Origin of the sequence: Streptomyces sp. NPDC096105 (assembly GCF_044763335.1) — a bacterium.
Lineage (GTDB): Bacteria > Actinomycetota > Actinomycetes > Streptomycetales > Streptomycetaceae > Streptomyces.
Genome location: NZ_JBIWGC010000010.1, coordinates 1 through 54,480, shown reverse-complemented (window position 1 = coordinate 54,480; position 54,480 = coordinate 1). Strand labels below are relative to the sequence as shown.

The window sequence follows — 54,480 nt, the reverse complement described above, 5'->3', positions numbered from 1 at the left end:
CGCCCTCGCGGGCGGACAGCACGTACAGCCGCGCCGTGAACCGCCGGCTGGGCGTCACACTGCCCGGCGCGGCCACCACGTGCCCGCGCCGCACCGCGTCGCGCGGCACCCCGCGCAGCAGCAGCGCCACGTTGTCCCCGGCCTGCGCCTCCTCCATCGGCTTGCCGAAGGTCTCCAGGCCGGTCACCACGGTCTCGGTGTCCGCCCCGAGCACCTGCACCCGGTCGCCGACGCGGACGGTGCCGCGCTCCACCGCGCCGGTGACGACGGTGCCCCGGCCGGTGATGGTGAGCACGTTCTCCACCGGCATGAGGAACGGCGCGTCCAGATAGCGCTCGGGCACGGGCACATAGGTGTCGACCGCGTCCAGCAGCGCCTCGACGGACGCCGTCCAGCGCGGGTCGCCCTCCAGCGCCTTGAGCCCGGAGACCCGGACGACGGGCGCCGCGTCGCCGCCGTAGCCGTGCGCGGAGAGCAGCTCGCGGACCTCCAGCTCCACCAGGTCGGTCAGCTCCTCGTCGCCCGCGTCGGCCTTGTTGAGCGCGACGACGATGTGGTCGACGCCCACCTGCCGCGCGAGCAGGACGTGTTCGGCGGTCTGCGGCATGATCCCGTCCAGCGCGGAGACGACGAGGATCGCCCCGTCGAGCTGGGCGGCGCCGGTGACCATGTTCTTCACGTAGTCGGCGTGGCCGGGCATGTCGACGTGCGCGTAGTGGCGGGTGTCGGTCTCGTACTCGACGTGCGCGATGTTGATGGTGATGCCGCGGGCGGCCTCCTCCGGGGCCCGGTCGATGCGGTCGAACGGCACGAAGCCGGCGGAGCCGCGCTCGGCGAGGACCTTGGTGATGGCGGCGGTCAGGGTGGTCTTGCCGTGGTCGACATGGCCCATCGTGCCGATGTTGAGGTGCGGTTTGGTGCGGACGTACGCCGTCTTGGACATGGCGGTACCGGAAAGCCTCTCGGTGATGACGCGTCGGGCCCCGGGCGCGGCGGATCGGCGCGCGGCCGGGACGGGGACCCCAGGAACCAGGCCGACCCTCCCCCTGCGGGGTCCGCCGGACGATCCGGGGAGGGTCAGCTTCGGGCGCCGTCGACTGCGGCGAGGAGAGCGGGGACGGCAGCCTTCGGGGCATCCGCGACGGCGGATGCTGCGAGGAGGAAGGCGTACCGGAACATGACGTCGATCCTTGCCGACGCGGCCCTCCGCGTCGAACGATTTTCCGCGAAGCGGAAGTCCGCCCTGCGGATCAGGGGTTCCCGGTGAGGGGCCGTCACGGGTCCCCGGTCACGCGCCGATGTTCCTCAGGGCCTCCCTCACCGACAGCGGCGCGAACCGGTCGCCCTCGCGGGCCAGGAAGCCGCGCACCGCGCCCGGGTCGGTCCTGGCGTACTCGCGCAGGGCCCAGCCGATGGCCTTGCGGACGAAGAAGCCGGGGTGGCCGGACTGGCGCAGGCAGTAGCCGAAGAGCCGCTCGGTGTCGGTGCGTTCCTTGTGGCGGAGCTGGTGGAGCAGCGCGGTGCGCACCAGCCACGGGTCGTCGTCGGCGCTCCACCGGTCCATGACGGCGGTGAGCGCCGGGTCGGCGGCGACCAGCGGCCCGACGACGTGCGCGGCGAGCAGGTCGACGGTGTCCCACCAGGGCACGGTGGTGACGAGGTGCCGGGTCACGGGCAGGAAGTCCGAGGAGCACCGCCGTACGTGCCGGCGCAGGTAGTCCACGGCGAAGTAGTGGTACTCCCGCTCGGGCAGCGCCCAGCAGCGCAGGGCGACGGCCGTGCAGTCGGCCTCGGCCGGGCGGGGCGGTCCCGCCTCGACGGTGCGGGACAGGGCGCGGCGCACCGGGGTCTTCAGGCCCAGGAAGGGCGCGACGTCCTTCATGTACGCCCGCATGGCGTCCGCCTGCCCGGGGTCGGCGGCGGACGGGTAGGCGGCGGTGAGCCGCTCCAGCACCGTGTCGGCGAGCGTGCTGTCCGGCACCCGCGGCGGCGGACCGTCTTCTGTGACGCCCATGAGACGAACACTACGGCGATCTCGCACAAATGTCGGTTAGTGTCACCGAATGCTCGATGCCACCAACCGCTCTGGGGGCACGGCCACGGCCCGCCCCCGGGCCGGCTCGTCCGACCTCGCGGTCGCCGTCCCCACGGCCGCCCCCGTTCTCGCGCCCTCGCCGGGTCTCGCCGGCCGCTGCGCGAGAGTTCTGCTGTCGCCGTGGTCACGGCTCTCCCTGCTGGTCGTCCTGCTCGCCTCGGCGGCGGCGGTCATGGTGGTGCTGGAGCCGCAGCAGCTGCTGGCCGACGGCCTGCCGGTCCGGCTCGGCGGTGCCGCCGCCGTCGTCGCCTACGCGGTGGCGTACGGGGCGTGCACGGTGGCGTTCGTGCCGCGCCCGTTGCTGAACCTCGCCTCGGGGGCGCTCTTCGGCTCCCAGTTCGGGCTGGTCGCGGCGCTGGGCGGCACGGTGCTGGGCGCCGGGCTGGCGTTCTGTCTGGGGCGGGTGCTCGGCCAGAAGGCGCTGCGTCCGCTGTTGCGCGGGCGCTGGCTGAAGGCCGCGGACAACCAGCTCAGCCGGCACGGTTTCCGGTCGATGCTGGCGGCGCGGCTGTTCCCCGGCATCCCGTTCGCCGCCGCCAACTACTGCGCCTCGGTCTCCCGGATGGGCCTGCTGCCGTTCCTGCTGGCGACGGCGCTCGGCTCGGTCCCGAACACCGCCGCCTACGTCGTGGCGGGCGCCCGCGCCTCCACCCCGACGTCCCCGGCCTTCCTGATCGCGCTGGCCTGCATCGCCGTGCCGGGCCTCGCGGGCGCGGCCGTGGCATGGCGCAAGCGGCACCGGCTGCGCGCCCGGTAGGCCACACCGGGCCGCCGCCGGCCCGGCGGTGCGCCGGACCCGCTCGAGGATCATCGCGTCGGCGGGAGCGCCGGCCCCGCACCTGGCCGCAGGGCGTACCGCGCGCCGCGCTCCCGCAGGGCGCGGACCGGGTGGCCGTCAGGCGGGGACCGCCCGCGCCGAGCGGGTGGCCGGGGGTGAGGGCGCCGCCGCACGCCCCTGTGCGAGGTGTGTCTCGGCAACGGCCGCTCCGGCCGGCTCGTGCGCGCCGTCGGCGCCGCGCGACATCCTCGCCACGCGTCTGCGTCGGCTGGCCGGCGCCGGGAGCCGCACCGCGCGCCTCCGGGCCCCGGCCGGGCGGTGCGCGGCACGGCGGCCGCCCCGGCGTCACCCGTACGGACGCGGGCTGCCATCGGACCTTCGCCGGGGCTTCATCTCCGAGCGCTACAGTTCGCCGTCGGCGCGCCCGATGATCGACAGCACCGCACCCGGCGGTGGGGGTGTGCCCTTCGACCTTTCCGCGATCGGCACTTGGACTCCGCTGCCCCATGTCTTGGTTTGAATCCCTGATCCTCGGACTCGTCCAGGGTCTGACCGAGTTCCTGCCCGTCTCCTCCAGCGCGCACCTGCGGCTGACCGCGGCCTTCTCCGGCTGGGAGGACCCCGGCGCGGCCTTCACCGCGATCACCCAGATCGGCACGGAGACCGCGGTGCTGATCTACTTCCGCGAGGACATCGGACGCATCCTGTCCGCGTGGACGCGCTCGCTGACCGACAAGGAGATGCGCCGGGACCAGGACGCCCGCATGGGCTGGCTGGTCATCGTCGGCTCCCTCCCGATCGGTGTGCTCGGGGTGACGCTCAAGGACCAGATCGAGGGGCCGTTCCGCGACCTGCGGCTGACGGCGGCGATGCTGATCGGCATGGGCATCGTGCTCGGCGTCGCCGACCGGCTGGCGGCACGCTCGGAGAGCGGCGGCAGGCACCGGGTGGCCGCGCCCCGCAAGGAGCTGGGCGACCTGACCGTCAGGGACGGCCTGATCTACGGCGTGTGCCAGGCGATGGCCCTGATCCCGGGCGTCTCCCGCTCCGGGGCCACCATCAGCGGCGGCCTGTTCATGGGCTACCGGCGGGAGGCCGCGGCCCGCTACTCGTTCCTGCTCGCCATCCCGGCGGTGCTGGCGTCCGGCCTGTTCGAGCTGAAGGACGCGGCGGACGGCGGTCACGTCTCGTGGGGGCCGACGCTCTTCGCCACGGTGATCGCGTTCGTCACCGGGTACGCCGTGATCGCCTGGTTCATGAAGTTCATCTCGACCAAGAGCTTCATGCCGTTCGTCTGGTACCGGATCGCGCTCGGCGTGGTGATCATCGTCCTGGTCGCCGTCGGCGCGCTCAGTCCGCACGCGGCGGAGTCGGCGGGCTGAGCGCCCCCGGGGGCGCGGCACGGACGAGGCGTGCGGGAGCGGCCCGGCCGCGGCCCATCCGCCCGGGAGGTGTCCGCGGCACGTGACCGAACCCATACGGGTCCGGTAGCCGTCCGGTAGCGCACCGTCAGTCCATGGCCCTAGGCTGGTCCGCATGTCCCCCGACTTAACGCCCCCTGGTTCCGTGCGGTCCGCCGCCGAGGTGAACGAGCAGATCCGCGCCCTGTGGCTGCGGGCGGGCGGCTCCCTGTCCGCCCAGGAGCGCGAGGAGTACGAGATGCTGGTCGTCGAGTGGGCGGCCGCGATCCGCGGCCGGGTCGTCGAAGCGGCCTGACCTCCCGCCCTCTCCGCGTCCCCGGTCAGCGTCCGCCCGCGACCCGCAGCACCGTCCCCGTGGTGTACGAGGCGTCCGGCGACATCAGCCAGGCGACCGCCGCCGCGATCTCCTCCGCCTGTCCCGCCCGCCGGAGCGGAATGCTCCCGGCCATCTCCCGGACGCGGTCCGGCGCCCCCATCGCCGCGTGCATCTCCGTGTCGATCAGGCCCGGAGCCACCGCGTTGACCCGCACACCGGCCGGACCGAGCTCCTTCGACAGCCCCACGGTCAGGGCGTCGACGGCGGCCTTGGTCGCCGCGTAGTGCACGTACTCGCCGGGGCTGCCCAGGGTGGCGGCGCCCGACGAGATGTTCACGATCACGCCCTCGCCGCGGGGCGTCATCAGCTGGGCGGCCCGCCGCGCGCACAGCAGCGTGCCGATGACGTTGACGTCGACGACCCGCCGCAGGGTGTCCGTGCCGACCTCGGTGAAGGGGCCGAGCGGCCCGGTCACCGCCGCGTTGTTCACCAGCCCCGTCAGCGGCCCGAGTTCGCGCTCCGCCACCTCGAACAGCCGCTCCACGTCGGCCTCGACGGCGGTGTCCGCCCGCACGGTCACCGCCCGCGCCCCGGCGGCCCGTACGTCCTCGGCCACTTTCTCGGCGGCGTCGGCGTCCCGGACGTAGTTCACCGCCACGTCGTGCCCCTCCGCCGCCAGCCGCCGGCAGGTCGCGGCGCCGATGCCCCGGCTCCCGCCGGTGACCACCGTGACCAGACGCTTCATGAGTACCTCCAGGCGTGGGACGCGGGACGAAGATCCCCAGACTCGCATGACGCGCGCCCCGGTGTCGCCCGGGCGGGCGGCGTGATCGACTGAAACCGTCGTGCGGCGCGTCCGGCCGGGTCCGGGACGCACACTGGAGGCACTACGGGGTAGGGAGGCGCCCATGAACACCGTCGGCCACCACCTCGCCTCCCCGTGGCGCCGCTCGACCGCCGCCGCGGTCGCGGGCACCCTGCCCGCCCTGGCCTTCCCCGCCGCGAACCTGTGGTGGACCGCCTATGTCGCCCTGGTCCCCTGGCTGCTGCTGATCCGCACCGCGCCGACCGGGCGGCGGGCCGCCTTCGACGGCTGGTGGGGCGGGTTCGGGTTCATGCTGGCCATGCACCACTGGCTGCTGCCCAGCCTGCACGTGTTCACGTTCGTCCTCGCCGCGCTGCTGGGCGCGCTGTGGGCGCCGTGGGGGTGGCTGGCGCGCCGGACGCTGGGCGGGACCCCGTCCGGGGGCCGGGTCGCGGCCGCGCTGCTGGTGGTGCCGTCGGGCTGGCTGACGATCGAGCTGATCCGCTCCTGGCAGGGGCTCGGCGGGCCGTGGGGCGTGCTGGGCGCGAGCCAGTGGCGGGTGGAGGCCGCGCTGCGGCTGGCGTCGGTGGGCGGGGTGTGGCTGCCGAGCTTCCTGGTGGTGGCGCTGAACGTCGCCGTGGCCGTGCTGGTCGCGGTGCGCCGGGCCCGGGTGCCGGCCGTGGCGGGACTGGTCGCCGTGGCCGCCGCCGGGTCCGCCGCGTGGGTGGGATCGCCGCGCCCCGACCCCACCGGGGAGCGGGCGCGGATCGCGGTCGTCCAGCCGGGGGTGGTCTCCGGACGGGACAGCGCCGACCGCCGCTTCGACCGCGAGGAGCAACTCACCCGTCAGCTCGCCGGTCAGGGCGTCGACCTGGTCGTCTGGGGGGAGAGCAGCGTCGGCTTCGACCTGGGCGACCGCCCCGACCTCGCCCGGCGGCTGGCCGCGCTGTCCCGCGGGACGGACGCGGAGATCCTGGTCAACGTGGACGCCCGGCGCTCGGACAGGCCCGGCATCTACAAGAGCTCGGTGCTGATCGGCCCGGACGGCCCGACCGGCGACCGGTACGACAAGATGCGGCTGGTGCCGTTCGGGGAGTACATCCCGGCCCGCTCGCTGCTGGGCTGGGCGACCTCCGTCGGGAAGGCGGCCGGCGAGGACCGGCGGCGGGGCTCCGAGCAGGTCGTCATGGATGTAGGGGACGGCCTGCGGATCGGCCCGATGGTGTGCTTCGAGTCGGCCTTCCCCGACATGAGCCGCCATCTCGCGCAGGACGGCGCCGGCGTCCTGCTCGCACAGTCCTCCACGTCGACGTTCCAGCAGAGCTGGGCGCCCGCGCAGCACGCCTCGCTGGCCGCGCTGCGCGCCGCCGAGACCGGCCGCCCGATGGTGCACGCCACCCTGACCGGGGTGTCCGCCGTGTACGGCGCGGACGGCGGGCGCATCGGCCCGCGGCTCGGCACGGACGCCTCCGCCGCGCAGGTGTACGACGTGCCGCCGGCGCGGGGCACCACGCCGTACGTCCGCTTCGGCGACTGGCCCCCGCAGGCGGCCCTGCTCGTCCTCGCGGTCTACGGCGTGGTGGAGGCGGCGCGGTCTAGGCGAGGCGCTCGTCGACCGCTCGTACCACCCGTTCGCACAGCTCATGGGTCGCCAGTGCGTCACGGGCGCTGAGCACCTCGCCGGCGCGCACCGCGTCCAGGAAGGCGAGCGCCGCCTGCTCGATGCCGCGCTGCCGGGACACCGGCACCCAGTCGCCGCGCCGCCGCACGGTCGGTTGCCCCTTGTGGTCGATCACCTCGGCGAGGTTGACCACCTGGCGCTTGGAGTCCTGGCCGGACACCTCGAGGATCTCCTCGGAGGAGCCGCTGAGCCGGTTCATCACGCCGAGGGCGGTGAAGCCGTCGCCGGCGAGCTGGAGCACCACGTGGTGCAGCAGCCCGTCCTCGGCGCGGGCGCGGGCCGTCACGTCGTCGATCTGCCCGGGCACCAGGAAGCGCAGGGTGTCCACGACGTGGATGAAGTCGTCGAGGATCGTCCGGCGGGGCTCCTCCGGCAGCCCGGCCCGGTTCTTCTGCATGAGGATCAGCTCGCGCGGGTGGTCCGCGCACTGCGCGTAGCCGGGGGCGTGGCGGCGGTTGAAGCCGACCGCGAGGCTGGTGCCGCGCTCCTCGGCGAGCGCCACCAGCCGCTCGGAGTCGGCGAGTTCGTAGGCGAGCGGTTTGTCGACGTACGTCGGCACACCCGCTTCGAGCAGCCGGGTCACGATCCGCGGGTGGACGTCGGTCGGGGCGTGCACGAAGGCCGCGTCGAGGCCCGCGCCGATCAGCGCGTCGAGGTCGGCGTGGCGGTGCCCGGCCGGCAGGTGGAGGGCGTCGCCGACCCGCTCCAGCGTGGCCGGGGTGCGGGTCTGCAGGTGCAGTTCCACCCCGGGCTGGACGGCGAGCACCGGGAGGTACGCCTTCTGCGCGATGTCGCCGAGCCCGATGCAGCCGACCTTCACGGTGTGTTCTCCTCTGGTCCTTGCCCGGCCTGGTCCGCTGCGAGCATACGGGGTGCCCCAGGGCCGTCCCCGTCCGCGCCGGACGGTCCTCCCGGCGGCCGCCAGTCGGCGACGCCGTCGAACCCGCGCAGGAAGAGCGACGGCGCCGCCTTGGACAGCGCGGCCAGCGCGGTGTCCCGTACGGCCGTGCCGATGCGGCCGGTCGTCATCACGTTGAGCCGGGCCACCCGCACCGCCCGGCGTGAGACGGCCGTGGTGCGCGGGAGGCGGGCGGCGGTGTAACCGGGGAGGCCGTCGGCGACGGGGGCGTGGGCGGACCCGGGCATGCCCGGGCGGGGGAAGGCGAGGGTGATCGCGTCCTCGATTGCCTGGTTGCCGCCCTGGCCGAGGGTGGGCGGCATGGCGTGCGCGGCGTCGCCGACGAGCGCCACGCGGCCCCGGTGGAAGGCGGGCAGCGGCTCGGCGATGTGGTGGACGTCGTGCCGCAGGACGTCCTCGGGCCGGACGGCGGCCAGCACCTCGGGGACCGGGCTGTGCCAGTCGCCGTAGCGGCGCAGCAGTTCGGCCCGTTCGTCGTCCGGGGCCCGCTCCCCCGCGGGCGCGACGGCGGCGGCGTAGGCGTACACCCGGCCGTCCTTGAGGGGGTGGGTGCCCCAGATGCGGCCGCGGCCCCAGGTCTCGTGCGAGGGGAACGCGACGCCGGGCAGCGGGATCACGACCCGCCAGGTGGTGAAGCCGCTGTACACGGGGCCGGGGTGGCCGGGGAAGAGGGCGCCGCGCACGGCGGAGCGGATGCCGTCGGCGGCCACCACCAGGTCGGCCTCCCGTTCGCCTTCGGGTGTCTCCACGCGGGCCGGCCTGCGGGGGTCGCCCGGGACGCCGGGGTCGGTCAGCCGGGCGGGGGCGCCGGTACGGACCGCGCCGGACGGGAGCCGTCCGGCGAGGTGGTCGATGAGGGTGGCGCGGTGCAGCAGGACGAGCGGGCCGCCGAAGCGTTCGGCCGCCGCGGCGGCGTCGGTGCGGGCCAGCCACCGGCCGCTCGGGGCGCGCAGCCCGCCGTCGCCCTGCCAGGCGGAGAGGGCGCGGATGTCGTCGCCCAGGCCGATGACGTCCAGCGCACGGAGTGCGTTGGGGGACAGGGAGATCGCCGCGCCCACCGGCTCGAGGGAGGGGGCGCGCTCCAGGACGGTCACCTGCGCCCCGCGCAGGTGCAGGGCTGCGGCCGCCGTCAGTCCGCCGATCCCCCCGCCGATCACGATCACCCGTTCGACCGCTGCCATGGCTCCTCCTCGTGGCCGCTGACTACATCTGTAGTGGACCCTCGGCTCCAATGTACTACATCCGTAGTGAGGCGGGTAGGTTGACCTCCATGTCCGAACGCACCACCGCCGGCGCCCGCGCCGGCCTCGTCGCCGACACCGCCCTCGCCCTGCTCGCCGAGCGGGGCATGCGGGGCCTGACCCATCGGGCGGTGGACGAGACGGCCGGACTCCCCCAGGGCTCCACGTCCAACGTGGCGCGCACCCGGCAGGCGCTGCTGGAACTGGCGGTACGCCGCCTCGCCGACCGGGAGGAGCGGGTGCTGGCCCTCCACGAGCTGCCCGGCCCCCGCGGCGGCGCCGACGCCCTGCTGGACGCTCTGGCCCTGACCGTCCACCGCGCGCTGACCCACCACCACGAGCTGACCCTCGCCCGCTACGAACTCGCCCTGGAGGCCACCCGCCGCCCCGAACTCCGCGCCCACTTCGACGCGGCCGGCGCCCGCTTCCGCGACCGCCTCACCGCCCTCGTCACGGCGATGGGCTCCACGTCCCCGGCCCGCCACGCCCTGTCCCTGGCCTCCTGGGCCGACGGCCTCCTCTTCTCCTGCGTGGCGGGCTCCTACCACGCCCAGGTGCCGTCGGTGACGGACATCCGCACCGACCTGCGGGAACTCCTCGACGGGATGCTGGGGACCGCGGGGCTCCGGCGGCAGTCGGAGGAGTGACACCCGGCCTCACCGCGACGGAACCGGGCAGCAGCACCGTATGAAGCCCTCACCGCGTTTCACGTTGGCCGCGACCACGCTCGACGCACCGGACGCCCAGGAGCTGGCGGGGTTCTACCAGGCCCTGCTCGGGTGGCCGGTGCGGACATCCGGACCGGACTGGGTCGAGATCGGCCCCTCCGACGGCGGTACCGGGCTGTCGTTCCAGACGGAGCCGCTCTTCACTCCTCCGCGGTGGCCGTCCGCACGGTCCGGGCAGCAGATGATGATGCACCTGGACATCGAGGTGGACGATCTGTCGTCGGCGGCCGAGCGTGCCGTCGCCCTGGGGGCGACCGTGGCGGATTTCCAGCCGCAGGACGACGTGCGGGTCCTGTACGACCCGGTGGGCCACCCGTTCTGCCTCTTCGTGCGCACCGGCGCGAGCACCTGACCGTGACACCGGTGCCGCGCCGTCCCGTGACCCACCGCCGCAAAACCCTTGGTGTGAGGCCGCGTCGGCGGGAAAGGATGCGGGCATGACGCCCCAGCACACGACTTCCCAGCGCACCGAACCCGCACCGAACGCCGATGAACGGACCATGCTCGAGGGGTGGCTCGACTACCACCGCGCGACGCTCGCCCGCAAGTGCGAGGGGCTGACGGACGAACAGGTGCGGACCGCCTCGGTGCCGCCGTCGGACCTGTCGCTGATGGGGCTGGTGCGGCACATGGCGGAGGTGGAGCGCTCGTGGTTCCGCCGGGTGTTCGCCGGTGAGGACGCGGGGCCGATCTACTACGGCGAGGCCGACCCGGACGGCGAGTTCCACCCCGGCGAGGCGGACACCTGGAAGGACGCCTACGAGACCTGGCAGGCGGAGATCGAGGCCGCCCGCCGCACCGCGTCCGGTCACCCCCTGGACGACCTCTCCCGCGGGCGGCACCGTTCCAGCCCCGAGCCGTACTCCCTGCGCTGGATCTACACGCACATGATCGAGGAGTACGCCCGGCACAACGGCCACGCGGACCTGATCCGCCAGCGGATCGACGGCGCCACCGGCGAGTGACGTCACCCGGCGCACCGGCGGGGCCCCCGAAGGTGGGCGGACATCACCCGTGCGGGGTAGGACCGCGCCTGTCCGTCCACCGTCCGGCGGGCGGAACCAGCAAAGTGGCGGGGGTGCAGCGAACGACGACCACAGCAACGCTTCTGGTGACCGTGGCGGTCGCCGCCCTCTCGGGCTGCGTGACGGTCCAGCGTCCCCTCGCACCGGGCCCGGCGACCGCGCCGCCGCACGGTGCCGGGCACGACGCGGCGGGACGCGGCGCCTCCCCTGCCGAGCAGGCGCCGGCGCGTGAGGCCCTGCGGAGGGTCCCGGCCGACGAGCCCGAGGCGTCGCCGTCGGACCGGACCACCCCGAAGGCGAAGCCCTCGGAACCGGACGCGCCGTCCGACGCGCGCAACGGGCAGGCGCGCACGGACCGGCCCCGGAGTCCCGAGCAGCCGCAGCCGCCCCGGCGCACCCCCGCGCCACGCCCGTCGGCCAAGCTCCCGGGCGGCGGGTCGCCGGACGGCGGCACGCCCGGCGGCGGCTCGGACATCTGCGCGCTGGGCCGGGAGTACGGCGGCTGGCCGGCGGACAGCCCGCAGGCGCGGATCTGCCAGGACACCTACGGACGCTGAGCCGCACCGCGCCTCAAGGTCGCCGCGGCGGGCCCGGTCCCCCGGGCGGTGTCCCGTCCTCGCCCAGCCGTGCCTCCAGCCGCCGAACGGCGTCCTGCACGTCCTGGCCGTAACGGTCGTCGGCGAGGGTGCGGGCAGCGCCCCGGGCCCGCTCCAGATGGACACGGGCCGCGTCGCGACGGCCGAGGCGGGCGTAGTCGGCGGCCAGGTCGAGGTGCAGCGACGGGTACAGCGCGCGCACCGCCGGAGCGTTGTCGCGGGCCGGGTTCCCGTCGGCCTCCTCGGCCGCCGTCAGCGCCCGCAGGTCCCAGGCCAGTTCGTCCTCGGGGTCGTCCTGGGTGTCGGCGAGGCAGCGGGCGAGCGTGCAGCGGTGCAGCGGGTCGCCCTGCTCGCCGATCTCGGTCCACAGGCCGAGGAAGCGGTGCCGCGCCTCCTCACGGTCCCCCGCGTAGTGCAGCATCACCGCCTGGCCGATCCGGGTGAGCAGGGCGTCCGGCGCCGCCTGCTCCTGTCGCTCCGCCACCGCGCCCTCCGCACCGTCGCCCGCTGTCGCCCGCTGTCGCCCCCGACGCTAACCGCAGGAGCGGACGATTCCGGACAGGCCGCCCCGCGACGTGCCGGGTGCGGAGGGGCGCCGCGCCCCTCCGCACCCGGCCGGCCGGACCGGCCGGCGGGTCAGCCCAGGTTCGGGAGGGTCCAGTCGATCGGCTGGTGCCCCTGCGCGGCCACCGCCTCGTTGATCCGGGAGAACGGCCGGGAGCCGAAGAACTTCTTCGCGGACAGCGGCGAGGGGTGCGCCCCCTTCACCACCACGTGCCGGCTCTCGTCGATCAGCGGCAGCTTCTTCTGCGCGTAGTTGCCCCACAGCACGAAGACCGCGGGGTCGGGGCGGTCGGCCACCGCGCGGATCACCGCGTCGGTGAACCGCTCCCAGCCCTTCCCCTTGTGCGAGTTGGCCTCCCCCGCGCGGACCGTGAGCACCGCGTTGAGCAGCAGCACGCCCTGCCGGGCCCACGGCATCAGATAGCCGTTGTCCGGGACGGGCGTGCCCAGGTCGGCGTGCAGCTCCTTGTAGATGTTCCGCAGGGACGGCGGGATCTTCACCCCGGGCCGGACCGAGAAGCACAGCCCGTGCCCCTGGCCCTCGCCGTGGTACGGGTCCTGGCCGAGCACCAGCACCTTCACCTCGTCGTACGGCGTGGCCTCCAGCGCCGCGAAGACCTCCTCGCGGGGCGGGTAGACGGGACCGCGCGCCCGCTCCTCCTCGACGAACTCGGTCAGCTCCTCGAAGTAGGGCTGCTTCAGCTCGTCACCCAGAACCCCGCGCCAGGACTCGGGCAGCATGGCGATGTCGGTCACGTCGATTCCCTTGCTCACGTGGTCGTTTCCCGGTCTCAGAACCTACCGGCGCCCACTGACAGCCGGCCCCGCGGCCGGCCGTGCCGGGTGCTCTACCAGCTGGTCTTCCGGGAGAGCTGCCACAGCATCATGATGGTGGACGGGTCCAGGGCGCGCTCGGCGCCCGAGATGTCCCGGCTCGCCGCCACGTGCTGCCGGCCCTGCCACAGCGGGAGCAGCCGCACGTCGTCCACGAGGATCTCCTGGGCCTCCTCGAACTGCTTCACCACGTTGCCCCGGTCACTCTCCCGGCGTGAGCTGGGCAGCAGGTCGTTGACGATCTTCTCGGCCTCGTACGGCGTGCCGAGCGCGTTCTGCCTGCCGACGAACGGGGCGATGAAGTTGTCCGCGTCCGGGAAGTCGGGGAACCAGCCACGGCCGAACACCGGGTACTCGCCCTTCTGGTAGCCCTCGACGTAGGTCTTCCAGGGGCGGCTCCTCAGCGTGACGTCGAACAGCTCCGACGCCTCCAGCTGCCGCTCCAGCTCCTTGAACTCCAGGGCGGTCTCGGAGCCGTAGCGGTCCGAGGTGTACCAGAGGGTGAGCGGCACCCGCTCGGTGATGCCGGCGTCCCGGAGGATCTCGCGGGCCTTGCCGGCGTCGGGCTCGCCGAAGTCGTCGAAGAAGCCGGTGGTGTGTCCGGTCAGGCCCTTGGGGACCATCGAGTACAGCGGGTCGACGGTGTCCTTGTAGACCTTGTGCGCGATCGCGGCGCGGTCGACGAGCTGCGCGATCGCGTGGCGCACCGCCTTCTTCCCGGCCCACGGGTCCTTCGGGTTGAACACCAGGTAGTTGATGTCGGTCCCGGTGCCGTCGATGAGCTGGATCTCCTCCTCCTTGGAGGTCCTGCCCTGCAGCTCGACGATGTCGCCCGCGGCCAGCCCGCGGTAGGTGAGGTCGATCCGCTTGTCGCGCAGCGCCTCGACCATCTCGCCCGAGTCGTGGTAGTAGCGGATGGTGACGGCGTTGTTCTTCCGCTCGGCGTACCCCTTGTAGTGGTCGTTGCGGACCAGCCGGGCCTCCTTGCCCTCCTCGTACGACTGGAGGGTGTACGGGCCGGATCCGACGACGCTCTTGTCCTTGCGGAGCGATCCCGCCGGGTAGGAATCGGGGTCGACGATCGACATCGCGGGGGTGGCGAGCACGAACGGGAAGGTGGCGTCGGGCTTGTTGAGGTAGAAGACCACCTCGCGCTCGCTCGGCGCCTGGACCCTCTCGAGGCTGCCCAGCAGACCGGCCGGACCGCCGTTGACGTTGATCTGGCGGATGCGGTCGATCGAGTGCTTGACCGCCTTGGCGTCCAGCTTGCCCCCGTCGGAGAACGTCAGGCCCTCGCGCAGCTCGCAGCGGAACACCTGGTTGGAGGTGTCGGAGAACTCGCACTTCTCCGCCGCGTCCGGCTGCGGGGTCGTCGCGCCGACCGGGTAACTCAGCAGCGTCTGGTAGATGTTGCGGAACAGCTCCCAGGAGCTGTCCCAGGACGCGGCAGGATCCAGCGTGCTCGGCGAGCTGGTGGTTCCCACGACGATGGGGTCCTCGTCCTCCGGGCTGCCGGACGACAGGACGCCGCATCCGGTCACCAGGGACGATAGGGACGCGATGGCCGCCACCCGCCGCAGGCATCGGTTCCGGTTGAACACGCGCACGCTCCTCGATCTGCCGTACCAAGGGTCGGCGAACGATACCGCAGTGACACGCCCACCGACCCTGCCCTGGAAGGGGGTTGAGATCAACTGGCGGATGACTACGTTGTCACGCGCGTTCCGGCCCTGAAACGCCGACACGGGCGCCGTTTTCGTCAACGGCGCCCGTGTCGGACGGGGCGTTCGTGACCCGTGTGCACGCGTGGTGCGCACAGCGGATCGGCGCGTACGGGTCAGCCGACGCCGGCGTTGAGGAAGATGCCGCCGTCGACGACCAGGGTCTGGCCGGTGACCCAGGCGGACTGGTCCGAGGTGAGGAACGCGGCCGCGTCGCCGATGTCGGACGGCACGCCGAGCCGGCCGAGCGGGTAGGACGCGGCGGCCTCCTCCTCCCGGCCCTCGTACAGCGCCTGGGCGAACTTGGTCTTCACCACCGCCGGGGCGATGGCGTTGACCCGCACCCGGGGCGCGAACTCGTGCGCCAGCTGCTGGGTGAGGTTGATCAGCGCGGCCTTGCTGACGCCGTACGCGGCGATGAAGGGCGAGGGCGCGATGCCCGCGACGGAGGCGATGTTGACGATCGCCCCGCCGTTGTCCTTCTGCCAGGCGTGCCAGGTCTTCTGCGCGAAACCGAGCGCGGAGATCACATTGGTCTCGAAGACCTTGCGCGCCACGTTCAGGTCGAGGTCGGCGATCGGCCCGAACACCGGGTTGGTGCCCGCGTTGTTGACCAGGTAGTCGACCCGGCCGAAGGCCTCCATCACGCGCTCGACGGCGAGTGCCTGGTGGGCCTCGTCGTGCGCCTTGCCGGCCACGTGGACGGCCCGGTCGGCGCCGAGCTTCTCGACGGCCTCCTTGAGGGCGTCCTCGTTGCGTCCGGTGATGCAGACCCGGTCGCCGCGCGCGACCAGGGCCTCGGCGACGCCGTAGCCGATGCCGCGGCTGGCGCCCGTGATCAGGGCGACCTTGCCGGTGGGTTCCACTGTCGTCATGTCCGGTTCCCCTAGTCGAGCGGTCCGCCGGCCACGTACAGCACCTGGCCGGAGACGAAGCCGGCCGCGTCCGCGGTGAAGAAGGCGATGGCGTTGGCGACGTCCTCGGGCTCGCCGACACGGGCGACGGGGATCTGGGTGGCGGCGGCGGCCTTGAAGTCCTCGAAGCCCATGCCGACGCGGTCGGCGGTGGCCTTGGTCATCTCGGTGGCGATGAAGCCGGGGGCGACGGCGTTGGCGGTGACGCCGAACTTGCCGAGCTCCTTGGCGAGGGTCTTGGTGAAGCCCTGCAGACCGGCCTTGGCGGCGGAGTAGTTGACCTGGCCGCGGTTGCCGAGCGCGGAGGAGGACGACAGGTTGACGATGCGGCCGAAGCCGGCGTCCACCATGTGCTTCTGGCAGGCCTTCGACATCAGGAAGGCACCGCGCAGGTGCACGTTCATGACGGTGTCCCAGTCGGAGGCGCTCATCTTGAACAGCAGGTTGTCGCGCAGCACGCCCGCGTTGTTGACCAGGACGGTCGGCGCGCCGAGCTCCTCGGCGACGCGCGCGACGGCCGCCTCGACCTGCGCCTCGTCGGAGACGTCGCAGCCGACGGCGATCGCCTTGCCGCCGGCGGCGGTGATCTTCTCGACGGTGTCCTTGCAGGCGGCCTCGTCGAGGTCCAGCACGGCGACCGCGCGGCCCTCGGCGGCCAGTCGTACGGCGGTGGCGGCGCCGATGCCGCGCGCGGCGCCGGTGACGACCGCGACCCGCGCTTCAGTGGTGGACATACCTGCTTCTCCTCGCCCTTGGGATGCGGCTCCTGCGGCCGGCTCGAATCGGTGAGCGACCGCTTAGTACCTTCAGCAGACGTGACGCTAGAAGCCCTGGCACCCGGTGTCAACGGCGCACCGCGCGTGTGTGATCCATTCCCCGCGCCCGGCCGGACCCGTCCGGCACCCGATCGGCCCAGCGCTGCGCGCCGCCGCGGCGGGCGGGACCTAGCGTCGAAGCGCGAGCCCCCGCGGCCGGAAAGGAGGCGTTCGATGCGCCGTCGCACCGGTGCCATAGGCGCGCTGATCGCGCTCGCCGCGATCGTGCCGATGGCCGATCTCGCCCACGCCCAGGACCTGGACTGCGGCGACTTCACCTACCAGGAGGACGCGCAGGCCTTCTTCGAGACGGACCGCAGCGACCCGCACCGGCTCGACGAGGACCCCGGCCCGGACGACGGCATCGCCTGCGAGGCCCTGCCGCGCCGCGGCCTCACCTCCTCCACCTTCCGCCCGGTCCCGTCACCGCCCCCGTCCTCGCGCCCGGCGACCCCGACGTCCGCGGTCCCGACCCGGACGCCGACGCGGACGCCGACCGTGACCGCCACGGCGTCACCGACCCGCTCCCCGAGCCCGACGGCGACGCCCACGCGAACCTCCGCCGCCCCCACGCCGACCCGCGGCGTCCAGGGCGGTCTGGGCGGCTCCTCGGGCAACGGCCCGACCACCTGGGACGTGGGCATCGGCGCCACGTTCGTGACAAGCGCCCTGCTCGCCACCGGCCACGTCATCCGGCGCCGCCGCGCCTGACGGCGGCCCGCGGCGCGGCCGGCGCCTCCCCGGCCCGCGTCCGGCGCGGCGACCGCCCACCCGGCACCGCGTGCCCTAGCGGACCAGCAGGTCCAGCAGCCGCTCCGTCTCCGCCTCCGGGTCGGCCGTGAGGCCGGTGTGGACCGGGCCCGGCTGGACGATCGTCGAACGGGGGGCGACCAGCCAGCGGAAGCGGCGGCCCGCGTCGTCGTGGGCCGCCTGGCCCGCCGCGTCGCCGCCGGCGCAGACGTCCTCGACGGCGCGCAGCGCGGCCCGGACGCCGGGCACGTCGGCGGCGGGGTCGAGGGCCAGCAGCCGCGCCTCGTCGAGGTGGGTGCGGGCCCCGGCGTAGGACAGGGGCCGGCAGTACACCAGCACCCCCGCGTTGATGCGCTCGCCGCGCTCGATCCGCGGCACGACGTGCAGCAGGGCGTACTCGTAGACGTGCAGGTCGCTCACCGGTCCCCCTCGAGGCCCTCGATGCGGTGGTGGATCCCGTCGGCGCGGGCGAGCAGCGGGCGGGCGTAGGCGCGCCGGAGGTCGTCGGGACTGTCGAAGCCGGGTTCTCCGGCCAGCCAGACGTCGGGGACCTGGGCGGTGACCTCGGCCAGCAGGTCCTCGGTGATGCGCGGGGCGAGGTCCGCGGCCGCCGCGGCGACGTCCGGCGCGGCGCCGCGCAGGGCGTGGTCGGAGGCGTCGTAGGGGCGGGCGGCGGAGGTCTCGGCACCGGGCCAGTTGTGGTGCCAGATCATGGTCGCGCCGTGGTCGATGAGCCACAGCTCCCCGCGCAGGTGCAGCATGTTGGGGTTGCGCCAGGAGCGGTCGACGTTGTTGACCAGCGCGTCGAACCACACGATCCGGCCGGCCTCCTCGGGGCTCACCTCGAAGGCGAGCGGGTCGAAGCCGAGGGCGCCGGAGAGGAAGCGCGTCCCGAGGTTGGTGCCGCCGCTGGACTTCAGCAACTGCTGCACCTCGGGGTCGGGTTCGCCGAGCCCGAGCACCGGGTCGAGTTCCACGGTGACCAGGCGCGGCACCCGCAGCCCCAGCCGGCGGGCCAGTTCCCCGCAGACGACCTCGGCGACGAGCGTCTTGCGGCCCTGTCCGGCGCCGGTGAACTTCAGCGCGTAGGTGCCGAGGTCGTCCGCCTCGATCAGTCCCGGGAGCGAGCCGCCCTCGCGCAGCGGCGCGATGAATCGGGTCGCGATGACTTCCTTGAGCATCGCCCCAGGCTACTGGCGTGTCGCCGCACGTCGGAGGCGGCCCGGTGACGCGCCGCAGGTGACCGACAGGCGAACGACAGCGCCGCCTTACGCCCCTCCGACCGCGCGTGGGCGAAGCTGTCGGCGCTGCTTGAACGGCGTGGGCCCGCTGACCGTACCTGTTTCCAGATCACGCTCCATCCCCGGAAGGGACACACCGGCATGACCGTATCGTTCCAGTCCGCATCGGGACCCGCCCGCCGTACCGTGGTGGCGGCCGCGGGGGCCGCCGGCCTCGCCGTGGCGCTGACCGCCTGCGGGGGTTCCGACGACGACGCGCCCGCCTCGGCGGAGTCCGGCGGCACGGCGGACGACGCCGCGAACGGCGGCGGCGCCGCCGAGGGTTCCGGCGGCGGGGACGCCGCCGGCGGCACGCCGCTCGCGTCGACCGCCGACATCCCCGAGGGCGGCGGCACGGTGTTCGCCGACCAGCAGGTGGTGGTCGTCCAGCCGTCGGCGGGCGAGTTCAAGGCGTTCTCCGCGACCTGCACCCACCAGGGCTGCGCGGTGAAGAGCGTCTCCGACGGGCTCATCAACTGCCCCTGCCACAACAGCAACTTCTCCATCGCGGACGGCAGTGTGAGCAGCGGTCCGGCGACCGAGCCGCTGCCCGCGGTGCGGATCACCGTCGACGGCGACTCCATCACCCTCGCCTGAACCACCGCCGCCCGTGCACGATGGGGAAATTCCGTGCACGGCACAAGCACAGCAGGACCGCAGGAGGGGCCGTATGACCGCCACGCAGCGCCGGGGCCGCAAGATCATGATGACGCCCGGGGAGCTGGACGGCTTCCTCACCGAACAGCGCACCTGCCGGATCGCCACGGTGTCCGCCGACGGCATGCCGCACGTGAGCACCCTGTGGTTCGTGTGGGACGGCGGCTCGATGTGGCTGTACTCCGTGGTGCGCAGCAGGCGGTTCGCGGATCTGCGGCGTGACCCGCGGGTGGCGGTCGTGGTCGACACGGGCGAGGAGTACGGCGAGCTGCGCGGCGCGGAGCTGTCCGGGCGGGTGGAGTTCGTGGGCGAGATCCCGCGCACCGGCGAGCTGCGGGCGGAACTGGACGTGCCGGAGACGCTGTTCGCCCGGAAGAACTTCGGCCTGGACGAGATGCCGCACGACGGCCGGCACGCGTGGCTGCGGCTGACCCCGGAGAAGGTCGTGTCCTGGGACTTCAGGAAGCTGTCGCACCTGTCCTGACCGGAGCGGCGTCCTCCGGGACGGTGTCCCGGAGGACGCCGTCCCCGGGGGCGCCCCCGAAGCGCTCCCCCGCCGTCCGCAGCGCCCGTACCGCCGCGCGGATCGACGGGCGGCGGTCGGCGTCGGCGCGCCAGACGACGAACACGTGCCGCCGGACGCGCTGCCGCAGCGGCACGGTCACCACCCCGCCGGGCAGCGGGTCGCGGCCCAGCAGCGGCGCGACGCACACCCCGAGCCCCGCCGCGACCAGGTTGAGCTGGGTGTGGCTCTCGGCGGCGCGGTGGGCGACGATCGGTTCGACGCCCCTGGAGCGCAGGGTGAACATCAGCCACTCGTGGCAGAACTCGCCCTCGCCCCAGGTGATCCACTCGTCCTCGGCCAGCTCGGCGAGGTCGATCTCCGCACGGCCCGCGAGCGGATGGCCGGCCGGCAGGGCGACGTCGGCCGGGTCGTCCAGCAGCAGGGCCCTGACCAGCCCGTCGGGCAGCGGCATCGGCTTGTTGTACCAGTCGAGCACCACCGCGAGGTCGAGGTCGCCGCGGACCACGTCCCGGATGCCGTTCTCGGGTTCCAGCTCCCGCGACCGCACCCGCAGGGCCGGATGCCGTTGCCGCAGGTCGGCGAGCGCGAGCGGGAACAGTCCGCGGGCGGCGGTCGGGAAGGCGGACATCCGCAGTTCGCCCGCGACCTGACCGCGCTGCGCCTCCAGGTCGGCCTGGGCCAGTTCCACCTGGGACAGGATGCGCGCGGCGTGCTCGGCGAGCAGCCGGCCCGCGTCCGTGAGCCGCACACCGCGCCCGTGCTTGGCGAGGAGCCGCTGGCCGACCTCGCGTTCCAGCTTGGCCATCTGCTGGGAGACGGCCGAGGTGGTGATGTGCAGCCCCTCCGCCGCGCCGCTGACCGAGCCGTGCCGGGCGAGGGCGTCGAGGGTGCGCAGGCGATCCAGGTTCAACATGTAAGCGATGCTACGAGATATCGCGTGCGAATTCTCGATTGTGCTACGAGATGAGTCTGCCTCATCGTTATCGGTATGAGCAGCGTCACCGCGACCACCACCACCGCGCCGGATCCGACCGACCCCGCGCCCGCACCCGCCCGCCCCCGCCTCGACTGGAGGCTGCGCTTCGCCGCCCTGTCCCTGATCTGGGGCTTCAGCTTCCTCCTCATCAAGGTGGGCACGCAGGGTTACGCCCCGTTCCAGGTCACCCTGGGGCGGCTGGCGTTCGGCACGGCCGTGCTGGCGGTGGCCATGGCGGTGCGGCGGGAGGGGCTTCCGCGCGGCGCCCGCACCTGGGGGCACCTGGCGGTCGCCGGTTTCCTGCTGAACGCCCTGCCGTTCTCGCTGTTCGCCTTCGCGGAGCTGACCATCCCGTCCACCCTGGCCGGCATCTGCAACGCGACCTCCCCGCTGTGGGGCATGGCGCTGTCCCTGGTGGCGCTGCGCGAGGACCGGCCGACCCGGGTGCGGGTGGCCGGGCTGGGCCTGGGCTTCCTCGGGGTGCTGACCGTGCTGGGGGCGTGGCAGGGCTTCGAGGGCCTGGACGCGCGCGGCACGGCCCTGGCCCTGCTCGCCTCGCTGAGCTACCCCGTCGGCTGGATCTACGTCCGCCGCACCCTCGCCGGCAGCAGCCACTCCCACCTGTCGCTGACCGGCGGCCAGTTGCTGCTCGCGACGGTGCAGCTGGCGATCGTGACCCCGCTGTTCACGACGGCGCCGTCGGGCCTGGCGGTCGGACCGCTGCTGGCGATCGCCGCGCTGGGCACACTCGGCACGGGCCTGGCGGTCCTCGTCCAGTACGGCATCGTCGCGGAGGTCGGCCCGACGACCGGCCAGATGGTCACCTACTTCGTCCCGGTCATCGCCGCCGCGGCCGGCGTCCTGTTGCTGGGCGAGACGCTGACCTGGTCGACACCGGTCGGCGCGGTCATCGTACTGGCGGGGGCGGCGCTGACCCAGGTGAAGCCGAAACGGCCGGCGTGACGGGACGGGCCGTCGTGCCGGCGGGGGCGGCACCGGCCCAGGTCAAGCCGAAACGGCCGTGCGGCCCGGTGAGGGGGCCGCCGCCTCTCAGGCGTAGGTCCGCCGGTCCCCCTCACCGGGCCGCACGGCCGAGGCGACCGCCTCGGCCAGCGGTTCGATCTCCGCCTGCGTGAGCGTGGAGACGGTGACGCGGATGCCCGGCGGGGCGGTCATCCGGAAGCGCGCCCCGGGCGCCACCGCCCAGCCGGCGTGCAGCAGCCGGGCGACCGCCCCGGTCTCGTCGGGGACCGGCACCCACAGATTCATGCCGCTGCGCCCGTGCGCCGTGATCCCGCGCCGTCGCAGCGCCGAGGCCAGCGCGTCCCGGCGCCGCCCGTAGCGCGCCGCGACGGCCGCCGGGTCCACCGCGCCGTCGGCCCACAGCCGTGCCACCGCGCGCTGGACGGTCAGGCTGACCCAGCCGGGCCCGAGCCGCTGCCGGCCGCGCACCCGGTCGAGGGTGAGCGTGTCGCCGGTGAGGATCCCGAGGCGCAGGTCGGGCCCGTACGCCTTGGCGGCCGAGCGGGAGAAGGCCCAGCGGTGCGTGGCGCCCGCGAGGGCGTGCAGCGGCAGGTCGACGATGTGGTGCCCGTGGTCGTCCTCGATCAGCAGCGTCTCGGGGTGGTCGGCGAGCACCGCGCGCAGGGCCTGGGCGCGTGCGGCGCTCAGCGCGGCGCCGGTCGGGTTCTGCGCGCGGTCGGTGACGATCAGCGCCCGCGCCCCGCCCGCCAGCGCCCCGCGCACGTCGTCGGGCAGCGGTCCCTCGTCGTCGACGGCCACCGGCACGGTGCGCAGGCCGAGCGCCGGGACCAGGTCCAGCAGACTCCCCCACCCCGGGTCCTCCACCACCACCGCGTCCCCGGTCCGCAGATGGGCGGCGAGCACCCGCTCCACGGCGTCCAGCGCGCCCGAGGTGACGGCGACCGGTCCGTCCGGCACCCCGTCGGCGTCCAGCCCGGCCCGCGCCAGCCGCTCCAGTCCGGGATCGACGGGGGCATGCCCGTACAGCACCGGCTCCCGGTCGCCCTGGGCCGCGGCCGCCGCGAAGGCACCGGCCAGCGGGGGCAGCAGTGCGGGGTCGGGATTCCCGTCGGACAGGTCGCGCACGCCCGGCGGGGCCTCCACCCGGATCAGTTCCCGGGCGGTGGTGGCCGGCTTGGGCCGCACCCGGCTCCCCCGCCGGCCCGCGGTCTCGATGACCCCACGCTCGCGCAGGGTCCGGTACGCGGCGGCCACGGTGTTCGGATTCACTCCGAGACGCTCGGCCAACTCCCGCATGGGAGGCAGCGGTTCGCCCGGCCGCAGGGCCCCCTCCCCCACCGCCCGCTCGATGCTCGCGGAAATGTCCGCTGCGCGCCGCCCACTGATCCGATACTCTCCTAGCACAAACCTTATTATGCACTAGTACAATGGAGCTGGCCATGCAGGGGCACCAGTCACCGCAGCGGCGACCCGACGCCGCCTACACGCCCACCGCGCGCACCGTCCCCACCCGCGCCGCCCAGCGCGCGGGGTACGACAAGGATCTGGTGCACGCGATACTCGACGAGGGCTACGTCTGCCACCTCGGCTTCGTCCGGGACGGCGCCCCGGTCGTCCTGCCCACGCTCTACGGCCGCGTCGGCGAGGTCCTCTACGTCCACGGCTCCACCGGCTCCCGCCCGCTGCGCGCCGCCCGGTCCGGCGAAGGGCTCCCCGTGTGCCTCACGGTCACCCACGTCGACGGTCTGGTGCTGGCCCGCTCCGCCTTCCACCACTCGGTCAACTACCGCTCCGTGGTCGTGCACGGCACGGCGTACGACGTGACCGACCCGGAGGAGAAGCGGCGGGCGCTCGACGCCCTGGTCGACCACGTCGTGCCGGGCCGCGCCGCCGACTCCCGCCCGGCCGACAAGAAGGAACTGGCCGCCACGGCGGTGCTCCGCCTCCGCCTCGACGAGGTCTCCGCCAAGGCGCGCACCGGCGGTGTCAACGACGAGCCCGAGGACCTGTCCCTGCCCCACTGGGCGGGCGTCCTCCCCGTCCGCACGTCCTACGGCCTCCCCGAGCCGGACCCGGGTCTGGCCCCCGGCACCGAGGTCCCCGGGTATCTGACGGCTTTGTGATGCCGATCCGCCCCTGGGACGCACCCCGCGACGACATGCGGCAACGGTGACCCGCCACCCCGACGTCGGCCGGCCCACGGCCGACGGCCCACCGGGCGCGCCGCCCCGCGTCCGGCCCCCGCGCTCCGCCTGCGACGCCGACCGCGGCGAGGCGGTGACCCACCCGTCCCGCTCCGTCCCGCGACCGAGGCCGCTCCGGACGTCCCGCTGAGCGTGCTCGACGCCTACGCGCGCGTCCCCGGGACCGGGCAGGCCGGCCGCCCGGGCACGGCGTCCCGGCCGGCCTCTGCGCCGCCGTGCGGGTGCGCTGCCGCGCCCACCTCGTGGACGACCCGGCGGAGAAGGCGGCCTGCTGAACCGCCGAGTCGGCCACGTCCGGCCGGAGGGCGGCTCCGCACCGGCCGCACCGGGCGAGGCCCCGTACGGGAGACTCCTGTCCGGCGTCCGCGGCCTCCGGCTGGGAGCGACCGACGTCCGGGCCGAGTCCGCGTACGCGGGCAAGCGGTCGCAGGCGGCCCGGAACCGCACGGCCGACGGCTCGTCGGAACGGAGGTCGCGCGGGACGCGGCAGCACGGGGTCACGTCCTGCGGGCGGGGCCGGCCGCCCGCTGATGCAGCGGCGGCACCCGACGGCCACGGGCAGGGCGCCTCCGGTCGACCGGTGGCGCCCTGCCTCACCTCAGGCCGGGACGGCGTCCCGCCGTGTTCCACGGGCGGCCCGCGCGTCCCGCGCCTCGCCGACCGCAAGGCCCGCCACCGACCCCAGCATCAGCAGGGTGCCGGCCAGCGTCGCCGCCGTGAGGCGTTCACCGAGGAGGACGACGGCCAGCACCGCCGCGCTGACCGGCTCAAGCAGCATGATCACGGACACGGTCGCCGACCGGACGACCGCGGCGCCCGCGAAGTAGAGGCCGTAGGCCAGCGCGGTCGGCACGGTCGCGACGTAGGCCAGCAGGAGCAGCAGGGTGCCGGGCGCGTCGGTGTGCGGCAGCAGCCCCTCGACCGCGGCGAACGGCAGAAGCACCAGGCTGGTGACGGCGAACGCCCCGACGGTCGCGCCGGACGAGTCGGTGCCGCCGTCCCGCCCCCACCAGCGGGTGAGCAGGGTCATCGCGGAATAGCCGGCGGCGGACAGCAGGGCGAGCAGCACCCCCACCGGGTCCACGGTCGCGTCCTCGCCGCCGAGGACGAGCACCACGAGTCCGAGGAGCGCGCCCGCGACGGACGCGAGGCCGCCGCGTCCCAGCCGTTCCCCCATGGTGAACCGGGCGCCGACGGCCATCAGCACCGGACCGGCGCCCAGGGTGACGACAGTGGCCACGGCGAGCCCCGTCGCGGAGACGGCGGCGAAGTACGCGGTCTGGAAGACCGCGAGCCCGATGCCGGTGGCCGCGGCCCGCGCCACCCGGCGGCCCAGCGGCGCGGGGACGGTGGCGCGGGACCGCCCGGACAGCAGCCGTACCGCGTACAGCACGGCGAGCCCGGCGGCGCAGCGCCAGAAGGACAGGGCGACGGGGCCCATGTCGCTGGTCCGGTAGACCAATGAGGCGGCGGCGCCCGCGGTGCCCCAGGCGGCACCGGCGACGACGAGATAGATCAGGCCACGCCCGACGGGCAGGCCGGAGACGTTGTTCGACACGTGTTCTCTCTCCGCAGAGGCGCGCACCACGCGTCGGCGTGGGCGCGGACGTTCGGAAGGGAGCCCGGCTCAGGCCCGGCCGGGGCCGGGGGACCGGGGTCCGCTGACTTCGTCCGCGGGCAGCACCGCGACGCCCGGCACACTGCCGGGCGCATGCGCCGGAGGGCCCGCCTCAGGCGGCCGGCGGCGGGAGAACACGTGCGCGCATATACATGATCAGCACCCTAGGCGGTGGTTCCCGGCGAGGACAACTCCCTTTCGCGGCCTCCGCTCGCGACGGGTCCCCCGGGGGGGCTTCGCCGGAGCGGAGGACTGGGCGATGAGGGCGCCGGTCAGCACGACCACGCCGCCGACGATCTGCGGCGCCGACAGGTGCTCGCCCAGCAGCACCCAGGCGAGGACGGTGGCGATGACCGCCTCCAGGCAGGCCACGACACCGGCGACCTGCGGCGAGAGGCGACGCACCGACAGCACCCCGGTGACGTACGCGGCGACCGTGGCGATCAGGACGATCCAGCCCAGCAGCAGGAAGGCGGCGACGGGCGTGCCGTCCATCGCGGCGGTGCCGGTGAGCACGGACCGGTCCATGGACCAGGGCCGCGCGATCACGGTCAGCACGGCGGCGCCGATGAGCAGCCCGTACGCGATGACGCCGAGCGGGTCGGGGGCCTCCTCGCTGTCGCTGCCCTGGTCGGACAGGACGAAGTAGCCGACCTGGCAGCAGGCGGCGCCGAGCGCGAGCGCGAGTCCGAGGGCGTCGAAGCCGAGCCCCGCCCACACCTCGACGACGCAGGCCAGCCCGCCCACGGCGAGCACCACGCCGACGGCGGCGGCGCGGGTCACCGGCCGCCGCTGCACGAACCGCACCCAGCCGAGGACGAGCGCGGGCGCCAGGTACTCGACGAGCAGCGCGACGCCGACGGGGATGCGGGAGATCGCGGCGAAGTAGCAGGCCTGCACACCGGCCACGGCGAACAGCCCGAACCCGGCGAGCAGCGCGGGTCGGCGGCGCAGCAGCCCGCGGTGGCGGACGGCCAGCGGCAGCATGACGAGAGCCGCGCCCGCCACCCGCAGCCACACGACGTGCAGCGGGTCGAGTCCCGCCTCGATCAGCGGCTTGGCCGCCACGCCGGAGCCGCCGAAGGCCACGGCGGACACCAGCGCGAGGGTCAGCCCGGTGCCTCGGGCGCGTGAGCTGCGGAGAGGAGCTGTCGTGGACACCGCCACATGATGACAGCCTTCGACAGGACCGTCACCCCCTGAGGCACCTGTCGTCCCACGCCCTCCGCAGGCGCGGGGAACCGCACAGAGGGGGCCGGAGGACGAAGCCCCCTTCCGTGTGACCGGAGGCGAAGAGGCGGGGGGACGAGAAAAAAGCCCGCCCCGCGGCCCGCCCCTCAGCCCGCCGGACTCCGATCCGCCTCACCCGCGAGGTCACGGGGATCCACCCCGGCCCGCCGCAGCACCTCGGCAGCCCGCGCCTGCGGATCCGCGACGAGCGCGGCCAGCAGATCCGTCCCCCGGACCGCCCCGCCACCCCGACGAGCAGCCCGCTCACGCGCCCGCTCCACACAACCCGCCGCAAGCGGCGAGAACCCCGCCGCGCCCTCCACGACCGGCAGCCCGCCCCCGTCCTCGACGGCCCCCTGCCACCTCAGTCCGTAGCCGATGCTGCGCTGCACCAGATACCCGAGCAGCCGCGCCACCGTGGGGCCCTCACCGAACGCGGCCCGCACCTCGGGGTCGGACTCGAGCAGGGAGTGCAGCAGATGCGCGGTGTCGATCTGCCGGTCGCCGTCCCGGACCACCCTGCGCCGGGCGCCGGCCACCACCGCCGCCAGCTCCGGGCCGAGCCCGGCGTCGTCGTCCGCGCCGCGCGCGGCCTGCGCCCGGGGCCACTGGGCCTGCTGCCGGGGGATACGGGTTCGCACGTCTCCCACCCCATCAGTCCGGGCAGCCGGGCACATCCCCGGCGCGACGCATCTTGACGTCCCACGGGAAGTGGACACGGCCCGGCGAAATCTCCTCCTTGGGAACGAGATCAGGGCGCACACGCCTAAGGGGCGCAGGCCTCCCGGCGCACGCCCCCAAACTCTCCCACCGGCCGGCGGCCGTCGGCTCAGTGCTCATCCGCGAGGATCAGATACAGCTTCTTGCGGGCCTCGTTGATGACGGCGAGCGCCTTGTCACGCTGCTCCTTGTTCCCCGTCTTCCAGACCTGCCCGAAGGCCTCCATCAGGCCGAACCCGGCCTGCCGGACTTCGCTCAGCGCCTCCCAGTCCACCCCGCGCGAGGCCTCCTCCCAGGGCGCCTCCGGACCGTCCTCGGCGGCCGTGCGGCCGGCCTCGGTGAGGGAGAACAGCTTCTTGCCGCCCTCGGACTCGCTGACGATCAGGCCCTCGTCCTCCAGCAGCTGGAGCGTGGGGTAGACCGAGCCGGGGCTGGGCTTCCACGCCCCGCCGCTGCGCTCGGCGATCTCCTGGATCATCTCGTAGCCGTGCATCGGGCGGTCCTTCAGGAGAGCCAGGATCGACGCGCGGACGTCACCGCGCCGCGCCCTTCCCCTGGGTCCGCCGCGCCCTCGGCCGCCCCAGGGGCCACCGTGGCCGAAGCCGGGGCCGAAGAGACCTCCGGGCCCGCCCGGACCACCGGGGCCGAAGGGCCCGAAGGCCGCCCGCAGCCGTTCGAAATCGTCCCGCCCGCCGCGCGGGCCGCCGTGTCCGTGCCCCTGACCGTAGGCACGCATGGCAGCCACCCCATTCCATCGTTGATCTATTGTGATACTTCAACGATATATCGCAATAGCCTCGTCGACAAGGCCCTCGGCACCGGACCCGCCGCGCGGTGACTCCCCCGCCCCCGCATCAAGGCCGCCACCCGCGCATCGGCCCGCTCCCCCGGGCCGCCCGCCCGCCCTCTACCGTCTGAGGCATGCGGATCCGAATCGTCGATGCCTTCACCGACCGTCCCTTCAGCGGCAACCCGGCCGGAGTGCTGCTCCTCGATGCCTTCCCGGAGGACTCCTGGCTGCAGGACGTCGCCCTGGAGGTCAACCACCCCGAGACGGCCTTCGCCCACCCGCTGCCCGAGGGCGGCGAGGCCGACTGGGCGTTGCGCTGGTTCACGCCGGTCACCGAAGTGGCCATGTGCGGCCACGCCACGCTCGCCACCGCGCACGTCCTGCACACCACCGGCGCCCACAAGGGGCCGGTGCGGTTCGCCACGCGCAGCGGCGTGCTGGTCGCCGAGCCGGAGGAGGACGGCACCGTCACCCTGGACTTCCCCACCGCCCCGCTCACCGCCGTCGACGTGCCCGAGGGCGTCGCGGAGGCGCTCGGCGCCCCCGTCCTGTCCGCCTTCGACACCGGCCCGAACGTCGGCGACCTGCTCGTCGAGCTGGCCGACGAGCGGACCGTGCACGCCCTGCGGCCCGACCACAAGGCTCTGAAGACCTACTCCGAGCGCGGGATCATCGCCACCGCCCGCGCCGGAGACCCGGACGCGGCCCACGACTTCGTCTCGCGCTGCTTCTTCCCCAACGTCGGCATCGACGAGGACGCGGTCACCGGAAGCGCGCACACCGCGCTCGCCCCGTACTGGTCGCAGCGGCTCGGACGTGCCGTCCTCACCGGGCTCCAGGCCTCACCGCGCTCCGGCCTCGTCCGCACCGAGGTGCGTGGCGCCCGCACCCTGCTCGGCGGCCGGGCGGTGACGGTCATCGAGGGCGACCTGCTGGTCTGACCCCCGGTACGACGAAGGGGGCGTACGACCGACCGGCCCGTACGCCCCCTTCGTCCGGCTCACGCCGTCGGCAGCCAGCCGACCTTGCCCGCGAGCAGCGCATAGCCGACGAACGCGCCGATGTCGAGGAGCGTGTGCGCGGCCACCAGCGGCCCGACGCGTCCCCAGCGGCGGTACAGGTACACGAACACCACGCCCATGACCATGTTGCCGATGAAGCCGCCGATGCCCTGGTAGAGGTGGTACGAGCCGCGCAGCACCGCGCTGCCCGCCATCGAGGCGGTGGGCGACCAGCCGAGCTGGTCGAGCCGGCGCAGCAGATAGCCGACGACGAGGACCTCCTCGAGGACCGAGTTCTGCGCGGCCGACAGGATCAGCACGGGGTACTTCCACCACACCTCGGGCAGCGCCTCCGGCACCACGGTGAGATTGAAGCCGAGCGCGCGCACGGCCAGGTAGAAGGCGATGCCGCTGCTGCCGATGACCGCCGCGATCGCGGCGCCGCGGCCGAGGTCGGACCAGGGCCGGGTGCGGTCGAAGCCGAGGGCGCGCAGTCCGGAGCCCTCGCGCAGCAGCAGGTGCGCGACCAGGGCCACCGGCACCAGCGCGGTGGTGATGCCGAACAGCTGCCAGGCCAGGTCCAGCCAGGGGCGGCCCGGCGCGGCCGAGGCGTTGAGGGTGGCCGCCTGGTCCTTCAGACCGCCCGGTCTGGTGACCGAGCCGATGAAACTGATCAGCGCGGACACCCCGCTCGCGCCGAGCGACAGCGCGAGGACGAGCAGTGTCTCGTCGCGCAGCGTCCTCCGCGAGAGGGTCCGCTCCGGATACGCATCGGCCCCCGGGCCCGCCGCCTCCGCCTGCACTCCTGCCTCCACATCACCGACCGGTCCGATCAGTATGAAGGCAGGACCTGTACGGCCGGCCGCGGGTCCGGGACCGCGGTCAGGCCCTCGTCGGCGCCGGTTCGGGCAGCCCGACCGGCCAGGTGTGCACGGGGTCGCCCTGCCGGGTCAGCTCGCGGTAGCGGCGGGTGGTGGCCGCCAGCGCCTCCTCCCGGCCGAGCCCGAGGTCCAGCGCCCGGTGGAACGTCGCGGCCTGCCAGGACGCGCCGTTGACCCGCCGCCGGCAGCGCTCCTCGATCACCCCGAGGTACCGGTCCCGGTCGGCGGGCTCGATGCCCCACGCGTCCAGCCCGGCCTCGGCGAGCGGCAGCAGCTCCTCCCGTACGAGGGTGACCGCGTCCACCTCGCCCAGACCGCCGAGGCGTCCGCGCCGGGGCCAGGTGAAGCGGGCGTCGATGCCGTCCTTGCAGGCGGCGTCGAAGTTGGCGGCGGCGGCCTCGAAGGGCAGCCGGCTCCACACCGGGCGGGCGTCCTCGGCGAGGGCGCGGACGACGCCGTAGTAGAAGGCCGCGTTGGCCACCACGTCGGTCACGGTCGGTCCCGCGGGCAGCACGCGGTTCTCCACGCGCAAGTGGGGGACGCCGTCGGCGATGTCGTAGACGGGGCGGTTCCAGCGGTAGACGGTGCCGTTGTGCAGGACGAGCTCGGCGAGCGAGGGCACGCCGCCGCGGTCCAGCACCTCGAGCGGGTCCTCGTCGTCGCAGATGGGCAGCAGGGCCGGGAAGTAGCGCAGGTTCTCCTCGAAGAGGTCGAACGCCGACGTCACCCAGCGCTCCCCGAACCAGGTGCGCGGCCGCACACCCTGCGCCTGCAGCTCGGGCGGGCGGGTGTCGGTGGACTGCTGGAAGAGCGGCGGCCGGGACTCGCGCCACAGTTCGCGGCCGAACAGGAAGGGCGAGTTGGCGCCGACGGCGATCTGCGCGGCGGCGACGGCCTGCGCCGCGTTCCACACGTCGGGGAACCGTTCCGGCGTGACCTGGAGGTGCAGCTGCACCGAGGTGCAGGCGGCCTCCGGGGCGATCGACTTCGAGGTGCACCTGAGGTGCTCCACGCCGTCGATGTCGAGGGTGAAGTCCTCACCGCGCGCGGCCACGATCTGTTCGTTGAGCAGCGCGTAGCGGTCGACGTCGGAGAGGTTGGAGGAGACGAGGTCGTCGCGGTCGAGCGTCGGCAGAATGCCGATCATCACGATGCCCGCGTCCACCTCTTCGGCCTTGCGGTCGGCGTAGGCGAGCGAGGTCCGCAGTTCCTCGTCGAGCCGGTCGAAAACGCGCCCGCCCAGCCGGTGGGGAGCGATGTTCACTTCCAGGTTGAACATCGCGAGTTCCGTTTGGAAGTCACGGCTCGCGATGCGCTCGAGGACTTGCGCATTCAACATTCTCGGCATGCCGTCGGCGCCCGCGAGATTGAGTTCGATCTCCAGCCCCATCAGGTTCTTGGGGCGGTCGAACCGCTTCTCCGTCAGGAGTCGCTCCAGGCCCGTCAGGCACCTGTGGAGCTTCTCGCGGTAGCGCTGGCGATCGGACAGGTCGAACTGACCCGCCACGACCTTTTCCCCCATCGAAGCGTCCCTCCTCGGATGGCGTACCGAAGATCGGCCGCCGGGGTCCCGGTCCACAAGCAAGGATGCCCCATGGATGCGATCGATAACGCCCCGGATGCATGTGGCGCCCGCTACTCTGTCGAGGTGTCCAGTGGCACATTCACGGGGCAATACGCGGGAAGGCGTATCACCACGCGGTTGCGAACTCGTGAAAACGCCGACCGGAATGGGCCGACCGTACGGCGGTCATGGCCCGAGGTCAGTGCGGTGAACCCTTTGGGAAATCGGCATCTTTTTCGCATATCGCCGACCTGAAATATCCTTGCCCGGGTCACCGGGGAGAGCTAGACGAAACATAATCTCAATCCGTGTCGTATAAACTCACTGCACAAGGCAGATCCAGGTGGGCGCCCACGGTCGAGTGATCCAGCCGTGAGACGGCGTGCGGCTCTCCTCACCCCCGTCTCCCGCTCAGACCCTCCGGGCCCCTGCCTCTCTGACCTTCGCGAGCTGACAGCGCCGTCCGCACCGCACGCCCCGCCCTCGCGCCACTGTGCCTTCGAATGAGAGGCGACCCACCATGCCGCTGCACGTACCCCCGGCTCCCGCGCCCGCACTGCGTTCCGTCCTGACCGCGCTCTCGTCGCCGACCGCCGTGCGCGACGCCCGAACTCCCTCCCTGCTCCGCGCCCAGGGGCCCGCCTCACCCGAGCTCCCGCTGCCGGTGCACGTCCTCGACCGGGTCACCGCCGACGGCGAGACCTCGACGACGCTCGCCGGGTGGCGCTTCCTGATCCGTACCGGCGATCGCGCGGTGGCCGCCGCCGACACCGTGCTCACCGCCGACGGATGGGCCTTCTCCCGCTTCTTCGAAGGCCCGTACATCACGTCCACCGAACTCGCGCTGCGCCAGGCGGAGGCCATGGGCCGGCCGTACCAGCCCCGGCTGCTGTCGGTGCCCGGCCTGTACATGCTGGCGCTGTGGCTGCACGGCGACACGGAGGCCGACGGCGCCGCCGGCGTCCCGGCCGCGGACGACCTGCTGGTGCCGCTGGCGCCGGCCCCGCCCGGCATCGCGGCCCACCGGCCGCACCGGGTCACGGATCTGCTCCCGGTGCTGACCCACCGCGTGACGCCCACCCGGCTGCTCGGCTCCCCGGCCTGACCCGCCCTCTCGGTCCGTGCCCCGTCGCCCGCGTCCCGGGCGGCGGGGCACGGGCGTCGGGCGGCGGGGAGCGTGCGTACGGACTAGCCCCATCCGGCCACTGCGAACCACCCGAAAGGACAGTGCGGTTGGGATGAACCGTCCGCGTGGGTGACGCGTCCTGAACCGGTGAGGAGCGGTGCCGCGAAATGCCTGCGGATCCTCGTCCGCGGGGCAACACTGGATCCCGACCGACTCATCGCCACGGGGGGCGGCCATGAACGACGATTCACGCCGCGCAACTGACACGACAGCCCACTCACAGGTCATCACAGAGCGAAAGAACCCACCCATGTGCCAGCACCAGCCACCGTGTCCCTCAGCCGACTCCGCCGACCGGGAATCCGCCCGTCTCGTGGCGCACCACCCGGAGCAGGGCTGGAGCCTGCTGTGCAACGGTGTCGTGCTCTTCGAGGACACCGGTGAACTCCTGCCCGACGGCAGGATCATCGCCCCGCAGCGGTCCCGGGGCGTCACGCTGACGTCCGCCTGAGCAGGGCCGGGCGGGACGGGGACCGCCCGGGGCGACACAGGGGGCCGGGCCGCGGGACGCCCCCGCGACCCGGCTCCGCGGCGTGTGCACGGCTCCTCATCCGCCGCGGCCCCGCGGAAGGGCACGGTGACGGCCGCCCCGGAAGGCGCAGGCGGCAGCCGCCGTGCGACCGGAGCCGCCTTTCCCCACGCGCCCGTCCTCCGGAAGACTTCTGGAGGTTTCGCGGGTTCCGTCTCGGAGGAGGGGCAAGTGGCAGCACAGGAGGACGACGCCGGGAGCAGGGTCACGATCACCGAGATCGCCCGGCAGGCCGGGGTCTCCGTCCCGACCGTCTCCCGCGTGGTCAACGGCCGCTCCGACGTCTCCCCGCGGACCCGCGCCCGCGTCGAGGACCTGCTGCGCCGCCACGGCTACCGCCGGCGCCCCGCCTCCTCGCCCTCGCGGGCCGCGCTGCTCGACCTGGTCTTCAACGACCTCGACAGCCCCTGGGCCGTGGAGATCATCCGCGGGGTCGAGGAGGAGGCCCACACCGCCGGGGTGGGCACCGTGGTGTCGGCGATCCACGGGCGTTCCGGCGACGCGCGCGAGTGGATCCGCAACCTGCGGGCGCGCGCCTCCGACGGCGTCATCCTCGTCACCTCCGCCCTGGAGTCCTCGCTGCACGAGGAGCTGCGCATCCTGGGCGTCCCGCTGGTGGTCGTGGACCCGGACGGCTCCCCCGGCCTGGACGTCCCCACCATCGGCGCCGCCAACTGGTCCGGCGGCCTGGCGGCCACCCAGCATCTGCTGTCCCTCGGGCACCGCAGGATCGGCCTGATCGCCGGCCCGCCGCGGCTGCTCTGCTCCCGGGCCCGCCTGGACGGCTACCGCGCCGCGCTGGAGGGCGCGGGCGTCACCCCCGACGACACCCTCGTGGCCCCCGGCGACTTCCGCCCCGAGTCCGGCTACGCGGGCTGCCACACCCTGCTGGACCTGCCGGAACCGCCCACGGCGGTCTTCGCCGCCAGCGACCAGATGGCGCTCGGGGCGATCGAGGCGCTGCGCGGCCGGGGACTGCGGGTGCCGCAGGACATGAGCGTGGTCGGCTTCGACGACCTGCCGGAGGTGCGCTGGTCGGCTCCGCCGCTCACCACGGTCCGCCAGCCGCTCGCCGACATGGGCGCCCTCGCCGTCCGTACGGTGCTCCGCCTCACCCGCGGCGAGCAGCCGGACTCACCCCGCGTGGAGCTCGGCACCGACCTGGTGGTGCGCGCGAGCACGGCGCCGCCCGCGCCGTAGGCGGTACGCCCGCACCGGCCGCCGCGCCCTATCGTGACCGGCATGCAGTCCTACACGATCGGCCAGGCAGCGCGGCTGCTCGGCGTCAGCCCCGACACCGCGCGACGCTGGGCGGACGCGGGACGCCTCACCACCCGACGCGACGACGCCGGACGGCGAGTGATCGACGGCCGCGACCTGGCGGCGTTCTCCGTCGAGCTGGCCAAGGCGGCCACGACCGAGGAGGACACCCCGTACACCTCGGCCCGCAACGCGTTCCCCGGCATCGTCACGGCGGTCAAGCTCGGTGACGTCGCGGCCCAGGTGGAGATCCAGGCCGGACCGCACCGCCTGGTCTCCCTGCTCACGCGGGAGGCGGTCGAGGAACTGGGCCTGGAGGTCGGCGTGGAGGCCACGGCCCGGGTGAAGTCGACGAACGTCCATGTCGACCGCACCTGACACGCGGCTCCTGTGGAGACGCACATGCGGACCCGATCACCGTCTGACCCTCGCTCGTGCGACAAGACAGGCACTCTTAGCCTCGCGGATGCGTCACAATGAAGGGGAGCGGGGTGAGCGTCCCCGTAGACGCCCGCCGCGAGGGAGTGCACTCGGATGATCCGTTCCGCCCGCCGGACCGCCGGTGTCGTCGCCCTCGCCCTCCTCGCCGCCCCCGGGCTCACCGCCTGCTCCTCGTCAGGGAGCGGCGGCGGAAGTCCGAGCGGCACCGTCACCGTCTTCGCCGCCGCCTCGCTGAAGGAGAGCTTCACGGCCCTGGGCGAGCGGTTCGAGAAGGAACACCCCGGCACCGAGGTGGCCTTCAATTTCAACGGCAGCGACTCCCTCGCCGCCGGAATCGTGGGCGGCGCCCCCGCCGACGTCTTCGCCGCCGCCAGCCCCGCCACGATGCGGCGCGTCACGGACGAGGAACTCACGGCGGGCGACCCGGTCGCCTTCGCGCGCAACCGCCTGGCCATCGCCACCGCCCCCGGCAACCCGCACGGCATCGACTCCCTCGCCGACCTGGCCGCGCCCGGCCTGAAGGTCGTCCTCTGCGACGGGACGGTGCCCTGCGGGGCCGCCGCCCGGAAGGCCCTCACGGCGGCCGGGGTCGAGGTCACGCCCGCCTCCTACGAGCAGGACGTGAAGGGCGCGCTGACCAAGGTGCGGCTGAAGGAGGCGGACGCCGCCGTCGTGTACCGCACGGATGTGAGGGCGGCCGGTGACACGGTGGAGGGCGTGGACTTCCCGGAGGCCGCGCAGGCCGTCAACGCCTACCCGATCGCCCGGCTGGAGGCCGCCCCGAACCCCGCGGCGGCCGAGGCCTTCGTCGCGTTCGTGACATCGCCGGACGGCCGGAAAACGCTCGGCCGGGCGGGATTCCTCGCGCCGTGACCGCCGCCCGGGAAGCAGTCCGCGCGGCGCGGCGGCCGCGCACCCCGGGCCGCGGTGTCCCGCTCGCCCTCCTCGCGCCCGCCCTGATCGGCCTGGCGTTCCTCCTGGTGCCCCTGCTGGCCCTCGTCGTACGGGCGCCCTGGCGTGACCTGCCCGAGCAGCTGACCAGCCCGGCGGTCTGGGACGCGCTGCGCCTGTCGCTGGTCTGCGCGACCACGGCGACCGCGCTCAGCCTGGTCGTCGGGGTGCCGCTGGCGTGGCTGCTGGCCCGCACCGACTTCCCCGGGCGGAGCCTGGTCCGCGCCCTGGTGACGCTCCCGCTGGTGCTGCCGCCGGTGGTCGGCGGCGTCGCCCTGCTGCTGGCGCTGGGCCGCAACGGCATCGTGGGGCGGTGGCTGGACGAGTGGTTCGGCGTCACCCTGCCGTTCACCACCGCCGGTGTCGTCCTCGCGGAGACCTTCGTCGCGCTGCCGTTCCTGGTGATCAGCGTCGAGGGCACGCTGCGGGCCGCCGACCCGCGGTTCGAGGAGGCGGCGGCCACCCTGGGCGCGTCCCGCTTCACCGCGTTCCGCCGGGTCACCCTGCCGCTGATCGTCCCCGGCGTCGCGGCCGGCGCCGTGCTGGCCTGGGCGAGGGCCCTCGGGGAGTTCGGTGCCACGATCACCTTCGCGGGGAACTTCCCCGGCCGCACCCAGACCATGCCGCTCGCCGTGTACCTCGCCCTGCAGAACGACCCGGCGGCGGCGATCGCCCTGAGCCTGGTCCTGCTGGCGGTGTCCGTCGCCGTGCTGGCCGCGCTGCGCGACCGGTGGACGAGGACGGTCTGACATGGTGCCCGAGGAGATGCCGGAGCGTTCCGGGGGTCCCGCCGCCGGGACCGCCCCCGCCGGGGCGCACACCCCTGCCGGACGTGCCCCCGCCGACGGACTCGACGCCCGGCTGGTCGTGGACCGGGGCTCCTTCCGGCTGGACGTCTCGCTGCGCGCCGCGCCCGGGGAGGTGATCGCGCTGCTCGGCCCGAACGGTGCCGGGAAGTCCACCGCGTTGCGCGCCCTGGCGGGCCTCGCCCCCCTCTCGGGCGGTCACCTGAGGCTGGACGGTCGGGACCTGCGCGACGCGCCGCCCGAGGACCGCCCGGTGGGCGTCGTCTTCCAGGACTACCTGCTCTTCCCGCACCTGACCGCGCTCGACAACGTGGCCTTCGGGCCGCGCTGCCGGGGCGCCGGAAAGGCGCAGGCCCGGGCCCTGGCCGCCGAGTGGCTGGACCGCATGGGGCTGGCCGACCACGCCGGCGCCAAGCCCCGCCGGCTCTCCGGCGGCCAGGCACAGCGCGTGGCCCTGGCCCGCGCCCTGGCCACCCGCCCCCGGCTGCTGCTCCTGGACGAACCGCTGGCGGCGCTGGACGCCCGGACGCGACTCGAGGTCCGGGCCGAGCTGCGGCGGCACCTGGCCGCCTTCGAGGCCGTGGCCGTCCTGGTGACGCACGATCCGCTGGACGCGATGGTGCTGGCCGGCCGGCTCGTCGTCGTGGAGCAGGGGCGGACCGTCCAGGAGGGCACGCCCACGGACATCGCCCGCCGCCCGCGCACCGAGTACATCGCCCAGTTGGTCGGCCTGAACCTCTACCGCGGCCGGGCCGACGGCCACACGGTCCGGATCCCCGGGGGTCCCGCCATCACCACCAGCGAGGATCTGACCGGGCCCGCCTTCGTCGCGTTCCCGCCCGGCGCGGTCACGCTGTACGGGGAGCGCCCCGGCGGGACCAGTGCCCGCAACCTGTGGCGCTGCGAGGTCGCCGGCCTGGAGACCCACGGCGACCAGATCCGCGCCGAACTGACCGGTGAGCTCTCCCTGGCCGCCGACCTGACCACGGGGGCCGCCGCCGAACTCGACCTGCGCCCGGGCGCCCCGGTCTGGGCGGCCGTCAAGGCGGCCCAGACCCACGCCTACCCGGCGTAGCCCCCGCCCGCGCGACGCGGTGACCGGTCGCCCGCAGGTGCGGAGGCGGGCCGTCGGGTCTCGCGGCCCGTCGCGGAGGCGAAGCCGAGCCAGGTGTGGCGGTTGCCCCACCAGCACCAGCCGACCTTCGGGGCGTCGCGCCGGTCCCGGCCGTCGCGGCCGGTGCCGTTGCTGATCCAGATCGCGGGCGTGCGGGCGTCGAACCTCCCGTTCGGCTTGCGCAGCCGGGAGCCGATGGTCATGAAGCAGCGGTTGCGCTCCAGGGCCTCGGGCTGCTGAAGCACCCAGTGGATGCCCTCGCTGAGCAGCAGTGGGGTGCGGCCCTTCCCGGTGAGCGCGGGCAGGGCCTCCTCCGGGCTCCAGTCGGCCAGGTGATCACCCCGGTCGACACCCGCGACCGTGTAGAGGGGGGCGTCGGGCAGGTCGATCCCCTGGGGTGTGAAACGGTCGACGTCCGGCATGTCCGTGACGACGAAGCCGGGCTTGCCGGCGTGGCGCAGCAACGGCGCGAGGACCGAGGCGGGGACACGGTCGGGGTGGAGGGCCAGCAGGGTGTCCCGGCCCGCCGCGGAGTGCCGTTCGGCGAAGGAGCGGATCTCTCCGGCCGGTATCCCCGCGTGCGTGTGCAGGCCGAGCCGGATCAGGCGGTCGGCCTGGGCCGACAGCGGGGGCAGCGGGGGCGGCGGGCTGGGGGTGGTGGAGGGGGTGTCGGTCAATGCGTGGCTCCTTGCCGGGGAGTTCCGGGCGGTGAGGGGGCGGTGGAGGCGTTCGCCGGGGCGGTCAGGACGTGGCGGGGGCGTCGCCACGGCTGCCTGTCCCACGGGCGGCGATCGCGCTGATCTCCGCGGGAGTACCGGCCATGATGGTGCGCACGTGGCGGGTGATCACGTCGACGGGCCAGTCCCACCAGGCCGCTTCCCGCAGGAGCGCCACGTCCGCGTCGCTGTGGCGCTGCCGGATCGGACGGGCGGGGTTGCCGCCGACCACGGTGTACGGCGCCACGTCGGCCGTGACGACGGCCCCGGCGGCGATGACGGCGCCGTCGCCGATGCGCACGCCCGGCATGACGGTGGCCCCGTAGCCGAACCAGACGTCGTTGCCGACCACCGTGTCCCCGCGGCTGGGCATGGCGGTGACCAGATCGAGGGTCCGGTCGGCCCACTCCCCGCCGAACATGGTGAACGGGTAGGTGGACACCCCCATCGTCGGGTGTGCCGCCCCGGCCATCAGGAAGCGGGTACCGGCGGCCACGGCGCAGAACCGGCCGATGATCAGCTTTTCCGGACCGTAGGCGTAGAGGACGTTGCGCCGCTCGAACTCCGTCGCCCCGTCGGGGTCGTCGTAGTAGGTGAACTCGCCCACCTCGATCGACGGGGAGGTGATCAGCGGCTTGAGGAACACGACGCGCTCGTGCTCCGGCAGGGGGTGCAGAACGGCAGGATCGGTCACGAGAGGTCCCCCGTAGGACTGGTCGATTCTTACGTCGGAAGTAAAATTACGCTCGACTCACGAAAGGTGTCAATAGAAAAATACTACGGTAGTAAGATTCGCCCATGAGTAGCCAACACGACAGCACGTCGTCACGGTCCGCGGGCGGCCTGCGCGAGGTCAAGAAGCAGGAGACCCGTCAGCACATCTCCGACCAGGCCACCCGTCTCTTCCTCCGGCAGGGCTTCGACGCCACGACCATCGCGGAGATCGCCGACGCCGCGCGCGTGTCGAAGAAGACGGTCACCAACTACTTCGCCCGCAAGGAAGACCTGGCCCTCGACCACCAGGACGCCTTCGTCGCGAGCCTGGCCTCGTCGGTGGCCGCCCGGAGGCCCGGCGAGTCCGCCCTGGGCGCGCTGCGCCGCGCCTTCACCGAGGCACTCGCCGCCCACGATCCGGTGAGCGGCTTCACCGGCCCGGAGTTCGCCCGGATGGTGGCCGACAGCCCCACCCTCACCACCTGTGTGCGCGGCCTGCACGACCGCCGGGAGGAGGCACTGGCCGAGGCACTCGCCGCGGCCGAGAACGTGCCGGCCGACGACATCGTGATCCGCACGGCCGCCGGTCTCCTGGGCGCGGTCCACCGTCTCCTGTTCCAGCGCATCCAGCAGCTCACCCTCGCCGGGCTGCCCGCTGAGGAGATCGAGGCGACGGTCGCGCCGGAGGCGACCCGCGCCTTCGACCTGCTGGAACCGTCCGTCGGAACCCTCGGCGCCGCCTGACGACCCACGCCCCCGTACCCCTGGACCGGGCCCGCAGACGCGTGAGCGCCCGGCCGGGGAATGCCCGGCCGGGCGCTCACGCGCCCCGACGGCACGGCTCCGCGTGCCGCGTCGGGCACACGGGACCGCGCTCTCAGGAGGGCGTCAGTCCTCGTACGCGTCCAGCGGCGGGCAGGAGCACACCAGGTTCCGGTCGCCGAAGGCCTGGTCGATGCGCCGCACCGGCGGCCAGTACTTGTCCGCGGCGTTCACGCCGACCGGGAAGACCGCCTCCTCGCGGGTGTACGCGTGCTCCCACTCCCCGCCGAGCGCGGCGGCGGTGTGCGGGGCGTTGCGCAGCGGGTTGTCCTCGGCGGGCCACTCGCCCGAGCCGACCTTCTCGATCTCCGCACGGATGGCGATCATCGTCTCGCAGAACCGGTCCAGCTCGGCCAGGTCCTCGGACTCGGTCGGTTCGATCATCAGCGTCCCGGCCACCGGGAAGGACATCGTCGGCGCGTGGAAGCCGTAGTCGATCAGCCGCTTGGCCACGTCGTCCACGCTGACGCCGGTCGCCTTGGTCAGCGGGCGCAGGTCGATGATGCACTCGTGCGCCACCAGCCCGCCGGGGCCGGTGTAGAGCACCGGGTAGTACGGCTCCAGGCGCTTGGCGATGTAGTTGGCGCTGAGCACCGCCACCTGCGTGGCCCGCTTGAGGCCCGCGCCGCCCATGAGCCGGACGTACGCCCAGGAGATGGGCAGGATGCCCGCCGAGCCCCAGGGCGCCGCCGAGATCGGGCCGACCCCGGTCTCCGGCCCCGCCTCGGGCTGCATCGGGTGGTTCGGCAGGTACGGCGCCAGGTGCGCGCGGACGCCGACCGGGCCGACGCCGGGGCCGCCGCCGCCGTGCGGGATGCAGAACGTCTTGTGCAGGTTCAGGTGCGAGACGTCGCCGCCGAAGTGGCCCGGCTTGGCCAGGCCGACCAGGGCGTTGAGGTTGGCGCCGTCCACGTAGACCTGGCCGCCCGCCTCGTGCACCGCCGCGCAGATGTCGGCGACGTGCTCCTCGAACACCCCGTGCGTCGACGGGTAGGTGATCATCAGTACCGCCAGCTGGTCGCGGTACTGCTCGATCTTGGCGCGCAGGTCCTCGACGTCGACCTCGCCGTCGTCGGCGGTCCTGACGACGACGACCTTCATGCCGGCCATGACCGCGCTGGCCGCGTTGGTGCCGTGCGCGGAGGACGGGATCAGGCAGACGGTGCGCTGGTCGTCGCCGTTGGCGCGGTGGTAGCCCCGCACCGCGAGCAGTCCGGCCAGCTCGCCCTGGGACCCGGCGTTGGGCTGGAGGGACACCTTGTCGTAACCGGTGACCTCGGCGAGCCGCTCCTCCAGCTCACGGATGAGCGTGAGGTATCCGGCGGCCTGCTCGGCGGGCGCGAAGGGGTGCAGCTGTCCGAACTCGGGCCAGGTGATCGGCTCCATCTCGGTGGTCGCGTTGAGCTTCATGGTGCAGGAGCCCAGCGGGATCATGCCGCGGTCCAGCGCGTAGTCGCGGTCGGCGAGGCGGCGCAGGTAACGCAGCATGGCCGTCTCGGAGCGGTGCTGGTGGAAGACCGGGTGGGTCAGGAACTCGTCGGAGCGCAGCAGCGCCTCCGGCAGGGCGTCCTGCGCGGCGGCGTCCAGGGCCTCGACGTCGGCCTCGACGCCGAAGGCGCGCCACACGGCGGCGATCCGGTCGCGGGTGGTGGTCTCGTCGCAGGCGACGGAGACGGTGTCGGCGTCGACGAGGCGCAGGTTCACGCCGTGGTCGCGGGCGGCGGCGACGACCTCGGCGGCCCGCCCGGCGACCCGCACGGTGAGGGTGTCGAAGTAGGAGCCGTGCACGACCTCGGCGCCGCCGGAGCGCAGCCCCTCGGCGAGGATCGCGGCGTAGCGGTGGGTGCGGCGGGCGATGGTCCGCAGGCCGTCGGGACCGTGGTAGACGGCGTACATGCCGGCCATGACGGCGAGCAGCACCTGCGCGGTGCAGATGTTGCTGGTGGCCTTCTCGCGGCGGATGTGCTGCTCACGCGTCTGCAGCGCCAGGCGGTACGCCTTGTCGCCGTCGGCGTCGACGGAGACGCCGACGAGACGGCCGGGCAGGCTGCGGGCCATCTTCTCCTGGACGGCCATGTAGCCGGCGTGCGGTCCGCCGAAGCCCATCGGGACGCCGAACCGCTGCGTGGTGCCGACCGCGATGTCCGCGCCCAGCTCGCCGGGGGACTTCAGCAGGGTGAGGGCGAGCAGGTCGGCGGCGACGGTGACGAGCGCGCCCCGCTCGTGCGCCTGGTCGATGACCGGCTTGATGTCCCGGACGACGCCGGAGGCGCCCGGGTACTGGATCAGGACGCCGTTGATCTCACGGTCGGCGAGCTCGGCGGGGATGCCGTCGGCCAGGTCGGCGACGACGACCTCCACGCCGGTCGGCTCGGCGCGGGTCTCGATCACGGCGATGGTCTGCGGCAGGGCGTCCGCGTCGACCAGGAAGAGGCCCTTCTTGTTCTTCCCCATGCGCCGGGACAGCGCCATCGCCTCGGCGGCCGCGGTGCCCTCGTCCAGCAGCGAGGCGCCGGACGTCGGCAGGCCGGTGAGCTCGGCGACCATCGTCTGGAAGTTCAGCAGCGCCTCGAGCCGGCCCTGCGAGATCTCCGGCTGGTACGGCGTGTAGGCCGTGTACCAGGCGGGGTTCTCCATCACGTTGCGCAGGATGACGGGCGGGGTGAAGGTGCCGTAGTAGCCCAGGCCGATCATGGAGCCGAGCACCTGGTTGCGGCTGGCGAGGGCGCGCAGCTCGGCGAGCACCTCGGCCTCGCTCCGGGCGCCGGGCAGGTCCAGCGCGTCGGCGTTCTTGATCACGTCGGGCACGGCGGCGGCGGTCAGCTCGTCGAGCGAGCCGTAGCCCACCTGGGCCAGCATCTTCGCCCGGGCCTCGTGGTCGGGGCCGATGTGGCGCTGCTCGAAGGGGATTCCCTGTTCGAGCTCGGAGAGCGGGGTACGGGGGGCAGTCATTGAGGAGGCCTCCTGGTCCGACGACCTTCGAGGGGCACCACGGCGCAGGTGCCCGGACGGCCTCCCCCTCTGTCATCTCAACCTGAGAGTTTCACCGGAACGCCGCGGGCGGTCCGGTTTTCACCGTCGGTGAGAGCGGAAGCCGTCGACACCCGCCCTGCTTTCCAGAGTGACCTCGTCCGTGCGGTACGTGTGCCTGAGAGATTCCGGGGAGGATTTGCTCCTTCGGCGCCTCCGGTGGTGCCTGGAGGACTCTCCCGCACGGGGTCAGCGGCCGTTGCCAGCCTACCAGCGAGGCCCGGACCCGGACCTTCGAGTGGCCGTCCCGCCGATTGTGCCTTTTCGTTGTGCTATCGCATGAGTTCGCGTCGAGTGGAGGGCCCGTGCAGACCGACATCGACCCGCGTCACCTCATCGGCCGCAAGGCGTACGACCGCAACGGCACCCGGATCGGCACGATCGACGAGGTCTACCTCGACGACGCCACCGGCGTGCCCGAATGGGCCGCGATACGCACCGGGCTGTTCAGCCGGGACGCCTTCGTGCCCCTGGAACCCAGCGAGCTGATCGACGGGGCCCTGCACGTGCCGTTCGAGCGGTCCCTCATCAAGGACGCCCCCGACTTCGGCGTCGGCCGCCACCTGTCCCCGGAGCAGGAGCTCCAGCTCTACCACCACTACGGCCTGGACGTGGGCTCCCCTCCCCCGCTCCCCGACCGCGACTTCGGCAAGCTGGCGGGCCAGGAGGAACGCGGCTGACGCCACCGGAGGCGGCGGCCTGGTGAGCCCTGTGCCGGGTCGGCCCGGAGCCACGGCTCCCCTCACCCGGCCGCGCCACGGATGCGGCCGGGCCGAGGGCCACAGGCACCGGCAGCTGTCCCGCGACCGTCACGGGCCCCCTCCGTCCAAGCGCCAGGCGCACCGGACCATGCTTCTTCGGGAGCACGACCCGGTACACCGCGAACGTCACCGGCGACTGCCCCCCGCCCCCTCGGCCACGCGCGGTGGCCCTTCCACGAGCGGCAGCGGATCCGCCGGTTCCAGTGCCGGGTCGTCGACCCGGAACGTCTTCACGCGGCCCGGCGCCGAGCCGGGTGTCTCGAAGCGGACGGTCACCCGTCCCAGCCCGCTGCCCTGCACCCACCCGTGCCCGTACTCCGCGTGCCGGACGTCGTGTCCGGCGGGCCAGTGCCGCCCGGCGGGGGCCTCCGGGCGCGTCTCGGGCGTGGCCTCGGACTCCTCGCCCTGCGGCTCCTCCTCTCCCGCGCCCGCGGTGCCCGCCGCCTGGGCGAACAGGTCCTCCTGCGTGTAGTCGGCCAGCCCGCTGACCCCGACGCCGAGGAGCCGGACGCCGCCCGTGGTGTCCACCGAGTCCAGCAGCCGCGCCGCCGCCTCCCGGACGACCGCCGGATCGTCGGTGGGGCCCCGCAGCGTCTCGGACCGGGTCAGCGTCGAGAAGTCGTACCGGCGTACCTTCAGGACGATGGTGCGTCCGGACAGTCCCGCGCCGCGCAGCCGGCGCACGCAGCGGTCGGCGAGCCGCTGGACCTCCAGTCCGACCCGCACCCGGTCGTGGATGTCCACGTCGTAGGTGTCCTCGACGGACACCGACTTCGTCTCCCGCTCGGCGACGACGGGCCGGTCGTCACGGGCCAGCGCCATCGCGTACAGCGCGTGCCCGTGGGCCTTGCCCAGCAGCCGCACCAGTTCGTCCTCGCCCGCCTCGGCGATCTCGCCGACCGTGTGGATGCCCGCCCGCCGCAGGTGGTCGCCGGTGGCGGGCCCGACGCCCGGCAGGACCCGCACCGGCATCGGCTCGAGCATCGCCCGCTCCGTCCCGGGCTCGATCACGACCAGCCCGTCCGGCTTCGCCTGCTCCGACGCGATCTTCGCCAGCATCTTGGAGGCGGCGAGCCCCACCGAGCCGGTCAGCCCCGTGACCGCCCGGATGTCGGCGCGCAGCTTCGTGCCGGCCAGCCGCGCCGACCGCTCGTCCCATGCCGCGCCCCCGGCCTCCAGATCGACGAAGGCCTCGTCGAGGCTGAGCGGCTCCACCAGGGGCGACAGGGCCCGCAGCAGCGCCATCACCTGGTCGCTGATCGAGCGGTACAGCGCGAACCGGGGCACCAGGTACGCGGCGTTCGGCGCGAGCCGGCGGGCCTGGGACATGGGCATCGCGGAACGGACGCCGAAGACGCGGGCCTCGTAGGAGGCGGTGGCGACCACGCCACGGGGGCCGAGTCCGCCCACGATCACGGCCTTGCCGCGCAGACTCGGTTTGGACGCCTGCTCCACCGAGGCGTAGAAGGCATCCATGTCGAGATGCAGGATCGTGGGAGCGGATCTCACGTCCCCGATGCTGCCCTACGCCACTGACAACGTGCGCGTCGGGCGGGCACCGCGCGGCGCCGGCTCAGACCGCCCGGTTCCTGCGCCGGGCCAGCTCGTCCATCGGGTTGTGGCCGATCAGGGTCTCGCCCGTGTCGACGCGCTCGCCGTGCAACTGCGACAACGCGCTCTCGACGTCGCGCCACACCACGCCCACGGCGATGCCGAAGACGCCCTGGCCGCCCTGGAGCAACGCGTGGACCTCGTCGGGCGAGGTGCACTCGTAGACCGTGGCGCCGTCGCTCATCAGCGTCATGCGTTCCAGGTCGCTGAAGCCCCGTTCGCGCAGGTGCTGGACCGCGGTGCGGATATTCTGCAGGGACACGCCCGTGTCCAGGAACCGTTTGACGATCTTCAGCACGACGACGTCGCGGAAGCTGTACAGCCGCTGCGTGCCGGACCCGTGGGCCGGGCGCACGCTCGGCTCGACCAGGCCCGTACGCGCCCAGTAGTCGAGCTGGCGGTAGGTGATGCCGGCCGCGGCGCACGCTGTGGGCCCGCGGTAGCCGATCTCCTCGGTCGCCATGGCCGCCGCCCCTCCGCCGCTCGGCACAGCCGTCGGTCGCTGCGGAGCGGGATCGATCGCACCGCCACGCGCGGGATGGCCCCCGCCCGAGCGGAGCGGAGAGCTCTGGGGAGGATACGGCCCGCCCGCCCCGAAAACGCGTCCGGGGGCACCCCCAGCCGTACCGTCGCCGCTGCTTCTCACGCCGACCTCCGTCCTTGACCTGCCTCCTCGACGGTAGGCAGTCACCAAGGGTGCGTCAACGATCGCCACACTCGGCACGCCGAGTGATAATCACCCTAAGAGTGGTTTCCCGTGCCCCACCGCGGGGAAAGGCTAGCCGAATGCCTTCGGCACGGACCGCGACCGCGGCGGGGCCCCGGGGCGCCGGCTCACTGGTTGCTGCTCCCGAAGTCCTCGGGCGAGATCTGGTCGAGGAACTCGCGGAACTTCTCCACCTCGTCCTCCTGCTCGTCCGGAATGGCGATCCCGGCGTCGTCGAGCACCGTGTCGCTTCCGTAGATCGGGGTCCCCGTGCGCAGGGCGAGCGCTATGGCGTCGGACGGACGGGCGCTCACCTCGACCCCGCTGGCGAAGACCAGCTCGGCGTAGAACACACCTTCCCGCAGGTCGGTGATGCGCACTTCCGTGAGCTCCTGTCCCACGGCCTCCAGCACGTCCTTGAACAGGTCGTGGGTCAGCGGCCGTGCGGGCGCCATGCCCTGCTGGGCGAAGGCGATGGCCGTCGCCTCCCCGGGGCCGATCCAGATGGGGAGGTAGCGGTCGCCGCCCACTTCACGCAACAGCACGATCGGTTGGTTGGAGGGCATTTCGACCCGGACACCTACGACATCGAGCTCGTTCACACAGCAACCCTAGGCCGTGCCCGGGACGTTTGGGTAGTCGGGCCGGGATCGGGTGGCCGATCCGGCCGGGCTGTGCTGCCCTCTCAGGGCAGCCGCACCCCCAGCACCGACCCCACCAGCGCCGCGTGCAGCTTCGTCGTGAGGCCGGCCAGTTCCTTGGTGCGGTCCTCGGCGTGGGTCCTGGTCTGCGGGTTGCGGTGGCGCCGCAGCGGCGCGACGACCTGCTCCACCAGCCCGGCCTCCCGCTCGGCGGCCGCCTTCATGGCCCGCAGATGGCGCGGCTCGATCCCGTACCGCCCCAGTTCCGTGAGGAGACCGGCGACGGTGACCGCCTCCGCGTCGTACACGCCCTCGCCCACCGGGGAGAGCAGTCCGTACGACTCCCACTCGGCGAGCCGCTGCTCGTCCACCCCGGCGGCGGCAAGCAGCTGGCTGCGCCCGATGCGGGCCGCCGTGGGCCTGTCCTGGACGCACTCGGCGGGGTCCTCGCCGTCACCCGGACGGCTCAGCGCCGGCAGCGGGACGGCCTCGCCGCGTTCCATGGCCGCCAGGTGCTCCCGGATCACCTTGAGCGGCAGGTAGTGATCGCGCTGCATGCGCAGCACATGGCCGAGACGCTCGACGTCCTCCGCGCTGAACTTGCGGTACCCCGACGGGGTGCGGCGCGGCTCGACGAGCCCTTCCGACTCCAGGAAGCGGATCTTGGAGATGGTGACCTCGGGAAACTCCTCGCGCAGCACGTTCAGCACCGCACCGATGCTCAGCAGTCCGGTGTCCGCGGCGGCGGCGCCGTCGCCGGCACCGCCGCTCGGTGTTTGCTGCATGGACCCTTCCTGGAGTTCCCCGGGCCGTGCCCGGGGAGGTCAGTAGCCCCGCTGGCTCGCGTAGAAGACCAGCCGGTACTTGCCGATCTGCACCTCGTCGCCGTTGGACAGGGCGACCTGGTCGATCCGCTCGCGGTTGACGTAGGTGCCGTTCAGGCTGCCGACGTCGGCGACGGTGAACGAGCCGTCCGGGCTGCGGCGGAACTCGACGTGGCGGCGGGACACCGTCACGTCGTCGAGGAAAATGTCGCTCTGCGGGTGACGCCCGGCCGTGGTCAGGTCGCCGTCCAGCAGGAAGCGGCTGCCCGAGTTCGGCCCGCGGCGCACGACCAGCAGGGCGGAGCCCACCGGCAGCGCGTCGACGGCCGCCTGCGCCTCCGGAGAGAGCGCGGGCAGCTGGGTCTGCCCCGTGGTCTCGGAGTCGTAGGCCTCAAGACCGGAGATGGAGATCGTGGACGTCGTCTCGGAGGGGCGCTCCGGGGCGACGCCCGGCTTCAGCGGCGCACCGCAGTGGGAACAGAAACGGCTGCTCTCCGCGTTGCGGTTGCCGCACCTCGAACACACCAGGACCGACATGGACGGATCCTCCTGCCGCGGCTGCCCGCCGGGGGCGGGGGACGCGTACGGGTCGGAGTAGCCCCCGCCCGCACCCGGGCCCGACGGCTGTCCAGAACCTATGCCGCCCGACTGCGCAGGGTCGGCGAAGGCCCCGCCGGTCTCGTCCCGGAACAGCGGACGCTGGTGTTCCGCACCGGGCTGTGCGCGGTGACGAGCGGTCGCGCTGTCGCCGTCCTCTCGCCGCGCGCTCTTGCCGAACAACTTCCCAAACAACTTCACGGGCGATTCCCCTTGACCGAAACAGACCCGCCCGTGGGGCAGGACGAACCCTGACTGAACACATTGGCCGACCCGGACATCTTCACAACGTCCGCCTCCGCCAGACAGTTTCCACCACGCACCACCCATTCGGTGCGCCGACCCCCCGCAACCTCATGCCCTGGCCGGACGCCCCCCATGCACCCCCGGTTCACCGCGAGGACGACCGAGCGTAGTCAGGCCGCTCCGGCGCTCGCAAGGCGTCCACAACGATCTTGTCCGACCGCTCCACGGTAACGGTGGCCTGTTCCTTCTCGAGCGTCTGCACCACGCCTCCGGGGATGTTGAGCGCCGGCTCCAGGTCCTGCGGCTTGCCGATGACCTTGAAACGATACGGGGACTTGATCTTGTTCCCGTCCACGGAGACTCCCCCGTCCACGTCCGACAGATACGTGCCGGCCACCACGCGCACCCCGTTCACCTGGATCGCCTCCGCGCCCGCGGCGCGCAGCTCCTGGATGGCGTCGAGCAGCATGTCCGACTCGACCGTCCCCTTCGTGTCCTCCACGGTCATCTCGATGCCGGGCCCCTGCGCGGCCACGGTGCCCGCGAGGACGCCGAGTTGCCGTTCCTTCTCGATCGTCTGCCTGCGCGCCTCCTCGGCCTGGTCGGAGCTGTTCTCCAGCTCCTCCCGCTGCTTCTCGAGACCCTGCTTCTCGTCTTCAAGACGCTCGGTACGGTCGTCGAGTTCATCGAGGATGCGCACAAGATCCTCCTGGCGCGCGCCGTGCAGCGCGCCGTCCGTGTCGCTGGTGGAGGCGACCTGGACGGCGAGACCGAACCCGAGTCCGAACAACAGCAGGGCGACGATCAGTTGGGCCCGGGTCACGCGCGGCGGCCACAGTCCGTCCACGAGCCGCTGCCGCCCGGTCAGCACAGGGCCGCCCGGCTCGTCGGCGACGGGCTCCCCGGGCGTCTGACGCGGCTGGAACGCCTCGGACGGGTGAGACGCGCGGGACGCCTCGGTCCCGCCGTTCCTCTCGGGCGCGGCCGGGGGCACCTCCGCGGGCAGTTCCCGGCGCAGCCCGGCCGGGGGCGGCGTGCCGGGGACGGACACGGGTGTGCCGGGGGCGGTCCGCGGCGGGGTCACCGCCGGGCGCGTCGTCTCGGGCTGTTCGCGCTCGCTCATCGGCCTCACGCCCGGAACACGTGCCGGCGGATCGCCGCGGCGTTGGAGAAGATGCGGATGCCGAGGACGACGACCACACCCGTGGAGAGCTGCGCACCCACGCCCAGCTTGTCGCCGAGGAACACGATCAGCGCGGCCACGACGACGTTCGACAGGAACGACACCACGAAGACCTTGTCGTCGAAGATCCCGTCGAGCATGGCGCGCAGGCCGCCGAACACGGCGTCCAACGCGGCCACGACGGCGATCGGCAAGTAGGGCTCGACGACCGCCGGCACCTCGGGCCGGACCAACAGGCCGGCCACCACTCCCACGATGAGGCCCAGTACGGCGATCACGATGCGTCCTTCTCGGTTATCGGCTGTGCGGTTCGTACGGTCACACTCGTTGCGGCGGGCAGCCGGACGTCGTCCTCCGCGGACAGGGCCGTCCGGATGCCGTAGTTCTCCTGCAGGACGTGCAGATACAGACCGTCGGCGCTGTTCTGGAACCGGTCGCCGAGCTCCTCGCCGTCCCCCACCGCGAGCACCGTGTACGGCGGCACCAGCGGCTTGTTGTCGACCAGTATCGCGTCTCCCGCGGCCCTGATCGCCGACAGGGCGGTCAACCGCCGCCCGTTGACGGAGACGGCCTCCGCGCCGGACTCCCAGAGCCCGTTGACCACCCGCTGGAGATCACGGTCCCGGACCCGCCCGGTGTCGGAGAACCCGGAGGTGGAGCGGGGGTCACCGTCACCGCCGCCGCCGCTGTCCTCGGCGTCGTTCACCACGAGCCGCACGCCCGGTCCGTGGACGGGCGTGGCGCCCGACAGGATGCCCATGAGCGTCGACCGGTCACCGCCGCTGTCCCTCAGCGCCTCCCGCTGCCGTGCGCTGACCTCCGCGCGCAGCTCCTCGATGCTCTCCTCGAGCCGGTCGGCGGCCGCGGTCTCCTCGTCGATCCGGTCGATCAGCTCCTCGCGCTCCTTGGCGACGGCCGGAGCGGCGACCCGGGCCTGGGCCGCGCCGACGGTGACGACGCACGCGGCGAGGACCAGCCCCGCGGCCAGACCGAGCTTCGCCCGCAGGGTCTTCGGCAGGCCGCCGGTCCCCTCGCTCCGCTTCCGGGCGGCGGCCTCGGCGTAACCGTCGTCGAGGCTGTGGTCCATCACGTTGGTGATCAACGACATGGACGCGTCCGGGCGCGCGGGCCGCGCGGCCGTGCTCCGAACGGGGGGTTGCTGCGGCATGCCGCACATCGTCGCACGCCTCGCCCCGTACTTCCGAACAGACCCGGCGGCGTGCCGGACGGGCCCCTTCCGGGGCACCGGTCCGGCACGCCGCCGGTCACCTCGTCTCTTACGGGACGGTCACCTGCCCGCGCTGTCCACGATCGCCGACCACTCGTCGAGGAGCGCCTGCGCGGAGGCGTCGTCGGGCCCCTCGGCCCACAGGTGGGTGACCGCCTCGGCCGGGTCGGGCAGCACCATGACCCAGCGTCCGTCGGCCTCCACCACGCGCACGCCGTCGGTGGTGTCCACGTAGCGGTCTCCGGCCGCCTCGACGACCCGCCGCATGACGAGGCCCTTGACGGCCCACGGGGTCGCCAGGTCCCGCTTGAGAACATGCGCCCGCGGGATCCGGGCGTCGATCTGGCTCAACGTCAGCTGGGTCCGCGCCACCAGCCCGATGAGCCGGACGAACGCCGCGGTGCCGTCGTAGACGCCGCTGAACTCGGGGACGATGAAGCCGCCCTTGCCGTCGCCGCCGAAGATCGTCCCCTCCTCGCGGCCGACCCGGGTCAGATCGTCGGGCGACGTGGTCGTCCACTCCACCTGCGTGCCGTGGTACGCCGCCACCTGCTCGGCGATCCGCGTGGTGGTCACCGGCAGCGCGACGCGGCCGCTGCGCCGCTCGGAGGCGACCAGGTCGAGCATGACGAGCAGCGCCCGGTCGTCCTCGACGATCCGCCCCTTCTCGTCGACCAGCGACAGCCGCTCACCGACGGGGTCGAACCGCACGCCGAAGGCAGCACCGGAGGACGCCACGATCTCCCCGAGCCGGACCAGGCCGGCGCGGCGCATGTCGGCCGTCTCGGTGGGCCGGGACTCGTCCAGACCGGGGTTGATGGTCAGTGAGTCGACGCCCAGCTTGCCGAGCAGGCTGGGCAGGACCAGGCCGGCACTGCCGTTGGACGCGTCGACGACGACCTTCAGCCCGGACTCGGCGATACCGGTGGTGTCGACGTTGCGCAGCAGCGACCCGGTGTAGGAGTCGAAGACGCTCGCCGGGAAGTGCAGGTCGCCGATCTCGCCGGGGAAGGCCCGCCGGTACTCCTGCCGCGCGAAGACGCGGTCCAGCTTGCGCTGGCTGCCCTGCGACAGATCGGCGCCCTGCCCGTCGAAGAACATGATGTCGACGGAGTCGGGCACGCCCGGCGTGGTGCGGATCATGATGCCGCCGGCGCTGCCCCGCGCGGTCTGCTGCCGGGCCACGGGCAGGGGCACGTTCTCCAGGTCGCGTACGTCGATGGCGCTGGCCTGGAGCGCGGAGATGACCGCGCGCTTCAGGGCCCGGGCGCCTCGGGAGTGGTCGCGGGCCGTGGTGACGGTCGAACCCTTCTTCAGGGTCGTCGCGTAGGCGCCGGCGAGGCGGACGGCGAGCTCGGGGGTGATCTCGACGTTCAGGATGCCGGAGACGCCACGGGCGCCGAAGAGGTGCGCCTGACCGCGGGACTCCCAGATGACCGACGTGTTGACGAAGGCACCGGCCTCGATGGTCTTGAACGGATAGACCCGAACATTGCCCTGAACGATCGATTCTTCACCGATCAGGCACTCGTCGCCGATGACCGCGCCGTCCTCGATCCGCGCGGCGCGCATGATGTCGGTGTTCTTGCCGACGACGCAGCCGCGCAGGTTGCTGTGCGGGCCGACGTACACGTTGTCGTGCACCACGGCCTTGTGCAGGAAGGCGCCGCTCTTGACGACGACGTTGGAGCCCACGACCGTGTGCTCGCGGATCTCCGCGCCGGCCTCGACCTTGGCGTAGTCGCCGATGTAGAGCGGTCCGCGGAGCACGGCGTCGGGGTGCACCTCGGCGCCCTCGGCGACCCACACGCCGGGCGAGATCTCGAACCCGTCGAGGTCGACGTCGACCTTGCCCTCGAGGACGTCGGCCTGCGCCTTGACGTAGCTCTCGTGGGTGCCGACGTCCTCCCAGTAGCCCTCGGCGACATAGCCGTAGATGGGCTTGCCTTCCTTCATCAGCTGCGGGAAGACGTCGCCGGACCAGTCCACGGGAACGTCGGGCTCGACGTAGTCGAAGACTTCCGGCTCCATGACGTAGATGCCGGTGTTCACCGTGTCGGAGAAGACCTGGCCCCAGGTGGGCTTCTCGAGGAAGCGCTCGACCTTGCCCTCGTCGTCGACGATGGTGATGCCGAATTCCAGCGGGTTGGGCACGCGGGTCAGACAGACCGTGACCAGGGCACCCTTTTCTTTGTGAAAATTGATCAGCTCGGTGAGGTCGAAGTCCGTGAGGGCATCGCCGGAGATGACGAGAAAGGCATCGTCCTTCAATGCCTCCTCTGCGTTCTTGACGCTCCCGGCGGTACCGAGTGGCTTCTCCTCATTGGCATACGTGAGCTCCATCCCGAGCTCCTCGCCGTCACCGAAGTAGTTCTTGACGAGTGAGGCAAGGAACTGAACGGTCACAACGGTTTCGTTGAGCCCGTGCCTTTTGAGCAGCCGCAGAACGTGCTCCATGATCGGCCGGTTGGCCACCGGCAGGAGCGGCTTGGGCATGCTTGAGGTCATGGGGCGAAGACGGGTGCCTTCGCCCCCGGCCATCACGACGGCCTTCATGTCGGAAGCGTCCTCCTCGAAGAGACGACGGTCTGGCCGACACCCGCCTGGTTTGCCGCACACTTATCCAGCATGGGACATCGCGCGCCACGTTGCGCGTGAAGAAGCGAGTCAATCGGCCATGGTGTCCGCACGGATCAAGCGGCGGACTTGGACCACATACAGCACTCCTGCCCACCAATAGAGGGTTGTACCCCATCCGGCGAACGCCCAGCCGAAAATCGCAGCGAGTGATGAAATCCAGCCACTTCCGTCACTGAGCAGGAGCAGCGGGAAGGCGTACATCAGGTTGAAGGTCGCGGCCTTCCCCAAGAAGTTCACCTGCGGCGGCGGATAGCCGTGGCGCCGCAGGACGCCCACCATGACCAGGAGGACCAGCTCCCGGGCCAGCAGCACGAGGGTCAGCCAGAGCGGCAGAATCTCCCGCCAGGTGAGTCCGACCAGGGTCGAGAGAATGTAGAGCCGGTCGGCCGCGGGATCGAGCAGCCGGCCGAGGCTGCTGATCTGATTCCACCGACGGGCGAGCTTGCCGTCCAGGTAGTCGCTGACGCCGCTGAAGGCCAGCACCAGGAGCGCCCAGCCGTCGCTCTTCGGCCCGCCGAACTCCGGCCGCAGAATCAGCCAGAGGAACAGGGGTACGCCGACGAGCCGCGCCATGCTGAGCACGTTCGGGATGGTGAGGACACGGTCTGTCTGGACCCGTGTCTCCTGGACCTCCACCCGGGATCCTCCTGTGGGAAACGTTTCTACGATGCTCCCTGACCCTACCGCAACGCAAAAAAGCTCCGGCTCTCGGGCTGTTCGCCCGAGAGCCGGAGCTGTAAAGGAAGTTCGGCGGCGTCCTACTCTCCCACAGGGTCCCCCCTGCAGTACCATCGGCGCTGTAAGGCTTAGCTTCCGGGTTCGGAATGTAACCGGGCGTTT

The 54,480-nt window shown here is 73.3% G+C and carries 56 protein-coding genes, 1 rRNA gene and 1 riboswitch (1 of these 58 only partly in view); of the genes, 23 read left to right on the top strand and 34 right to left on the bottom strand.

Annotated elements, in window-relative coordinates; all coding sequences use genetic code 11:
* Positions 1–943 carry the 5' portion of an elongation factor Tu gene (gene tuf / locus ACIQ8B_RS17785; protein WP_403547806.1) on the bottom strand. It extends 227 nt beyond the left edge of the window, so the window shows 943 of its 1,170 coding nt (coding positions 1–943); it begins with the start codon at positions 941–943; the stop codon falls past the left edge of the window.
* A 345-nt stretch (positions 944–1,288) separates the two neighbouring features.
* On the bottom strand, positions 1,289–2,014 hold the full coding sequence (locus ACIQ8B_RS17780; RefSeq protein WP_403547805.1) for a DNA alkylation repair protein: 726 nt from the start codon (positions 2,012–2,014) through the stop codon (positions 1,289–1,291).
* A 49-nt stretch (positions 2,015–2,063) separates the two neighbouring features.
* Between ACIQ8B_RS17780 and ACIQ8B_RS17775 the strand changes: the two genes are divergently transcribed.
* The 3 genes from ACIQ8B_RS17775 (at position 2,064) to ACIQ8B_RS17765 (ending at position 4,589) form a co-directional block, all read left to right on the top strand.
* The gene (locus ACIQ8B_RS17775) at positions 2,064–2,852 is read left to right on the top strand and encodes a TVP38/TMEM64 family protein (RefSeq protein WP_403547804.1); all 789 of its coding nucleotides are present in this window, start codon (positions 2,064–2,066) and stop codon (positions 2,850–2,852) included.
* Between the two features lie 527 nt (positions 2,853–3,379).
* Positions 3,380–4,255, top strand: coding sequence for an undecaprenyl-diphosphate phosphatase (locus ACIQ8B_RS17770; protein ID WP_403547802.1), 876 nt, complete (start codon positions 3,380–3,382; stop codon positions 4,253–4,255).
* A 154-nt stretch (positions 4,256–4,409) separates the two neighbouring features.
* Positions 4,410–4,589 carry a hypothetical protein gene (locus ACIQ8B_RS17765; RefSeq protein WP_063823437.1) on the top strand — a complete coding sequence of 60 codons (180 nt, stop codon included), beginning with the start codon at positions 4,410–4,412 and terminating at the stop codon, positions 4,587–4,589.
* A gap of 25 nt (positions 4,590–4,614) precedes the next feature.
* Here the strand turns inward: ACIQ8B_RS17765 and ACIQ8B_RS17760 are convergent, their stop codons facing one another.
* Positions 4,615–5,355: an SDR family NAD(P)-dependent oxidoreductase gene (locus ACIQ8B_RS17760; RefSeq protein ID WP_290011103.1), complete on the bottom strand. Its 741-nt coding sequence runs from the start codon at positions 5,353–5,355 to the stop codon at positions 4,615–4,617.
* A 163-nt stretch (positions 5,356–5,518) separates the two neighbouring features.
* On the opposite strand from ACIQ8B_RS17760, the gene lnt reads away from it, so the two are divergent.
* On the top strand, positions 5,519–7,087 hold the full coding sequence (gene lnt, locus ACIQ8B_RS17755) for an apolipoprotein N-acyltransferase (RefSeq protein ID WP_403547799.1): 1,569 nt from the start codon (positions 5,519–5,521) through the stop codon (positions 7,085–7,087).
* Here lnt and ACIQ8B_RS17750 read toward each other — a convergent pair.
* Positions 7,011–7,916 (bottom strand): Gfo/Idh/MocA family protein, encoded by a 906-nt coding sequence (locus tag ACIQ8B_RS17750; RefSeq protein ID WP_403547797.1) that lies wholly within the window; start codon positions 7,914–7,916, stop codon positions 7,011–7,013. The two genes, lnt and ACIQ8B_RS17750, sit on opposite strands and share 77 nt — an antisense overlap.
* Positions 7,913–9,196 carry an FAD-dependent monooxygenase gene (locus ACIQ8B_RS17745; RefSeq protein ID WP_403547795.1) on the bottom strand — a complete coding sequence of 428 codons (1,284 nt, stop codon included), beginning with the start codon at positions 9,194–9,196 and terminating at the stop codon, positions 7,913–7,915. Before ACIQ8B_RS17745 ends, ACIQ8B_RS17750 begins: the two co-directional genes overlap by 4 nt.
* An 89-nt stretch (positions 9,197–9,285) precedes the next feature.
* Here ACIQ8B_RS17745 and ACIQ8B_RS17740 point away from each other — a divergent pair, with 89 nt between their 5' ends.
* From ACIQ8B_RS17740 to ACIQ8B_RS17725, 4 genes are all read left to right on the top strand, one after another.
* Positions 9,286–9,903 (top strand): TetR/AcrR family transcriptional regulator, encoded by a 618-nt coding sequence (locus tag ACIQ8B_RS17740; protein WP_403547794.1) that lies wholly within the window; start codon positions 9,286–9,288, stop codon positions 9,901–9,903.
* Between the two features lie 40 nt (positions 9,904–9,943).
* Complete coding sequence (locus ACIQ8B_RS17735) at positions 9,944–10,336, top strand: VOC family protein (RefSeq protein ID WP_403547792.1); 393 nt, start codon at positions 9,944–9,946, stop codon at positions 10,334–10,336.
* A gap of 85 nt (positions 10,337–10,421) precedes the next feature.
* Positions 10,422–10,949: a DinB family protein gene (locus ACIQ8B_RS17730; RefSeq protein ID WP_403547790.1), complete on the top strand. Its 528-nt coding sequence runs from the start codon at positions 10,422–10,424 to the stop codon at positions 10,947–10,949.
* A 113-nt stretch (positions 10,950–11,062) separates the two neighbouring features.
* The gene (locus ACIQ8B_RS17725) at positions 11,063–11,566 is read left to right on the top strand and encodes a hypothetical protein (protein WP_354671045.1); all 504 of its coding nucleotides are present in this window, start codon (positions 11,063–11,065) and stop codon (positions 11,564–11,566) included.
* Between the two features lie 13 nt (positions 11,567–11,579).
* Here the strand turns inward: ACIQ8B_RS17725 and ACIQ8B_RS17720 are convergent, their stop codons facing one another.
* The 5 genes from ACIQ8B_RS17720 to fabG form a co-directional block, all read right to left on the bottom strand.
* Positions 11,580–12,089, bottom strand: coding sequence for a hypothetical protein (locus tag ACIQ8B_RS17720; RefSeq protein ID WP_403547788.1), 510 nt, complete (start codon positions 12,087–12,089; stop codon positions 11,580–11,582).
* A 152-nt stretch (positions 12,090–12,241) separates the two neighbouring features.
* Entirely contained in the window at positions 12,242–12,925 is a 684-nt protein-coding gene (locus ACIQ8B_RS17715) for a uracil-DNA glycosylase (RefSeq protein WP_106416511.1), read from the bottom strand.
* A 92-nt stretch (positions 12,926–13,017) separates the two neighbouring features.
* The gene (locus ACIQ8B_RS17710; protein ID WP_403547786.1) at positions 13,018–14,604 is read right to left on the bottom strand and encodes an ABC transporter substrate-binding protein; all 1,587 of its coding nucleotides are present in this window, start codon (positions 14,602–14,604) and stop codon (positions 13,018–13,020) included.
* Between the two features lie 236 nt (positions 14,605–14,840).
* Complete coding sequence (locus ACIQ8B_RS17705; RefSeq protein ID WP_403547784.1) at positions 14,841–15,599, bottom strand: SDR family oxidoreductase; 759 nt, start codon at positions 15,597–15,599, stop codon at positions 14,841–14,843.
* A gap of 11 nt (positions 15,600–15,610) precedes the next feature.
* A complete protein-coding gene (fabG, locus tag ACIQ8B_RS17700; RefSeq protein WP_290011094.1) occupies positions 15,611–16,372 on the bottom strand; it encodes a 3-oxoacyl-ACP reductase FabG in 762 nt (253 codons plus the stop codon).
* A 255-nt stretch (positions 16,373–16,627) separates the two neighbouring features.
* On the opposite strand from fabG, the gene ACIQ8B_RS17695 reads away from it, so the two are divergent.
* The gene (locus ACIQ8B_RS17695; RefSeq protein WP_403547781.1) at positions 16,628–17,164 is read left to right on the top strand and encodes an excalibur calcium-binding protein; all 537 of its coding nucleotides are present in this window, start codon (positions 16,628–16,630) and stop codon (positions 17,162–17,164) included.
* Positions 17,165–17,239: 75 nt separating this feature from the next.
* On the opposite strand, the gene ACIQ8B_RS17690 is transcribed toward ACIQ8B_RS17695, so the two are convergent.
* On the bottom strand, positions 17,240–17,623 hold the full coding sequence (locus tag ACIQ8B_RS17690; protein WP_290011092.1) for a DUF3037 domain-containing protein: 384 nt from the start codon (positions 17,621–17,623) through the stop codon (positions 17,240–17,242).
* Entirely contained in the window at positions 17,620–18,384 is a 765-nt protein-coding gene (locus ACIQ8B_RS17685; RefSeq protein ID WP_403547779.1) for a HipA family kinase, read from the bottom strand. Before ACIQ8B_RS17685 ends, ACIQ8B_RS17690 begins: the two co-directional genes overlap by 4 nt.
* A gap of 201 nt (positions 18,385–18,585) precedes the next feature.
* On the opposite strand from ACIQ8B_RS17685, the gene ACIQ8B_RS17680 reads away from it, so the two are divergent.
* On the top strand, positions 18,586–19,080 hold the full coding sequence (locus ACIQ8B_RS17680; RefSeq protein ID WP_403547777.1) for a Rieske (2Fe-2S) protein: 495 nt from the start codon (positions 18,586–18,588) through the stop codon (positions 19,078–19,080).
* A gap of 73 nt (positions 19,081–19,153) precedes the next feature.
* The gene (locus ACIQ8B_RS17675; protein WP_403547775.1) at positions 19,154–19,624 is read left to right on the top strand and encodes a pyridoxamine 5'-phosphate oxidase family protein; all 471 of its coding nucleotides are present in this window, start codon (positions 19,154–19,156) and stop codon (positions 19,622–19,624) included.
* Here ACIQ8B_RS17675 and ACIQ8B_RS17670 read toward each other — a convergent pair.
* Positions 19,599–20,579: a LysR family transcriptional regulator gene (locus ACIQ8B_RS17670; RefSeq protein ID WP_290011088.1), complete on the bottom strand. Its 981-nt coding sequence runs from the start codon at positions 20,577–20,579 to the stop codon at positions 19,599–19,601. The two genes, ACIQ8B_RS17675 and ACIQ8B_RS17670, sit on opposite strands and share 26 nt — an antisense overlap.
* Before the next feature lie 75 nt (positions 20,580–20,654).
* Between ACIQ8B_RS17670 and ACIQ8B_RS17665 the strand changes: the two genes are divergently transcribed.
* Complete coding sequence (locus ACIQ8B_RS17665; RefSeq protein ID WP_290011087.1) at positions 20,655–21,605, top strand: DMT family transporter; 951 nt, start codon at positions 20,655–20,657, stop codon at positions 21,603–21,605.
* Positions 21,606–21,692: 87 nt separating this feature from the next.
* On the opposite strand, the gene ACIQ8B_RS17660 is transcribed toward ACIQ8B_RS17665, so the two are convergent.
* Positions 21,693–23,030 (bottom strand): aminotransferase class I/II-fold pyridoxal phosphate-dependent enzyme, encoded by a 1,338-nt coding sequence (locus tag ACIQ8B_RS17660; RefSeq protein WP_403547773.1) that lies wholly within the window; start codon positions 23,028–23,030, stop codon positions 21,693–21,695.
* Positions 23,031–23,065: 35 nt separating this feature from the next.
* Here ACIQ8B_RS17660 and ACIQ8B_RS17655 point away from each other — a divergent pair, with 35 nt between their 5' ends.
* Positions 23,066–23,749 carry a pyridoxamine 5'-phosphate oxidase family protein gene (locus ACIQ8B_RS17655; RefSeq protein WP_290011109.1) on the top strand — a complete coding sequence of 228 codons (684 nt, stop codon included), beginning with the start codon at positions 23,066–23,068 and terminating at the stop codon, positions 23,747–23,749.
* 679 nt (positions 23,750–24,428) lie between these two features.
* On the opposite strand, the gene ACIQ8B_RS17650 is transcribed toward ACIQ8B_RS17655, so the two are convergent.
* The 4 genes from ACIQ8B_RS17650 to ACIQ8B_RS17635 form a co-directional block, all read right to left on the bottom strand.
* Complete coding sequence (locus tag ACIQ8B_RS17650; protein ID WP_403547771.1) at positions 24,429–25,388, bottom strand: DMT family transporter; 960 nt, start codon at positions 25,386–25,388, stop codon at positions 24,429–24,431.
* A gap of 216 nt (positions 25,389–25,604) precedes the next feature.
* Positions 25,605–26,609 carry an EamA family transporter gene (locus tag ACIQ8B_RS17645; RefSeq protein ID WP_403547769.1) on the bottom strand — a complete coding sequence of 335 codons (1,005 nt, stop codon included), beginning with the start codon at positions 26,607–26,609 and terminating at the stop codon, positions 25,605–25,607.
* Positions 26,610–26,785: 176 nt separating this feature from the next.
* Entirely contained in the window at positions 26,786–27,319 is a 534-nt protein-coding gene (locus tag ACIQ8B_RS17640) for a Clp protease N-terminal domain-containing protein (protein ID WP_403547767.1), read from the bottom strand.
* Between the two features lie 188 nt (positions 27,320–27,507).
* A complete protein-coding gene (locus ACIQ8B_RS17635) occupies positions 27,508–28,134 on the bottom strand; it encodes a PadR family transcriptional regulator (protein WP_403547765.1) in 627 nt (208 codons plus the stop codon).
* Between the two features lie 185 nt (positions 28,135–28,319).
* On the opposite strand from ACIQ8B_RS17635, the gene ACIQ8B_RS17630 reads away from it, so the two are divergent.
* Positions 28,320–29,129 (top strand): PhzF family phenazine biosynthesis protein, encoded by an 810-nt coding sequence (locus tag ACIQ8B_RS17630; RefSeq protein WP_290011081.1) that lies wholly within the window; start codon positions 28,320–28,322, stop codon positions 29,127–29,129.
* 59 nt (positions 29,130–29,188) lie between these two features.
* On the opposite strand, the gene ACIQ8B_RS17625 is transcribed toward ACIQ8B_RS17630, so the two are convergent.
* Together ACIQ8B_RS17625 and ACIQ8B_RS17620 are read right to left on the bottom strand one after the other, a co-directional pair.
* Positions 29,189–29,992, bottom strand: coding sequence for a CPBP family intramembrane glutamic endopeptidase (locus ACIQ8B_RS17625; RefSeq protein ID WP_403547763.1), 804 nt, complete (start codon positions 29,990–29,992; stop codon positions 29,189–29,191).
* Between the two features lie 79 nt (positions 29,993–30,071).
* Positions 30,072–31,592, bottom strand: coding sequence for a glutamate--cysteine ligase (locus tag ACIQ8B_RS17620; protein WP_403547761.1), 1,521 nt, complete (start codon positions 31,590–31,592; stop codon positions 30,072–30,074).
* A gap of 562 nt (positions 31,593–32,154) precedes the next feature.
* Here ACIQ8B_RS17620 and ACIQ8B_RS17615 point away from each other — a divergent pair.
* The 7 genes from ACIQ8B_RS17615 (at position 32,155) to ACIQ8B_RS17585 (ending at position 37,882) form a co-directional block, all read left to right on the top strand.
* Positions 32,155–32,739, top strand: a complete 585-nt coding sequence (locus ACIQ8B_RS17615; protein ID WP_106415227.1) for a hypothetical protein — start codon at positions 32,155–32,157, stop codon at positions 32,737–32,739.
* Positions 32,740–33,070: 331 nt separating this feature from the next.
* The gene (locus ACIQ8B_RS17610) at positions 33,071–33,271 is read left to right on the top strand and encodes a DUF5999 family protein (protein WP_403547759.1); all 201 of its coding nucleotides are present in this window, start codon (positions 33,071–33,073) and stop codon (positions 33,269–33,271) included.
* 249 nt (positions 33,272–33,520) lie between these two features.
* A complete protein-coding gene (locus tag ACIQ8B_RS17605; protein WP_290011078.1) occupies positions 33,521–34,549 on the top strand; it encodes a LacI family DNA-binding transcriptional regulator in 1,029 nt (342 codons plus the stop codon).
* A 42-nt stretch (positions 34,550–34,591) separates the two neighbouring features.
* Positions 34,592–34,987: a molybdopterin-binding protein gene (locus ACIQ8B_RS17600; protein WP_106416509.1), complete on the top strand. Its 396-nt coding sequence runs from the start codon at positions 34,592–34,594 to the stop codon at positions 34,985–34,987.
* A 156-nt stretch (positions 34,988–35,143) separates the two neighbouring features.
* Positions 35,144–35,923 carry a molybdate ABC transporter substrate-binding protein gene (gene modA, locus ACIQ8B_RS17595; protein WP_403547756.1) on the top strand — a complete coding sequence of 260 codons (780 nt, stop codon included), beginning with the start codon at positions 35,144–35,146 and terminating at the stop codon, positions 35,921–35,923.
* Positions 35,920–36,750: a molybdate ABC transporter permease subunit gene (modB, locus tag ACIQ8B_RS17590; RefSeq protein WP_106415224.1), complete on the top strand. Its 831-nt coding sequence runs from the start codon at positions 35,920–35,922 to the stop codon at positions 36,748–36,750. Before modA ends, modB begins: the two co-directional genes overlap by 4 nt.
* Before the next feature lies 1 nt (position 36,751).
* A complete protein-coding gene (locus tag ACIQ8B_RS17585) occupies positions 36,752–37,882 on the top strand; it encodes an ABC transporter ATP-binding protein (RefSeq protein WP_403547754.1) in 1,131 nt (376 codons plus the stop codon).
* Here the strand turns inward: ACIQ8B_RS17585 and ACIQ8B_RS17580 are convergent.
* Both ACIQ8B_RS17580 and ACIQ8B_RS17575 read right to left on the bottom strand, forming a co-directional pair.
* Positions 37,870–38,598 carry a DUF5701 family protein gene (locus ACIQ8B_RS17580; protein ID WP_403547752.1) on the bottom strand — a complete coding sequence of 243 codons (729 nt, stop codon included), beginning with the start codon at positions 38,596–38,598 and terminating at the stop codon, positions 37,870–37,872. The two genes, ACIQ8B_RS17585 and ACIQ8B_RS17580, sit on opposite strands and share 13 nt — an antisense overlap.
* 64 nt (positions 38,599–38,662) lie before the next feature.
* On the bottom strand, positions 38,663–39,331 hold the full coding sequence (locus tag ACIQ8B_RS17575) for a CatB-related O-acetyltransferase (protein ID WP_403547750.1): 669 nt from the start codon (positions 39,329–39,331) through the stop codon (positions 38,663–38,665).
* A 104-nt stretch (positions 39,332–39,435) separates the two neighbouring features.
* On the opposite strand from ACIQ8B_RS17575, the gene ACIQ8B_RS17570 reads away from it, so the two are divergent.
* The gene (locus tag ACIQ8B_RS17570) at positions 39,436–40,095 is read left to right on the top strand and encodes a TetR/AcrR family transcriptional regulator (protein WP_403547748.1); all 660 of its coding nucleotides are present in this window, start codon (positions 39,436–39,438) and stop codon (positions 40,093–40,095) included.
* A 144-nt stretch (positions 40,096–40,239) separates the two neighbouring features.
* Here the strand turns inward: ACIQ8B_RS17570 and gcvP are convergent, their stop codons facing one another.
* Entirely contained in the window at positions 40,240–43,125 is a 2,886-nt protein-coding gene (gcvP, locus tag ACIQ8B_RS17565; protein WP_403547746.1) for an aminomethyl-transferring glycine dehydrogenase, read from the bottom strand.
* A 174-nt stretch (positions 43,126–43,299) separates the two neighbouring features.
* Positions 43,300–43,395, bottom strand: a riboswitch (glycine riboswitch).
* A 113-nt stretch (positions 43,396–43,508) separates the two neighbouring features.
* On the opposite strand from gcvP, the gene ACIQ8B_RS17560 reads away from it, so the two are divergent.
* On the top strand, positions 43,509–43,883 hold the full coding sequence (locus tag ACIQ8B_RS17560; protein ID WP_106415219.1) for a PRC-barrel domain-containing protein: 375 nt from the start codon (positions 43,509–43,511) through the stop codon (positions 43,881–43,883).
* Positions 43,884–44,090: 207 nt separating this feature from the next.
* On the opposite strand, the gene ACIQ8B_RS17555 is transcribed toward ACIQ8B_RS17560, so the two are convergent.
* The 11 genes from ACIQ8B_RS17555 to rrf all read right to left on the bottom strand — a co-directional run.
* Positions 44,091–45,473, bottom strand: a complete 1,383-nt coding sequence (locus ACIQ8B_RS17555; RefSeq protein WP_403547744.1) for a DNA polymerase IV — start codon at positions 45,471–45,473, stop codon at positions 44,091–44,093.
* Between the two features lie 64 nt (positions 45,474–45,537).
* Positions 45,538–46,221, bottom strand: a complete 684-nt coding sequence (locus ACIQ8B_RS17550; RefSeq protein ID WP_403547742.1) for a MerR family transcriptional regulator — start codon at positions 46,219–46,221, stop codon at positions 45,538–45,540.
* Positions 46,222–46,409: 188 nt separating this feature from the next.
* Complete coding sequence (locus ACIQ8B_RS17545; protein WP_030833746.1) at positions 46,410–46,883, bottom strand: bifunctional nuclease family protein; 474 nt, start codon at positions 46,881–46,883, stop codon at positions 46,410–46,412.
* Between the two features lie 83 nt (positions 46,884–46,966).
* Positions 46,967–47,707: a MerR family transcriptional regulator gene (locus tag ACIQ8B_RS17540; protein WP_403547740.1), complete on the bottom strand. Its 741-nt coding sequence runs from the start codon at positions 47,705–47,707 to the stop codon at positions 46,967–46,969.
* Positions 47,708–47,746: 39 nt separating this feature from the next.
* Entirely contained in the window at positions 47,747–48,673 is a 927-nt protein-coding gene (locus tag ACIQ8B_RS17535; protein WP_290011067.1) for an FHA domain-containing protein, read from the bottom strand.
* 61 nt (positions 48,674–48,734) lie between these two features.
* Positions 48,735–49,712 (bottom strand): DUF881 domain-containing protein, encoded by a 978-nt coding sequence (locus ACIQ8B_RS17530; protein ID WP_403547737.1) that lies wholly within the window; start codon positions 49,710–49,712, stop codon positions 48,735–48,737.
* A 5-nt stretch (positions 49,713–49,717) separates the two neighbouring features.
* Positions 49,718–50,050: a small basic family protein gene (locus ACIQ8B_RS17525; protein WP_006134295.1), complete on the bottom strand. Its 333-nt coding sequence runs from the start codon at positions 50,048–50,050 to the stop codon at positions 49,718–49,720.
* On the bottom strand, positions 50,047–50,949 hold the full coding sequence (locus ACIQ8B_RS17520; RefSeq protein WP_403547735.1) for a DUF881 domain-containing protein: 903 nt from the start codon (positions 50,947–50,949) through the stop codon (positions 50,047–50,049). The genes ACIQ8B_RS17525 and ACIQ8B_RS17520 overlap by 4 nt, the downstream gene beginning before the upstream one ends.
* A gap of 111 nt (positions 50,950–51,060) precedes the next feature.
* A complete protein-coding gene (locus tag ACIQ8B_RS17515) occupies positions 51,061–53,556 on the bottom strand; it encodes a mannose-1-phosphate guanyltransferase (RefSeq protein WP_290011063.1) in 2,496 nt (831 codons plus the stop codon).
* A gap of 111 nt (positions 53,557–53,667) precedes the next feature.
* Entirely contained in the window at positions 53,668–54,276 is a 609-nt protein-coding gene (locus tag ACIQ8B_RS17510; protein ID WP_106415211.1) for a CDP-alcohol phosphatidyltransferase family protein, read from the bottom strand.
* Positions 54,277–54,385: 109 nt separating this feature from the next.
* Positions 54,386–54,480, bottom strand: a 5S ribosomal RNA gene (rrf, locus tag ACIQ8B_RS17505); the annotation flags it as partial.

Excerpts from the sequence above, each read along its gene's own strand:
- ACIQ8B_RS17780 (WP_403547805.1), bottom strand. The coding sequence starts at position 2,014 with ATGGGCGTCACAGAAGACGGTCCGCCGCCGCGGGTGCCGGACAGCACG.
- ACIQ8B_RS17775 (WP_403547804.1), top strand. The coding sequence starts at position 2,064 with ATGCTCGATGCCACCAACCGCTCTGGGGGCACGGCCACGGCCCGCCCC.
- ACIQ8B_RS17770 (WP_403547802.1), top strand. The coding sequence starts at position 3,380 with ATGTCTTGGTTTGAATCCCTGATCCTCGGACTCGTCCAGGGTCTGACC.
- ACIQ8B_RS17765 (WP_063823437.1), top strand. The coding sequence starts at position 4,410 with ATGTCCCCCGACTTAACGCCCCCTGGTTCCGTGCGGTCCGCCGCCGAG.
- ACIQ8B_RS17760 (WP_290011103.1), bottom strand. The coding sequence starts at position 5,355 with ATGAAGCGTCTGGTCACGGTGGTCACCGGCGGGAGCCGGGGCATCGGC.
- lnt (WP_403547799.1), top strand. The coding sequence starts at position 5,519 with ATGAACACCGTCGGCCACCACCTCGCCTCCCCGTGGCGCCGCTCGACC.
- ACIQ8B_RS17745 (WP_403547795.1), bottom strand. The coding sequence starts at position 9,196 with ATGGCAGCGGTCGAACGGGTGATCGTGATCGGCGGGGGGATCGGCGGA.
- ACIQ8B_RS17740 (WP_403547794.1), top strand. The coding sequence starts at position 9,286 with ATGTCCGAACGCACCACCGCCGGCGCCCGCGCCGGCCTCGTCGCCGAC.
- ACIQ8B_RS17735 (WP_403547792.1), top strand. The coding sequence starts at position 9,944 with ATGAAGCCCTCACCGCGTTTCACGTTGGCCGCGACCACGCTCGACGCA.
- ACIQ8B_RS17730 (WP_403547790.1), top strand. The coding sequence starts at position 10,422 with ATGACGCCCCAGCACACGACTTCCCAGCGCACCGAACCCGCACCGAAC.
- ACIQ8B_RS17705 (WP_403547784.1), bottom strand. The coding sequence starts at position 15,599 with ATGACGACAGTGGAACCCACCGGCAAGGTCGCCCTGATCACGGGCGCC.
- fabG (WP_290011094.1), bottom strand. The coding sequence starts at position 16,372 with ATGTCCACCACTGAAGCGCGGGTCGCGGTCGTCACCGGCGCCGCGCGC.
- ACIQ8B_RS17695 (WP_403547781.1), top strand. The coding sequence starts at position 16,628 with ATGCGCCGTCGCACCGGTGCCATAGGCGCGCTGATCGCGCTCGCCGCG.
- ACIQ8B_RS17685 (WP_403547779.1), bottom strand. The coding sequence starts at position 18,384 with ATGCTCAAGGAAGTCATCGCGACCCGATTCATCGCGCCGCTGCGCGAG.
- ACIQ8B_RS17680 (WP_403547777.1), top strand. The coding sequence starts at position 18,586 with ATGACCGTATCGTTCCAGTCCGCATCGGGACCCGCCCGCCGTACCGTG.
- ACIQ8B_RS17675 (WP_403547775.1), top strand. The coding sequence starts at position 19,154 with ATGACCGCCACGCAGCGCCGGGGCCGCAAGATCATGATGACGCCCGGG.
- ACIQ8B_RS17670 (WP_290011088.1), bottom strand. The coding sequence starts at position 20,579 with ATGTTGAACCTGGATCGCCTGCGCACCCTCGACGCCCTCGCCCGGCAC.
- ACIQ8B_RS17665 (WP_290011087.1), top strand. The coding sequence starts at position 20,655 with ATGAGCAGCGTCACCGCGACCACCACCACCGCGCCGGATCCGACCGAC.
- ACIQ8B_RS17655 (WP_290011109.1), top strand. The coding sequence starts at position 23,066 with ATGCAGGGGCACCAGTCACCGCAGCGGCGACCCGACGCCGCCTACACG.
- ACIQ8B_RS17635 (WP_403547765.1), bottom strand. The coding sequence starts at position 28,134 with ATGCGTGCCTACGGTCAGGGGCACGGACACGGCGGCCCGCGCGGCGGG.
- ACIQ8B_RS17630 (WP_290011081.1), top strand. The coding sequence starts at position 28,320 with ATGCGGATCCGAATCGTCGATGCCTTCACCGACCGTCCCTTCAGCGGC.
- ACIQ8B_RS17620 (WP_403547761.1), bottom strand. The coding sequence starts at position 31,592 with ATGGGGGAAAAGGTCGTGGCGGGTCAGTTCGACCTGTCCGATCGCCAG.
- ACIQ8B_RS17615 (WP_106415227.1), top strand. The coding sequence starts at position 32,155 with ATGCCGCTGCACGTACCCCCGGCTCCCGCGCCCGCACTGCGTTCCGTC.
- ACIQ8B_RS17610 (WP_403547759.1), top strand. The coding sequence starts at position 33,071 with ATGTGCCAGCACCAGCCACCGTGTCCCTCAGCCGACTCCGCCGACCGG.
- ACIQ8B_RS17600 (WP_106416509.1), top strand. The coding sequence starts at position 34,592 with ATGCAGTCCTACACGATCGGCCAGGCAGCGCGGCTGCTCGGCGTCAGC.
- modA (WP_403547756.1), top strand. The coding sequence starts at position 35,144 with ATGATCCGTTCCGCCCGCCGGACCGCCGGTGTCGTCGCCCTCGCCCTC.
- ACIQ8B_RS17585 (WP_403547754.1), top strand. The coding sequence starts at position 36,752 with ATGGTGCCCGAGGAGATGCCGGAGCGTTCCGGGGGTCCCGCCGCCGGG.
- ACIQ8B_RS17570 (WP_403547748.1), top strand. The coding sequence starts at position 39,436 with ATGAGTAGCCAACACGACAGCACGTCGTCACGGTCCGCGGGCGGCCTG.
- gcvP (WP_403547746.1), bottom strand. The coding sequence starts at position 43,125 with ATGACTGCCCCCCGTACCCCGCTCTCCGAGCTCGAACAGGGAATCCCC.
- ACIQ8B_RS17540 (WP_403547740.1), bottom strand. The coding sequence starts at position 47,707 with ATGCAGCAAACACCGAGCGGCGGTGCCGGCGACGGCGCCGCCGCCGCG.
- ACIQ8B_RS17535 (WP_290011067.1), bottom strand. The coding sequence starts at position 48,673 with ATGGGTGGTGCGTGGTGGAAACTGTCTGGCGGAGGCGGACGTTGTGAA.
- ACIQ8B_RS17530 (WP_403547737.1), bottom strand. The coding sequence starts at position 49,712 with ATGAGCGAGCGCGAACAGCCCGAGACGACGCGCCCGGCGGTGACCCCG.
- ACIQ8B_RS17520 (WP_403547735.1), bottom strand. The coding sequence starts at position 50,949 with ATGTGCGGCATGCCGCAGCAACCCCCCGTTCGGAGCACGGCCGCGCGG.
- ACIQ8B_RS17515 (WP_290011063.1), bottom strand. The coding sequence starts at position 53,556 with ATGAAGGCCGTCGTGATGGCCGGGGGCGAAGGCACCCGTCTTCGCCCC.